This is a genomic window from Arenimonas sp. GDDSR-1 (genome assembly GCF_025980345.1).
Classification (GTDB): Bacteria; Pseudomonadota; Gammaproteobacteria; order Xanthomonadales; family Xanthomonadaceae; genus Arenimonas.
On record NZ_JAPDUI010000001.1, the window covers coordinates 56105 to 113775 of the forward strand.

The 57671-nt window shown below is 60.5% G+C and carries 48 protein-coding genes and 1 riboswitch (2 of these 49 running past the window's edge); of the genes, 26 read left to right on the forward strand and 22 right to left on the reverse strand.

The genetic code is table 11. The features are described from left to right. Together metH and Q0W88_RS00290 are read right to left on the reverse strand one after the other, a co-directional pair. Positions 1-2628, reverse strand: the 5' portion of a protein-coding gene (gene metH, locus Q0W88_RS00285) for a methionine synthase (protein ID WP_297798778.1). It extends 1107 nt beyond the left edge of the window; only the first 2628 of its 3735 coding nucleotides appear in the window; its start codon is at positions 2626-2628; its stop codon lies beyond the left edge, outside the window. Next, the gene (locus Q0W88_RS00290) at positions 2628-3557 is read right to left on the reverse strand and encodes a metalloregulator ArsR/SmtB family transcription factor (RefSeq protein ID WP_297798779.1); all 930 of its coding nucleotides are present in this window, start codon (positions 3555-3557) and stop codon (positions 2628-2630) included. Before Q0W88_RS00290 ends, metH begins: the two co-directional genes overlap by 1 nt. A 117-nt stretch (positions 3558-3674) precedes the next feature. Here Q0W88_RS00290 and Q0W88_RS00295 point away from each other — a divergent pair, with 117 nt between their 5' ends. From Q0W88_RS00295 to Q0W88_RS00335, 9 genes are all read left to right on the forward strand, one after another. After that, positions 3675-4835, forward strand: a complete 1161-nt coding sequence (locus Q0W88_RS00295; RefSeq protein WP_297798781.1) for an acyl-CoA dehydrogenase family protein — start codon at positions 3675-3677, stop codon at positions 4833-4835. 33 nt (positions 4836-4868) lie between these two features. Beyond that, complete coding sequence (locus Q0W88_RS00300) at positions 4869-9737, forward strand: NAD-glutamate dehydrogenase (RefSeq protein ID WP_297798782.1); 4869 nt, start codon at positions 4869-4871, stop codon at positions 9735-9737. Between the two features lie 39 nt (positions 9738-9776). After that, positions 9777-10565: an NAD kinase gene (locus Q0W88_RS00305; protein WP_297798783.1), complete on the forward strand. Its 789-nt coding sequence runs from the start codon at positions 9777-9779 to the stop codon at positions 10563-10565. A 39-nt stretch (positions 10566-10604) separates the two neighbouring features. Beyond that, complete coding sequence (locus Q0W88_RS00310; RefSeq protein ID WP_297798784.1) at positions 10605-11531, forward strand: 5'-nucleotidase; 927 nt, start codon at positions 10605-10607, stop codon at positions 11529-11531. A gap of 150 nt (positions 11532-11681) precedes the next feature. Further along, positions 11682-12863, forward strand: a complete 1182-nt coding sequence (locus Q0W88_RS00315) for an extracellular solute-binding protein (RefSeq protein WP_297798785.1) — start codon at positions 11682-11684, stop codon at positions 12861-12863. A 60-nt stretch (positions 12864-12923) separates the two neighbouring features. Continuing rightward, complete coding sequence (locus Q0W88_RS00320) at positions 12924-13934, forward strand: ABC transporter ATP-binding protein (protein ID WP_297798787.1); 1011 nt, start codon at positions 12924-12926, stop codon at positions 13932-13934. A 10-nt stretch (positions 13935-13944) separates the two neighbouring features. After that, positions 13945-14874 carry an ABC transporter permease gene (locus tag Q0W88_RS00325; RefSeq protein ID WP_297798788.1) on the forward strand — a complete coding sequence of 310 codons (930 nt, stop codon included), beginning with the start codon at positions 13945-13947 and terminating at the stop codon, positions 14872-14874. Then, a complete protein-coding gene (locus tag Q0W88_RS00330; protein WP_297798789.1) occupies positions 14864-15673 on the forward strand; it encodes an ABC transporter permease in 810 nt (269 codons plus the stop codon). The genes Q0W88_RS00325 and Q0W88_RS00330 overlap by 11 nt, the downstream gene beginning before the upstream one ends. 13 nt (positions 15674-15686) lie before the next feature. Next, on the forward strand, positions 15687-17108 hold the full coding sequence (locus Q0W88_RS00335; protein WP_297798791.1) for a gamma-aminobutyraldehyde dehydrogenase: 1422 nt from the start codon (positions 15687-15689) through the stop codon (positions 17106-17108). A gap of 15 nt (positions 17109-17123) precedes the next feature. Here Q0W88_RS00335 and Q0W88_RS00340 read toward each other — a convergent pair whose 3' ends face one another. The 14 genes from Q0W88_RS00340 to asnS are packed head-to-tail and all read right to left on the reverse strand — an operon-like array spanning position 17124 to position 29642. Beyond that, complete coding sequence (locus tag Q0W88_RS00340) at positions 17124-17693, reverse strand: hypothetical protein (RefSeq protein WP_343212517.1); 570 nt, start codon at positions 17691-17693, stop codon at positions 17124-17126. 32 nt (positions 17694-17725) lie between these two features. Next, complete coding sequence (sbcB, locus tag Q0W88_RS00345; RefSeq protein WP_297798793.1) at positions 17726-19147, reverse strand: exodeoxyribonuclease I; 1422 nt, start codon at positions 19145-19147, stop codon at positions 17726-17728. Continuing rightward, entirely contained in the window at positions 19140-20486 is a 1347-nt protein-coding gene (locus Q0W88_RS00350; protein WP_297798794.1) for an NAD(P)/FAD-dependent oxidoreductase, read from the reverse strand. Before Q0W88_RS00350 ends, sbcB begins: the two co-directional genes overlap by 8 nt. Further along, complete coding sequence (kynU, locus tag Q0W88_RS00355; protein WP_297798795.1) at positions 20483-21751, reverse strand: kynureninase; 1269 nt, start codon at positions 21749-21751, stop codon at positions 20483-20485. The genes Q0W88_RS00350 and kynU overlap by 4 nt, the downstream gene beginning before the upstream one ends. Continuing rightward, positions 21748-22767 (reverse strand): amidohydrolase family protein, encoded by a 1020-nt coding sequence (locus Q0W88_RS00360; protein ID WP_297798796.1) that lies wholly within the window; start codon positions 22765-22767, stop codon positions 21748-21750. Before Q0W88_RS00360 ends, kynU begins: the two co-directional genes overlap by 4 nt. 7 nt (positions 22768-22774) lie before the next feature. Next, entirely contained in the window at positions 22775-23731 is a 957-nt protein-coding gene (locus tag Q0W88_RS00365) for a sodium-dependent bicarbonate transport family permease (protein WP_297798797.1), read from the reverse strand. A gap of 3 nt (positions 23732-23734) precedes the next feature. After that, entirely contained in the window at positions 23735-24268 is a 534-nt protein-coding gene (locus Q0W88_RS00370; protein WP_297798798.1) for a 3-hydroxyanthranilate 3,4-dioxygenase, read from the reverse strand. A gap of 1 nt (position 24269) precedes the next feature. Continuing rightward, the gene (locus Q0W88_RS00375; protein ID WP_297798799.1) at positions 24270-24695 is read right to left on the reverse strand and encodes a RidA family protein; all 426 of its coding nucleotides are present in this window, start codon (positions 24693-24695) and stop codon (positions 24270-24272) included. Beyond that, on the reverse strand, positions 24688-25344 hold the full coding sequence (gene can / locus Q0W88_RS00380) for a carbonate dehydratase (protein WP_297798800.1): 657 nt from the start codon (positions 25342-25344) through the stop codon (positions 24688-24690). Before can ends, Q0W88_RS00375 begins: the two co-directional genes overlap by 8 nt. Continuing rightward, positions 25337-26779 carry an aldehyde dehydrogenase gene (locus tag Q0W88_RS00385; RefSeq protein ID WP_297798801.1) on the reverse strand — a complete coding sequence of 481 codons (1443 nt, stop codon included), beginning with the start codon at positions 26777-26779 and terminating at the stop codon, positions 25337-25339. Before Q0W88_RS00385 ends, can begins: the two co-directional genes overlap by 8 nt. Positions 26780-26832: 53 nt before the next feature. Beyond that, complete coding sequence (locus tag Q0W88_RS00390) at positions 26833-27606, reverse strand: SDR family oxidoreductase (RefSeq protein WP_297798802.1); 774 nt, start codon at positions 27604-27606, stop codon at positions 26833-26835. After that, the gene (locus tag Q0W88_RS00395) at positions 27606-27944 is read right to left on the reverse strand and encodes a hypothetical protein (protein ID WP_297798804.1); all 339 of its coding nucleotides are present in this window, start codon (positions 27942-27944) and stop codon (positions 27606-27608) included. The genes Q0W88_RS00390 and Q0W88_RS00395 overlap by 1 nt, the downstream gene beginning before the upstream one ends. 4 nt (positions 27945-27948) lie before the next feature. Then, entirely contained in the window at positions 27949-28242 is a 294-nt protein-coding gene (locus tag Q0W88_RS00400) for a hypothetical protein (RefSeq protein WP_297798805.1), read from the reverse strand. Continuing rightward, positions 28242-29642: an asparagine--tRNA ligase gene (gene asnS, locus Q0W88_RS00405; RefSeq protein ID WP_297798806.1), complete on the reverse strand. Its 1401-nt coding sequence runs from the start codon at positions 29640-29642 to the stop codon at positions 28242-28244. The genes Q0W88_RS00400 and asnS overlap by 1 nt, the downstream gene beginning before the upstream one ends. Before the next feature lie 99 nt (positions 29643-29741). Between asnS and Q0W88_RS00410 the strand changes: the two genes are divergently transcribed. From Q0W88_RS00410 to Q0W88_RS00445, 8 genes are all read left to right on the forward strand, one after another. Next, entirely contained in the window at positions 29742-30080 is a 339-nt protein-coding gene (locus Q0W88_RS00410) for an iron-sulfur cluster assembly accessory protein (protein WP_297798807.1), read from the forward strand. Between the two features lie 136 nt (positions 30081-30216). Then, entirely contained in the window at positions 30217-30630 is a 414-nt protein-coding gene (gene rpsF, locus Q0W88_RS00415) for a 30S ribosomal protein S6 (RefSeq protein ID WP_297798808.1), read from the forward strand. A 17-nt stretch (positions 30631-30647) separates the two neighbouring features. After that, positions 30648-30878, forward strand: a complete 231-nt coding sequence (rpsR, locus tag Q0W88_RS00420) for a 30S ribosomal protein S18 (RefSeq protein WP_297798809.1) — start codon at positions 30648-30650, stop codon at positions 30876-30878. A 69-nt stretch (positions 30879-30947) separates the two neighbouring features. After that, positions 30948-31400 carry a 50S ribosomal protein L9 gene (gene rplI / locus Q0W88_RS00425; RefSeq protein ID WP_297798810.1) on the forward strand — a complete coding sequence of 151 codons (453 nt, stop codon included), beginning with the start codon at positions 30948-30950 and terminating at the stop codon, positions 31398-31400. Between the two features lie 141 nt (positions 31401-31541). Further along, on the forward strand, positions 31542-32930 hold the full coding sequence (locus tag Q0W88_RS00430; protein ID WP_297798811.1) for a replicative DNA helicase: 1389 nt from the start codon (positions 31542-31544) through the stop codon (positions 32928-32930). A gap of 3 nt (positions 32931-32933) precedes the next feature. Further along, the gene (gene alr / locus Q0W88_RS00435) at positions 32934-34007 is read left to right on the forward strand and encodes an alanine racemase (RefSeq protein WP_297798812.1); all 1074 of its coding nucleotides are present in this window, start codon (positions 32934-32936) and stop codon (positions 34005-34007) included. A gap of 65 nt (positions 34008-34072) precedes the next feature. Next, positions 34073-35482 carry a deoxyribodipyrimidine photo-lyase gene (locus tag Q0W88_RS00440; protein WP_297798813.1) on the forward strand — a complete coding sequence of 470 codons (1410 nt, stop codon included), beginning with the start codon at positions 34073-34075 and terminating at the stop codon, positions 35480-35482. 91 nt (positions 35483-35573) lie between these two features. Continuing rightward, positions 35574-36953, forward strand: a complete 1380-nt coding sequence (locus Q0W88_RS00445; RefSeq protein ID WP_297798815.1) for a wax ester/triacylglycerol synthase family O-acyltransferase — start codon at positions 35574-35576, stop codon at positions 36951-36953. 1 nt (position 36954) lies between these two features. Here Q0W88_RS00445 and Q0W88_RS00450 read toward each other — a convergent pair whose 3' ends face one another. The 5 genes from Q0W88_RS00450 to Q0W88_RS00470 form a co-directional block, all read right to left on the reverse strand. Continuing rightward, on the reverse strand, positions 36955-38787 hold the full coding sequence (locus tag Q0W88_RS00450; protein ID WP_297798816.1) for an ABC transporter ATP-binding protein: 1833 nt from the start codon (positions 38785-38787) through the stop codon (positions 36955-36957). 60 nt (positions 38788-38847) lie between these two features. Then, on the reverse strand, positions 38848-39816 hold the full coding sequence (speB, locus tag Q0W88_RS00455) for an agmatinase (protein ID WP_297798819.1): 969 nt from the start codon (positions 39814-39816) through the stop codon (positions 38848-38850). Between the two features lie 87 nt (positions 39817-39903). Next, the gene (locus Q0W88_RS00460) at positions 39904-41403 is read right to left on the reverse strand and encodes a CoA-acylating methylmalonate-semialdehyde dehydrogenase (RefSeq protein WP_297798821.1); all 1500 of its coding nucleotides are present in this window, start codon (positions 41401-41403) and stop codon (positions 39904-39906) included. 13 nt (positions 41404-41416) lie between these two features. Beyond that, positions 41417-42535 carry an alanine dehydrogenase gene (gene ald, locus Q0W88_RS00465; protein ID WP_297798823.1) on the reverse strand — a complete coding sequence of 373 codons (1119 nt, stop codon included), beginning with the start codon at positions 42533-42535 and terminating at the stop codon, positions 41417-41419. A gap of 33 nt (positions 42536-42568) precedes the next feature. Beyond that, positions 42569-43930, reverse strand: a complete 1362-nt coding sequence (locus tag Q0W88_RS00470) for an aspartate aminotransferase family protein (protein ID WP_297798825.1) — start codon at positions 43928-43930, stop codon at positions 42569-42571. Between the two features lie 153 nt (positions 43931-44083). Here Q0W88_RS00470 and Q0W88_RS00475 point away from each other — a divergent pair, with 153 nt between their 5' ends. The 8 genes from Q0W88_RS00475 to Q0W88_RS00510 all read left to right on the forward strand — a co-directional run bounded on the left by Q0W88_RS00475 (position 44084) and on the right by Q0W88_RS00510 (position 55907). Further along, positions 44084-44632 (forward strand): cupin domain-containing protein, encoded by a 549-nt coding sequence (locus Q0W88_RS00475; RefSeq protein WP_297798827.1) that lies wholly within the window; start codon positions 44084-44086, stop codon positions 44630-44632. Between the two features lie 23 nt (positions 44633-44655). Next, positions 44656-46158: an aldehyde dehydrogenase gene (locus tag Q0W88_RS00480; RefSeq protein ID WP_297798829.1), complete on the forward strand. Its 1503-nt coding sequence runs from the start codon at positions 44656-44658 to the stop codon at positions 46156-46158. Then, positions 46155-46832: a 4-hydroxy-tetrahydrodipicolinate reductase gene (dapB, locus tag Q0W88_RS00485; RefSeq protein ID WP_297798861.1), complete on the forward strand. Its 678-nt coding sequence runs from the start codon at positions 46155-46157 to the stop codon at positions 46830-46832. The genes Q0W88_RS00480 and dapB overlap by 4 nt, the downstream gene beginning before the upstream one ends. Positions 46833-46873: 41 nt before the next feature. Next, positions 46874-46959, forward strand: a riboswitch (glycine riboswitch). Between the two features lie 134 nt (positions 46960-47093). Further along, positions 47094-49958: an aminomethyl-transferring glycine dehydrogenase gene (gcvP, locus tag Q0W88_RS00490; protein ID WP_297798832.1), complete on the forward strand. Its 2865-nt coding sequence runs from the start codon at positions 47094-47096 to the stop codon at positions 49956-49958. Positions 49959-50202: 244 nt separating this feature from the next. Continuing rightward, positions 50203-51324 (forward strand): glutamine-hydrolyzing carbamoyl-phosphate synthase small subunit, encoded by a 1122-nt coding sequence (gene carA, locus Q0W88_RS00495; protein WP_297798834.1) that lies wholly within the window; start codon positions 50203-50205, stop codon positions 51322-51324. Continuing rightward, a complete protein-coding gene (gene carB, locus Q0W88_RS00500; protein WP_297798836.1) occupies positions 51324-54551 on the forward strand; it encodes a carbamoyl-phosphate synthase large subunit in 3228 nt (1075 codons plus the stop codon). Before carA ends, carB begins: the two co-directional genes overlap by 1 nt. Beyond that, positions 54548-55030, forward strand: coding sequence for a transcription elongation factor GreA (greA, locus tag Q0W88_RS00505; protein WP_297798838.1), 483 nt, complete (start codon positions 54548-54550; stop codon positions 55028-55030). Before carB ends, greA begins: the two co-directional genes overlap by 4 nt. A 1-nt stretch (position 55031) precedes the next feature. Next, complete coding sequence (locus Q0W88_RS00510; protein ID WP_297798840.1) at positions 55032-55907, forward strand: hypothetical protein; 876 nt, start codon at positions 55032-55034, stop codon at positions 55905-55907. On the opposite strand, the gene Q0W88_RS00515 is transcribed toward Q0W88_RS00510, so the two are convergent. Further along, entirely contained in the window at positions 55890-56696 is an 807-nt protein-coding gene (locus Q0W88_RS00515; protein ID WP_297798842.1) for a DUF3313 family protein, read from the reverse strand. The genes Q0W88_RS00510 and Q0W88_RS00515 overlap by 18 nt on opposite strands. A 162-nt stretch (positions 56697-56858) precedes the next feature. On the opposite strand from Q0W88_RS00515, the gene recJ reads away from it, so the two are divergent. Beyond that, a protein-coding gene (recJ, locus tag Q0W88_RS00520; protein ID WP_297798844.1) for a single-stranded-DNA-specific exonuclease RecJ crosses the window boundary here: on the forward strand, positions 56859-57671 show its start. Its footprint extends 909 nt past the window's final position; only the first 813 of its 1722 coding nucleotides appear in the window; its start codon is at positions 56859-56861; the stop codon falls past the right edge of the window.

Sequence of the window (57671 nt, forward strand, 5' to 3'; positions counted from 1 at the left end):
CGGTTGGTCATGGTGTGGCGCGATCTTCAGCGCGGTGTGCGCCCGCGAGGTGGTGGCGCCGCCGATAAGGAGCGGCAGGGCGATACCCTGGCGTTTCATTTCCTTGGCGATGTGGCTCATCTCTTCCAGTGAAGGTGTTATCAGGCCGGACAGGCCGATGGCGACCGCGCCGTGCTCGATGGCGGCATCGATGATGGTCTGCGCCGGGACCATGACACCGAGGTCGATGATTTCGAAATTGTTGCAGGCCAGCACCACGCCGACGATGTTCTTGCCGATGTCGTGGACATCGCCCTTGACCGTGGCCATGATGATCCGGCCGTTCGAACTGTCCTTGCTTCCGGTTTCCTTCAGCGCTTCGATGTAGGGCAGCAACAGGGCGACCGATTTTTTCATGACCCGCGCCGATTTGATCACTTGCGGCAGGAACATCTTCCCGGCGCCGAAAAGATCCCCGACCGTATTCATGCCGCGCATCAGGTGCTGTTCAATGACATGCAGGGGATGTTCGGCGGCCAGCCGTGCTTCTTCGGTATCCGGCTCGACGTAGGCGTCAATGCCGTGAACAAGGGCGTGTGCCAGTCTGTCGGCCACCGGCCAGCCGCGCCAGGCCAGAAGCGCCGGGTCGTCATCTGCCCGCGCCGATTGGAAAGCGGCGGCGCGCCCCATCACTTTTTCAGTGGCCTCGCTGTCTGTGTTCAGTACCAGCGCTTCCACAAGTGTACGCAGCTCGGGATCCAGATCGTCGTAGAGCGGCATGGCGCCGGCGTTGACGATGCCCATGTCCAGTCCGGAACGGATGGCATGAAACAGAAAGACCGAATGTATGGCCTCGCGCAGCGGGGTATTGCCCCGGAAGCTGAAACTGACGTTGGAGACCCCGCCGGAAACATGTGAAAGGGGGAAGCGCCGGCGTAGTTCGGCGGTGGCGGCGATGAATGCCGCGGCGTAGCCGTCGTGTTCCTGGATGCCGGTACCGATGGCGAAGATGTTCGGGTCGAAGATGATGTCTTCGGGCGGAAAGTCGAGTTGTTCGGTCAGTAATGTATAGGCACGACTGCAGATGGCGACCTTGCGCTCCAAAGATTCCGCCTGTCCGGTTTCATCGAAAGCCATGATGACCACGGCGGCACCATGACGGCGGACCAGTGCAGCCTGCCGCAGGAATTCGGCTTCGCCTTCCTTCAGCGAGATCGAGTTGACCACGCACTTGCCCTGGACCCATTTCAGACCAGCTTCGATCACCGACCATTTCGAGGAATCGATCATGACCGGAACGCGGGCGATGTCCGGCTCGGAGGCGACCAGACGCAGGAAATGCGCCATCGCGGCCTCAGAGTCCAGCATGCCGTCATCCATGTTGATGTCGATGATCTGTGCGCCGTTGTCGACCTGCTGTTTGGCGACCGACAGGGCCCTGTCGTATTCCTGCTGCAGGATCAGCTTCTTGAACTGTGCCGAGCCGGTGACATTGGTCCGTTCACCGACATTGACGAAGTTGATGTTGGGCGTGATGACAAAAGGCTGAAGGCCGGAAAGCCGGGTCAGCGCCGGGAGTTCGGGAACGGCCCGCGGCGGGAGACCGGATACGGCTTCGGCGATGGCACGGATGTGCGCAGGGGTCGTACCGCAGCAGCCGCCGACGATGTTGAGCAGGCCGGAATGCGCGAACTCCCGCAATTGTTCGGCCATCAGCTCCGGGCTTTCGTCATAGCCGCCGAAGGCGTTCGGCAGGCCTGCATTGGGATGGCAGGAGATGTAGGTGTCGGCACAGGCGCCGAGAACGTCCAGATGGGCGCGCAGATCCTTGGCGCCGAGCGCGCAGTTCAAGCCCACGGCCATCGGTCTGGCGTGCCTGAGCGAGTACCAGAACGCTTCGGCGGTCTGGCCGGATAGGGTCCGTCCCGAGCGGTCGGTAATGGTGCCCGAGATCATCAGCGGCAGGCGCCAGCCGCGCTCGCGGAAGATCTCATCGACCGCAAACACGGCGGCTTTGGCATTCAGCGTATCGAATACCGTTTCTACCATGATGATGTCTGCGCCGCCGTCAATCAGGCCCTCGGTGGCTTCCCGGTAATGACTGCAGAGGGTGTCGAAGTCGGTATTGCGGAATGCCGGGTCGTTGACGTCAGGACTGATCGAAGCGGTGCGGGAGGTCGGTCCGAGGATGCCGATGGCGAAGCGCGGCCGATCCGGCGTTTCGGCGGTCATGGCGTCACAGGCGTTGCGCGCAAGACGCGCCGAGGCCATATTCAGCTCATAGGCCAGGTGTTCAAGCCGGTAATCCGATTGCGAGCTGCGGGTGGCATTGAAAGTATTGGTTTCAATCAGGTCGGCGCCGGCGAGCAGATACTGGCGATGGATGTCGGAAATGACATCCGGCCGCGTCACCGAGAGCAGATCATTGTTGCCTTTCAGTTCCTTGCTGCAGCCGCATCCCGGATGATGCGCATGGTCGCCGGCATGCAAGGCATCGAAGCCGTCGTGGAACCGTTCGCCGCGGTAATCGGCTTCTTCCAGGCCGATTGCCTGGATCATGGTGCCCATGGCGCCGTCCAGGATAAGGATGCGGCTGCCCAGTGCATTCTCCAGTGCGGCGACGCGCGCCGGGTCCTTCCAGGGCAGCATCAGGGCTTCACCGCCAGCAGCATGACGATTTCGAAATGCGGAGCGCGGCGTTCGCGGCTGACGATTTCGCAGTATTTCACTTTCAGCCCGGATTTCTCGGCGAAGCGGATCAGTTCCTTCTGGCTGAAACCGAGGTTTTCATGGCCATAGGGTCCGACTGCGCTGCGATGGCCGTGCTTGAGCAGGCAGGAAAGCAGCAACTCGCCTTTCGGCTTCAGGACCCGGGCGGCTTCCTCGATCGCCAGGGCGGGCTTTTTCGAATAATTCAAGGCATGCATCATCAGTACCAGATCGAACTGCGGGCCTTCGAACGGCAGGGCATGCATGTCGGCATTCTGCACCGAGACCGACGGCCACTTCTTGAGGCGTTCGGCGGCGGCCGCCACCACTTTCGGGCTGGAGTCGATGCAGACATAGCGCTTGGCGTATGGCGCAAACAGTTCGGCCAGCACTCCGTCACCGGAAGCGATATCGAGCACTTCGCCCGGATCGATCAGGGGCAGGGCGGTGCGCGCCAGGGCTTCCCAGGTCCGGCCCGGCGAATAATGACGTTCCATGTCGCCGGCCACGGTATCCGGCCAGTTTTCATCATCGGCACGTTGGGCCAGAACCACGCCCAGTCGATCGAAATCCTGGCGCAACAGCGGATCATCGGTGCCCGCGCGCAGCGATTGCCAGAGGCCGACCTCTGCCGGATCCAGATCCTTGTCGTTGAACCGGTAATAGGCACTGACGCCTGAGCGCCGGTCTCGGACCAGATCGAATTCCTTGAGCTTGGCCAGATGCGTGGAGACCCGCGGCTGTGCAAGGCCGGTAATGGCTGACAACTCGGCCACGGTCAGCTCCTCGTGTTCCAGCAGCGCAAGCAGCCGGACACGTGTCGGATCGGCAAGGACTTTCAGGCACTGCGACCAGGATTCGAGATTCATGTCATATATCCTTATATCAGGATACAAAGATATAGTTTTTTGCCGGCCATGGCAATACATACGTATGCGCTAAGGGGGTAAAATAGCGCACCGCAAATTTTTCCTGCCGAGGATGATATGGATTTTGGCTTCACCGATGAGCAATTGATGATCCGGGACGTGGCGCGCCGCATTGCGCAGGAAAAAATCGCCCCCAGTGCCGAACACTTCGACCGGACCGGTGAGTTTCCGCTGGAAAACATCCGCTTGCTGGGTGAAAACGGGCTGATGGGCATCGAGGTGCCGGAAGCCTACGGCGGAGCCGGCATGGACCCGATCAGTTATGTCCTGGCGATGATCGAAATCGCCGCCGGCGACTGCGCCCATTCCACCATCGTCTCGGTGAACAATTCGCTGTTCTGCAACGGCATCCTCAAGTTCGGCACCGAAGAGCAGAAACAGCTCTATGTTCGTGCCATCGCGGAAGGACGCGAAATCGGCGCCTTCGCCCTGACCGAACCGCAATCGGGTTCCGATGCCACCGCCATGCGCTGCCGTGCCGTCAAGCGCGATGACGGCCGCTTCGTCATCAACGGAAAGAAGAGCTGGATCACGTCCGGTCCGGTCGCCAAATACATCGTGCTGTTCGCCATGACCGATCCGGACAAGGGCGCCAAGGGCGTCACCGCATTCATGATCGATACCGCCAAGCCCGGCTTTTTTCGGGGCAAGACCGAACCCAAGCTCGGCATCCGCGCCTCGGCCACCTGCGAAATCGAATTCCAGGACTACATCGCCGAAGCCCATGAAGTTCTGGGTACCGAAGGCGAGGGCTTCAAGATCGCCATGGGCGTCCTCGATGCCGGTCGCATCGGCATCGCCTCGCAGGCCGTCGGTCTGGCTCGGGCCGCCTATGAAGCGGCGGTAGCCTATGTCAAGGAACGCAAAAGTTTCGGCCAGGCCATCGGTTCATTCCAGATGATCCAGGCCAAAATCGCAGACATGAAATGCCGCCTCGACGCCGCCGAGCTGCTGACGCTGCGTGCGGCCTGGGCCAAGGCCAATGCCGACCGCAACGGCGGACGTTACAGCACCGAAGCTTCAGTGGCCAAGCTCAGCGCTTCCGAAACCGCCATGTTCATCACCCATCAGGCCCTGCAGATCCACGGTGGCATGGGCTACTCCAAGGAAATGCCGCTCGAGCGTTATTTCCGCGATGCCAAGATTACTGAAATTTACGAGGGTACCAGCGAAATCCAGCGTCTGGTCATTGCCCGCAACGAAACCGGACTGCGCTGAGCTGTCCGACGTTTATCCAGAGAATATTCCCCCATGACCGTCATCATCAATCCTTCGACTTCGGCCATCAAGGCCATCGCCCAGCAGGTGGCCAAGGCCAGCAACGGGCAGGGCGCCGACGCCGATTTCGTCCATGCCGTGCTTTCCCAGGTATCGCTCGAGGATTTCGAGCTGCAGGACCAGCAGGCCTGGGTCAAGATTCTGGACTCGCTGCTGGACGCATCGCGCGTGCGCAGGCCCGGCATTGCCAATGTGCGCGTGAATCAGGAAGCCAATCTGGCCTCCGACGGTAGCAGCACCCGCAGCAGTCTGGAAATCGTTTCCGATGATTTCCCGTTTCTGGTCGATTCGTTCAAGATGGTTCTGGATACCCTCGGCGTCAGCTGTTACGCCATCGTCCACCCGGTGCTGTCCGTCGAGCGCGATGCCGGCGGCACCTTGACCGCCGTCCCCGGTCCGGTCAAAGAATCGGTAGTCTGGATGGAAATCGAGCGCCAGAGTGCGGAAACCGCAGAAACCCTGATTGCCGCGATCCGCAGCACGCTGGAAGATGTGAAGGTCAGTGTCGCCGACTGGCAGCAGATGCGCGAGCGCATGCTCGAAGTCGCCGATATCGCCGCCGTCCAGCGCGTTGACGATGCCGAAAACGCACCGGCCGAAGTGAGTGCATTCCTCAAGTGGGCCGCGGAAAATCATTTTACTTTCCTCGGTTACCGCGAATACCGACTGACCGGCAAAGGCGCTTCCGAATCGCTGGATGCCGTTCCGGGAACAGGACTGGGTCTGCTGCGCGACTCCCATCACAGCGCCCATTCGCGCCCGGTCAGCAGCCTTGGCCGGACCCGGCGCGACAACCGCGACCTGCTGATCCTGACCAAGACGGCGGCACGGGCCACGGTCCACCGCCCGACTTACATGGACTACATCGGCGTGCTGCATTACGGTGCCGACGGCCGTGCCCTCGGCGAGTACCGCTTCATTGGCCTGTTCACCACATCGGCCTACAACCGCCGTCCGTGGGAAATTCCGCTGGTTCGCCTGAATTACGACAAAGTCATGCAGTCGTCCGGACTCAGCCTGGAAGGCCACAGCGGCAAGGCCCTGCGCCAGATCCTAGAGACCATGCCGCGCGAGGAGCTGTTCCAGGCCACCCCCGACCAGCTGCTGCAGACCAGTGTCAGCATTCTCAGTCTGCAGGAGCGCTTCCGTCCGAAGCTTTTCATCCGCAAGGATCCGTTCGGCCGTTTCTTCTCGGTACTGATCTATCTGCCCAAAGACCGCTTCAATACCGAAATCCGGACGCGGATCGAAGACATGCTGATGCAGGCCCTCAATGGCGACCGCATCGACAAGACGCTCAAAATCGGCGACTCGCCGCTGGCTCAGCTGCATCTGCTGATCCGCCATGACGGCACACAGCCGGCTGCCTACGATGTGGAATCGTTGGAGGCCGATCTGGCCGCCATCATCCGCAACTGGAAGGATGAATTCCGCGACGCATTGATTCTTGGCTTCGGCGAAGAGCAGGGCATTGCCCTGGCCGGCCGTTATCTGCCGGCTTTTCCGCAGAGTTATGTGGAGACCGTTACCCCGGAGCAGAGCATCGATGACATCCGCCAGATCGAGCAGCTCACCGCGGATGGCGGTCTGACCCTCAATCTGTATCAAAAAGAAGACCGCCTGCGTTTCAAACTGTTCAGCCTCGACAAGGAAATCGCGCTGTCCGACGCCTTGCCGATGCTGGAAAACCTCGGCATGAAGGTGCTGACAGAAAATCCCTACATTCTGTCGCTGGACGAACGCAAAGTCATCATCCAGGACTTTGCAATTGAAAGCGCTGCCGTCGTCGCTGTCGAACACATCAAAGCCGACTTCGAGCAGGCCTTCGGCGCCGTCTGGCGCGGGCAGTGCGAAAACGACGGCTTCAACCGTCTGGTCACCCTTGCCGGACTGGACTGGCGCCAGGTCGCGGTGCTGCGCGCCTATTGCAAGTACCTGTTGCAGATCGGCGTACCGTTCTCGCAGACCTACATGGAAGAAACCATGCAGCGCTATCCGGCGGTGGCGCGCATTCTGATCGGGCTGTTCGATGCCCGGTTCAACCCGGATCTGGGTGGTAGCAATGCCGATCTTGCACCGACCCTGAAACGCATGGGGGTCGATTCGGCAGAACGCTATCTGGCCAATTTCGTCGCGACTTCGCGCGATGAACAGATCGGCGCCGTCGATAAACTTCTCGGTAAACAACTGGCCAAAGTCGCCAGTCTGGATGAAGACCGCATTCTGCGTGCCTTCGCATCGGTCATCAAAGCCACGCTGCGCAGCAGCTTCTATCAAACCCAAGATCGCCAGGGCAAGGCCAAGGATTACTTCAGCTTCAAGTTTGATCCCGCTCTGGTGCCGGACATTCCGAAGCCGGTGCCGTACCGTGAGATATTCGTGTATTCCCCCTTCGTCGAAGGCGTGCATCTGCGTTTCGGACCGGTCGCACGGGGCGGCCTGCGCTGGTCGGACCGCCGTGAAGATTTCCGGACCGAGGTGCTCGGTCTGGTCAAAGCCCAGATGGTGAAGAACACCGTCATCGTACCGGTCGGTTCGAAAGGCGGGTTTTTCGCCAAACGTCCGCCGGCAGGCGGCGACCGCGATGCGGTGCTGGCCGAAGGCATTGCCTGCTACAAACGCTTCATCAACGGCTTGCTCGACATCACCGACAATCTGGTCAACGGCCAGATCGTGCACCCGCAGAACGTGGTGCGGCACGACGGCGACGACCCGTATCTGGTGGTTGCCGCAGACAAGGGGACGGCCACCTTCTCCGACATCGCCAACGGCATATCGGCCGAACACGGATTCTGGCTGGGCGATGCCTTCGCTTCCGGCGGCTCGGTCGGTTACGACCATAAAGGCATGGGCATCACCGCCAAAGGCGCCTGGGAATCGGTCAAGCGCCACTTCCGTGCACTCGGCCGCAACAGCCAGACCGAAGATTTCACCTGCGTCGGCATCGGTGACATGTCGGGTGACGTTTTCGGCAACGGCATGCTGTTGTCGCGCCATATCCGCCTGCTGGCGGCCTTCGATCACCGCCATATTTTCCTCGATCCGAATCCGGATGCCGCCACCACCTTCGTCGAGCGCCAGCGTCTGTTCGCACTGCCGCGCTCGAGCTGGGAAGACTACGATGCCAGCCTGATTTCCAAAGGCGGCGGTGTATTCCCGCGCAGTGCCAAATCGATTCCGCTCAGCCCTGAAATCAAGGCTGCGCTCGGCATCGATCCGGATACCGCCGAAATGAGCCCGAACCAACTGATGAATGCCATTCTGAAGGCGCCGGTCGATCTGCTCTGGAACGGCGGCATCGGAACCTATGTCAAGTCCGGTTCCGAAACCCATGCCGACTGCGGCGACCGCGCCAACAACGGCCTGCGCGTCAATGGCAGCGAATTGCGTTGCCGGATGGTGGGCGAGGGCGGCAATCTGGGCATGACCCAGCGCGGCCGCATCGAAGCCGCCCAGCATGGCGTTCTGCTCAATACCGACTTCATCGACAACTCGGCCGGCGTCGATACCTCCGATCATGAAGTCAACATCAAGATCCTGCTCGGCGCGGCGGTGCTTGCCGGCGAACTGACGCTGGAACAGCGCAATGCCCTGCTGGCCAGCATGACTGATGAGGTCGGCGAATTGGTCCTGGTCGATAATTACCGGCAGAATCAGGCGCTCAGCCTGATGGAGTCGATGAGCGCCCAGCGTCTGGGCTCGTTCACGCATTTCATCCAGACCCTCGAAGCGGAAGGTCTGCTCGACCGCGCCATTGAATTCCTGCCCAGCGATGCCGAACTGGCTGAGCGTAAAGCCAAAGGGCAGGGACTGACCCGTCCGGAGCTTTCGGTTCTGCTGAGCTATGACAAGATCGTCATCTTCAACCAGCTTCTGGACTCGGATGTGCCGGAAGATCCGTTCCTATCCAAGGAGCTGCAGCGCTATTTCCCGAAGCCGCTTCAGGAGAAATACGCCGATTACATGCTCAGCCACCGTCTGCGCCGCGAAATCATCGCCACCGCAGTGACCAATTCACTGGTCAATCGCATGGGTTCGACCTTCCTGCTTCGCATGCAGGAAGACACCGGCGAAACGCCGTCACAAATTGCAAAAGCCTACACGATCATCCGTGAAAGCATGCTGGCACGCGAGCTCTGGGCCGAAATCGACGCGCTCGACCACAAGGTCGGCGAAAACGTTCAGTTGGAGGCGCTTGCCGGCATCTGGCATCTGCAACGCAATCTGACCCGTTGGCTAATCGCCTTGCCCGGCCTGCTGCTGGACATCGCGCGCATGGTCGAACGCTATCAGGAGCCGTTCAGCACCTTGCTGCAGTCCCTGCCGGAAGCCCTGACCGCGTCAGACAAGGCGGCCTTCAATGCCGAATTCAGCCGTCTGTCGGGACTCGGCATGTCACCGCGTCTGGCCCATTTCCTCTCGGCATTGCCGTACCTGAATTCGGCGATGGACATCATCGAACTCAGCCTGCTCGAGAAGCAGCCGGTGATGGCGGTGGCCCAGGCCCATTTCGCGCTCAGTGATGCCCTGCACATCAACTGGCTGATGGAAAATGTCGAACTGCTGCCGGTGACCGGCCGTTGGCAGGCCCAGGCCCGCGGCGTTCTGCGTGATGAGCTGCAGGCGCAACAGCGCCAGTTGGTCAGCACCGTTCTGGCTACCGCACAATCCGGAAAATCGCCGGCGGACTGGGTCAGGGCATGGCTTTCGCGTGACGATGCGGCGTTGAAGTACACGCTCGGCATGTTCACCGACATGCGCTCTCTGAGCGAAATGGATTTCCCGACGCTCTCGGTTGCCGTGAGGCGTCTGGCGCAGATTGCCTCCACCGGCGTACGCTGATATGGTCGGGCACATCGGTTATGATGTGCCCGTGATGCCATGGAGCCGCCCGTGAAGCTTTCCGATCCGCCGAAAATTGCCTTCGTCGCCAGTCCCGTGGCCGGCGCACAGGAGGCCCTGCAGGCCCTGGTCGCGCAATACGGACAATGTCCGCCGGAGTCGGCCGAAGCCATCTGCGCGCTCGGCGGCGATGGCTTCATGCTTTCGACACTGCACCGATACGCGCCGTTGTCGCTGCCCGTATTCGGGATGAAACTCGGCAGCGTCGGATTCCTGATGAACCATTACCGCGCCGAAGGCCTGATCGAGCGCCTGCGCAACGCCGAATGCAGCACGCTCAAGCCGCTGGAAATGGAAGCCCTGACCGAAGCTGGCATGCGCTACCGGTTTCTGGCCTACAACGAAGTCTCGTTGCTGCGCCAGACCCGTCAGGCCGCCCAGCTGGAGGTATCGCTCAACGGCCAGGTCCGTCTCGATGAATTGGTCTGTGACGGCATTATGGTGGCGACGCCGGCCGGAAGCACGGCCTATAACTTCTCGGCGATGGGTCCGATCCTGCCCCTGGGTTCCGCGGTCATCGCACTGACGCCCATCGCGCCGTTCCGCCCCCGACGCTGGCGCGGTGCCATCCTGCGGGCCGACACGCTGATCAGGCTGCGCGTACTGGACCCTTACAAGCGTCCGGTCAGCGTCACTGCCGATTCGCATGAAGTCCGGGATGTCGTGGAAGTCAGCATCCGCGAAGGCAATGAAAACACGGTACGTCTGCTGTTCGATCCCGAACATAACCTGGATGACCGGATCCTCAACGAACAGTTCGTGACCTGATTCTCGTCCGATGAGAATCCCATCGGCCATACTGAGCGCATGAACGGCCAACCGACATCGCATCCCGCTCAATCGCAGGCTCCCTTGGTGGTCGCGATAACGGCGCGCGCACTGTTCCATCTGGAAGACGGACATCATGTTTTCGAGCAGCAGGGCATTGCGGCATATGCCGAGTACCAGCGCTTGCATGAAAATGACATTCTGCCGCAGGGCATCGCGTTTCCCCTGGTCCGCAAGCTGCTGGCGCTGAATGCCGGTGCGCCGCCCGAACATCCACGGGTGGAGGTCATCCTGCTGTCGCGCAACAGCTCCGATACCGGTCTGCGTATTTTTAATTCCATTGAACATTACGGCTTGAAAATCACCCGTGCCGTATTTACCAGCGGCGCCGAGGTCTATCCTTACATCCAGCCATTCGGTGCCCAGTTATTCCTTTCCGCCAATCCGGATTCAGTGCGTTCAGCCCTAGAGCATGGCATTGCAGCCGCCACAATCCTACCGGCTGTTGCAGCGGAACAAGTACACCCGGAGCTGCGCATCGCCTTCGATGGCGATGCCGTGATATTTGGCGATGAATCCGAGCGGGTTTCCCAGGAGGGCGGCCTGGCCGCTTTTCACGCCCATGAGGCGGCCCGCGCTCACGAGCCGCTTTCCGGCGGTCCGTTCAAGGGGTTCCTGTCGGCCTTGCATGATCTGCAGGAGTGTTTTCCGCCCGATGCCAGTCCGATCCGGACCGCATTGGTGACGGCGCGTTCGGCGCCCGCGCACAAGCGCGTGATTCTGACGCTGCGCCAGTGGGGCGTCCGCCTCGATGAATCGCTGTTTCTGGGCGGGCGCGACAAAGGTCCGTTTCTGGAGGCGTTCGGTGCCGATCTTTTTTTCGATGACTCCAGTCACAACATCGACAGCGCGCGCCTGCATGTGGCCGCCGGCCACGTGCCGCACGGGGTGTCCAATAATAAATAAGCTTGGAAAACATCGGTTTAGTGGGTTATTACGCGCTCGTAAAATATTCAACTACAAAATTAAAAAAGCGGTTAATATTATTGACATGCGGTCGTCAGCCGCCGTTTTGCCCGCTACTATTCCATTACAAATCCAAGAGAGAGGGAAGCCATGCGCAATAATCTGAAATCCGCACTGCTCGTCACGGGCGTCGCACTGGCCCTGACGGCCTGCAAGAAAGAAAACACCGATGCTCCGGCCGAGCAGAGCGCCGCGCCGGAGCCGTCCACGGCGCTGGAAGGCGAGCTGTCGATTGTTGCCTGGCCGGGCTATATCGAGCGCGGTGAAACCGATAAAAACTATGACTGGGTCTCCGGATTCGAAACCGAAACCGGCTGCAAGGTCAGCGTGAAGACCGCGGGCAACTCCGATGAAATGGTGGCCCTGATGAATCAGGGCGGCTACGATCTGGTCACCGCCTCCGGTGATGCCTCCCTGCGTCTGGTCGCCGGCGGCAAGGTACAGGCCATCGACATCAGCCGCATCAAATCCTATGCCGCCATCGATGCCCGCCTGCAGAATGCCGCCTGGCATACCGTGGACGGCAAGCATTACGGCGTGCCCTACCAATGGGGTCCGAATGTGCTGATGTACAGCACGAAGACGTTCAAGACCGCGCCGGCCAGCTGGGGTGTGGTGTTCGAGGAACAGACGTTGCCCGACGGCAAATCCAACAAAGGACGTATCCAGGCTTTCGATGGCCCCATTTACATTGCCGATGCCGCGCTCTACCTGAAAGCCAAGCGTCCCGAACTCGGAATTACCGATCCCTACGCCTTGAATGAAACCCAGTATGCCGCCGCCATCGATCTGCTGAAGAAGCAGAAGGCCCTGGTCCATCGTTACTGGCATGACGCCACCGTCCAGATGAGCGATTTCAAAAACGAAGGCGTGGTCGCTTCCGGCTCATGGCCGTATCAGGTCAACGCCCTGCAGCTGGAGAAACAGCCGATTGCCTCCGTGATTCCTTCCGAAGGCGCCACCGGCTGGGCCGATACCACCATGCTGCATGCCGATGCCAAACATCCGAACTGCGCCTATGCCTGGATGGAATGGTCAATCAGTCCGAAAGTGCAGGGGGATGTCGCCTCTTGGTTCGGCTCGTTGCCGGCGGTGCCCGCGGCTTGCGAAAACAATGCATTGCTCGGAGCGGAAGGCTGCAAGACCAACGGAATGGATAATTTCGACAAGATCCATTTCTGGAGAACACCGGAAGCCAAATGCAGCGATGCCGCAGGTTGCGTGCCTTACAGCCGATGGACCCAGGATTACATTGCCATCATGGGCGGCTGAGTAGGCGTAAAACAACAGCGAGGGGATTTTCCCCTCGTTTTTTTTTGAATGGAAACCGGTATGTCGCTGGCAGTTGAATTCGAGGATGTTTCGCGCCATTACGGCGCGGTAAAAGCCGTTGACGAGGTCAGTCTGGTCATTCCGGAGGGTGAATTCTTTTCCCTTCTTGGCCCCAGCGGTTCCGGCAAAACCACCTGCCTGCGCCTGATTGCGGGCTTCGAGCAGCCAACGGCCGGACTGATCCGGATTCACGGCGTTCAGGCTTCCGGATTGCCGCCGTACCGGCGCGATGTCAATACGGTGTTCCAGGATTATGCGCTGTTCCCGCACATGGATGTCATCGGCAATGTCGAATACGGACTCATGGTCAAGGGTGTCGGGCGATCCGAGCGGCGGCAGCGCGCTGCGGAGGCCCTGACGATGGTCGCGCTCGGCGATCTGGCGGCCCGAAAGCCGTCCCAGCTTTCCGGTGGACAGCGGCAGCGCGTGGCACTTGCCCGTGCGCTGGTCAACCGCCCCAAGGTGCTTCTGCTCGATGAACCGCTTGGTGCACTTGATCTGAAGCTGCGTGAACAGATGCAGGACGAGCTTAAATCGCTGCAGAAGAAACTCGGCATCACCTTCGTGTATGTCACTCATGATCAGGGCGAAGCGCTGTCCATGTCCGACCGTGTGGCGGTGTTCAATCGCGGCCGCATCGAGCAGGTCGACAGTCCGGCGGCGCTGTACCGCCGGCCGGCCACGCTGTTCGTCGCCAATTTCGTCGGCACATCCAATATTTTCGATGCCGGCAGCGCCAAGCGCCTGTTCGGCGGAAACCAGGCGTTTTCGGTACGTCCGGAAAACATCCGCGTGAATCAGTTGGTCACCGACGGGATATCGGTGACCGGCATTGTCCGCGATGTGCAGTTTCACGGGGCGACAAGCCGCGTCGAAATACGGACCGAAGACGGATTGGAGCTGGCGGCCGTGCTTTCCAACAGCCTGCTCGACAATGCTTCGCTGCCGGTTTCCGGGGCACGGGTAACATTGGCCTGGCCCGCCGAAGCCATGGTGCCGTTGGCGACCTGACCGCATGGAAATGAACGCGCTCTATCTGCGGACGCCGCTGCGTAAGCTCTCCGATCTGCTTTACCGGAATCCGCGGCTGCTTCTGGTGCTGCTGCTCGGACCGCCGCTGCTGTGGTTCACCTTGATTTACCTGGGCTCACTGGGCGCTCTGCTCTGGCAGGGGTTCTACAGCTTCGATGATTTCTCGATGTCGGTGCTTCCGGTGCTGACCTTCGACAACTATGCGCGGATCTTCGCCGAAGCCAACCGCGACATCATTCTGCGTACGCTGGCCATGGCCGGAGCGGTTACCCTGGCCTCTGCCGTGATTGCCTTTCCGGTGGCGTACTACATGGCTGTGCATGCCGGAAAGAAAATGAAGGCATTCTTCTACATCGGCGTCATGTTGCCGATGTGGGCCAGTTACATCGTCAAGGCCTATAGCTGGACGGTCATCCTCGCCAAGGGCGGCATCCTGTATTGGATGGTCGGCCAACTCGGACTATTGCCGCTTCTCGATGCTTTTCTGCAGATTCCGTATGTGGGCGGATCGACGCTGTCCACATCGCACTTCGGCCGGTTTCTGGTGTTTACCTACCTGTGGCTGCCGTTCATGATCCTGCCGATTCAAGCGGCCATCGAACGGATTCCGCACAACCTGACCCAGGCTTCGCAGGATCTCGGCGCCGATATGGCGACAACTTTCCGTCATGTACTGCTGCCTCTTGCATTCCCAGGTATCGTCGCCGGTTCGATATTCACCTTCTCGCTGACGCTGGGTGATTACATCATCCCCACATTGATCGGTCCATCGGGACTGTTCATCGGCAATTTCGTTTACGTCCAGCAGGGTGCTGCCGGAAACATCCCGCTGGCCGCGGCTTTTACCGTGATACCCATCATCCTCATCGCCGTCTATCTTGCGTTCGCCAAGCGTCTGGGGGCATTCGATGCACTCTGATGCCGGTTCGCCGTGGTGGTTGAGGGCTGCGGCCTGGATGGGGTTGGCGTTCATGCATCTGCCGATTGCCGTGATTGCCATGTACGCCTTCAATACCGAATCCAGTTCTTTCAGCTTCCCGCTGCAGGGCTTCACGCTGGAATGGTTCGGCAAGACCTATGCCCGTCAGGATGTCCGTGATGCCGTGTGGCTGTCGCTGAAAATCGCGGCACAGGCGACCCTGCTGGCCATGCTGCTCGGCACCATGGCTTCCGCGGCGCTTTACAAAGCCCAATTCTTCGGCAAGGAAACCGTCACGCTGCTTTTCATCCTGCCGATTGCCCTGCCGGGCATCGTCACCGGCATCGCATTGCTGTCCGCTTACAAGCTGGCGGGTCTGGAATCCGGAATTCTCACCATCGTGACCGGCCATGCCACGTTTTGCATCGTCGTGGTCTACAACAACGTCATAGCGCGATTCAGGCGCACATCTCCGTCGATGCTGGAGGCATCCATGGATCTCGGCGCGGACGGATTCCAGACGTTCAGGTATGTCATTCTGCCCAATATCGCAACTGCGCTTCTGGCGGGGGGCATGCTGGCCTTCGCGCTCAGTTTCGACGAGATCATCGTGACCACCTTCACCGCCGGCAGCGAGCGGACCTTGCCGATCTGGCTGTTGAACCAGCTCTCGAAGCCGCGCGACACCCCGATTACCAACGTCGTGGCCCTGATGGTGATGCTGATGACGGCGTTGCCCATCCTGGGCGCATATTATCTGACCAGAGACACCGATTCCGTGGCGGGATCGGGCAAATGAAGAGGAGTAAACCATGCAAACCAAAATGTTGATCGGTGGCCAGCTGCAGCAGGGCCAGGGCGAAGCCTTCACCGTGTTCGATCCGGCTACCGGCGCCGAAATCGCGCGGATTCCCGAAGCCAGTCCGGCGCAGGTCGCCGCGGCCGTTTCCGCCGCCGATGCCGCATTTCCGGGCTGGGCCCGTCAGACGCCGAAAGACCGTGCCAGCATCCTGCTGCAGATTGCCGATCGCGTTGACGCCCATGCCGAAGAACTGGCGCGTCTGGAATCCCGCAACTGCGGAAAGCCGTTCAGTGCAGCCCTCAACGATGAAATGCCGGCCATTGCCGATGTCTTCCGGTTCTTCGCCGGCGCCGCCCGCTGTCTGAACGGCTCGGCCACCGCCGAGTATCTGCCCGGCCATACCTCGATGATCCGCCGTGATCCGGTGGGCGTGGTCGCCTCGATCGCCCCCTGGAATTACCCGCTGATGATGGCGGCCTGGAAAATGGCTCCGGCGCTTGCCGCCGGCAACTGTCTGGTGCTGAAGCCCTCGGAAATCACGCCGCTGACTTCGCTGCGATTCTTCGAAATCATTGCCGATCTGCTTCCTGCCGGCGTCATCAACATCGTCTTCGGCCGCGGCGGCACTGTCGGCGATCCGCTGGTGAACGCACCGCAGGTGCGCATGATCTCGCTGACCGGCTCGATCGCCACCGGGCAGAAGATGCTGGAAGTCGCCTCGCGCACGCTCAAGCGCACCCATCTGGAGCTGGGCGGCAAGGCACCGGTCATCATTTTCGACGATGCCGACATCCAGAGCGCCGTTGAAGGAATCCGCACTTTCGGCTTCTATAATGCCGGGCAGGATTGCACCGCAGCCTGCCGCATCTATGTGCAGGACAAGGCCTACGACAACTTCGTGGCCGACCTGACATCTGCGGTTTCCACCATCAAAACAGGGTTGCAGGATGAGGAGGGCGTGGAAATGGGCCCCTTGGTCAGCCAGGCGCATCAGCAACGCGTTGCCGCCTTCATCGATCGCTGCCGCGACAACAAACAGCTGGAAATCACCACCGGTGGCCGAACCGGTGATTCCGGTTTCTTTTACCAGCCGACAGTGGTGGCCAATGCCGGCCAGAATGATGAAATCGTACGCCGCGAAGTGTTCGGTCCGGTGGTATCGGTCAGCCGCTTCTCCGATACCGACCAGGTCATCGCTTTCGCCAACGACAGCGATTACGGACTGGCCTCCTCGGTCTGGACTGCCGATATCGGACGCGCCATGCGCGTCAGCAGCGAGCTTCAGTATGGTTGCACCTGGGTCAATACGCATTTCATGCTGTGCAGCGAAATGCCGCACGGCGGCATGAAGCAGTCCGGATACGGCAAAGACATGTCGATGTACGGTCTGGAGGATTACACCGCCATCCGACACATCATGATCAAGCATTGATTGCAGGGCTTAACTTCAGCGCGAGCAGTGGGTGCTGACTATCTGGGCAATGCGCTTGGCCTCGGACTGCGCATAGGCGCTTCGGTTTCCGAATGTCAGACGCGCCTCCATTTCCGCGTCTTTGGCACGCTGCCGCCATCGTTCGCACAAGGCATCGCCTTCATAGCGGACGCAGCTGTCTTCGACCCAGCGGCAGGCCTGACTGTTGCCCTGATAGCCCAGCACCCAGAGCGGAACACAGCGGCGGTTAACATCGATGTGTTCGCTGTCCCGGCTCTTGCCGTCAAAATCGGTACACTGATAAAGTTCCGGAACCGGCGGAATGGGGATATGCAACGAGGCATTGGTGGCGGGTGCATCCGATTGAGGCGGCTTCGGAGCCGTAGCCGCCGGCGGCGCATCTACCGGACGTTGCATGGTCCGAATCTCCTGAATTTCCCCCGGGCGACACGCCGAATCCTGCAGGCGACTGTTGCCGCTCTTATCCGTACACCGGTAAACCCGGATTTCCGGTGCAGGCTCGCCCGAGGCTAATGCCAGGGCATCCATCAGCAGAAACAGGAAAATGGTGGCAATCAATCGCATGCGGCCACTTTAGCGCCAAATGACCTGCGCTGTCAGTCCTGACTTGATATCTGAACGGACCAGTCCAACAGAGCCTGCATGACTGCGGCTTTGTCGGGATGGGCCTCGGCCAAAGCATGGCATTGCTGCTTGTAATCGGCCAGTGCTTCCGGCGTCAGCCGGCTGTTGCGGAAATCCCGCCATTGATTCAACTCGCTGCCGGTCAGGGTTTCCGGCCAGTTCCTGGCCTTGTAGCGGAAGTACAGCTCGCTCAGGCGCGGATCAATGAAGACGAGAGGATCCCGGCCCTTGCTCGAGCGTGCTTTTCCGAATTTCAGTTTGTCGGTGCGCTCGATGAATCCGTCGTAAAGTGCGGCATCCGGATCGGCCGGCTCGCCGCTTCGCGGGCGACTGAAGACCTTGGCCAGCTTATCGGTGATGATTTCACTATTTGCCAACAGCTCGCCGCGGATGGCATCGGCGGCGGTGATATCGATTCCGAGACGCACTGCGTCGATACCCCATCGGACCAGCTCGGCTTCACTCACGGAATTCAGGGTAACGACAACCGGGCAGTGGTTGTGCTGGATTTCCTTGATGCCGATGCGGCTTTCGCCTTCCGGCAGCAGGCTGCGCTTGGTGAAAATATTGCCTGCGATCTGTTCGGGGGTGTAGTCAAGCAGTTTCAGGGCTTCCGGTGCCAGTTCCACCGCGATCACCCGGTTCTTGATCAAGGGATGCGGCATCAGCGGCAGCATCAGCGCACTGCAGGCCCGCTCCGCGGAGAACTGCCCGGACACATGCAGCACCACCTGGTGTTTGTGCGGTGCTACGATCCCCGCGACGAATTCCTTGTCGCGCAGTTTCAGTGCGTAATCCCATAATCTTGGCTGCGCGGTTCTGGCCCTGCGCGCCAGATTGATCAGACTGCGCACATCCGAAAGCGCCTCATGCGCCTCGCCCTCGAAACAGGCATTGGCTTTGGCCAGATCTTCAAGTTTGAAGCTCGGCAGTCCATCCTCACGCAGCGGCCACTGCAGGCCCTCTGGGCGCATCGCGTAGAGCATGCGCATCACATCGAGCAGGTCCCAGCGGGAATTGCCGCCGGCATATTCGCGTTCGTAAGCGTCGAAAAAATTCCGGTACAGGCCGAAGCGGATGAACTCGTCATCAAAGCGTATCGAGTTGTAGCCCAGCGCGCAGGTGCTCGGCTGGCTGAACTGTTCGTGCAGCACCGCCATGAACTCGGCTTCGCGCAGGCCGGCGGAGAGGGCGTGCTGCGGGGTGATGCCGGTAATGAGTGCTGCTTCCGGTTCGGGAAGGAAGTCGTCGGCCGGACGGCAGAACAGGGACACCGGATCACCGATCGGATTCAGCTCGGTATCGGTGCGGATGGCGGCGAACTGGGAGATCCGGCTGGTGCGCGGGCTGCGGCCGAAGGTTTCAAGATCGTACCAGAGAAAGGTTTCAGGCATGCAGGGGCTCGAGTTCACGACGGATCATTTCCGAGGCTAAGGCATAATCGACCTCGGCGATATCGGAAATTCCTTCACACAGGCGTGCGAGAATGCCGCGTTGAATCTTGCCGCGCTGCAGGGCAACGGCATAAGGCACACGCTGGAAACTGACCATGCTGTAGCGTGGCATGAAGCGGTCCGGATGGCGGCTTGCCAGTTCGCGTTCAAGCGTCCTTTCCAGCAGAAAACGGCTGTCATCGACTTTATCGCGCATTTCCACGTAGTTTTCAAGCGCCATGGTCTGGATGGCGGCGGCGTTTTCGCGTCGGGCCGATTCATAGGCGCTGATGGCATCGTTCCAGTTTTCCGCAGTCTCGACAGCATCGACCAGTGCCAGGCAGTCCTCGAAGGCGCAGTTCATGCCCTGGCCATGGAAAGGCACCATGGCATGTGCGGCATCCCCGATCAGGACGATGCGGTCGTCGTGATGCCAGGTATCGAGCGTCAGGGTGGCCAAGGCGCTCTCCGGATTATGCTGCCAGTCGTAGTCGAAGTCGGCGATCTTATCGAGCGCATCCGGAAAGACTTCGGTGAAGAACTTCCTGGCCTGTGCCGGATCGCGGATCTTGTCGAAGCCCGGATCGCCCACGGCCGGCAGGAAAAGGGTCACGGTGAAGGTTTTTTCGGTGTTCGGTAGGGCGATGCACATGAAGCCGCCACGCGGCCAGATATGCAGACTGTTGCCGTCCAGTTTGAAATTGCCGTGCGCATCCGGGGCGATTTCCAACTCGCGGTAGTTGTGGCCCAGCGATTCCAAGTTTTCATGAATCAAGCCCTTGTCGGCCAATGCACGGCGCACGGCCGATCCGGCGCCGTCGGCACCGATCAGACGTTCGAACGGTTCGGTTACGCTATGGTCCAGATAGTCGACGCGCAGCGTATTGTGCTCCAGGTCAATGTCACCGATGCGGGCATTGAAATGCACGGTGACGCCCTGTTTTTCGGCCGCTTCGATCAATGCCAGGTTCAGACGGCCACGGTGGACCGACCAGATCACTTCCGTGTCGTCTTTGCCGTAGCGCAGGAAATGCGTATTGCCCGACACGTCATGGACCATGCGACCGCGCATCATGACCACCTGCGGCATGACCTCATCGTCGAGTCCGGCCTGTTGCAGGGCATAAAGGCCGCGGTAGGCCAGGGCCAGATTGATCGAACGCCCGCCCTCGATGCCGGCTTTGCGCGGATCCGGACGTTTTTCGTAGATGCGCACCACGTGGCCTTTCTGGACCAGAAGAATGGCGAGCAGGGCGCCTGCCAAACCCGCACCGGCGATGTGAATGGTCTGTTGCTTCATGCCTGGGCCGCCCATTGTTTGATGCTTCGCACCGCGCCGAGGCAGTCGCTGAAACGGTTGTATAGCGGGGTCGGCGACAGACGGATGACGTCGGGTTCCCGCCAGTCACCGACGACGCCGGATTGCATGAGATGCTCAAAAAGTCGGCGTCCGGCATCGCGTCCGGCGCGTACTTGTAGACTCAGCTGGCAGCCGCGCTGCTCAGGATCGCCCGGGGTGACGCTGCGAAGCACATCACCTAACTGTTGCTGGATAAGGGCTTCCAGATATCCGGTCAGCGCCAGCGACTTCCGCCGCAAGGCCGGCAGACCGGCTTCATGGAAGATTTCCAGGGAAGCACGCAACGGTGCCATGGCGAAAATCGGCGGATTGCTCAGCTGCCAGCCTTCCGCGCCGGGCGTGCCGATGAATTCCGGCCCCATCTGGAAGCGGGTGTCCTGACGATGGCCCCACCACCCGTTGAACCTCGGCAGCACGGCCTGGGAATGGCATTCATGGACGAAGGCACCGGCGATGGCGCCCGGACCGGAGTTCAGATATTTGTAGGTGCACCATGCCGCGAAGTCGGCCCCGGAGTCATGCAGCTGCAAGGGCAGGTTGCCGGCGGCATGTGCCAAATCAAAACCGACCCGGCAACCGTAAAAGTGTCCGAGATCTGCAATGGCCTTGAGATCGAAGGCCTGGCCGGTGCGGTATTGCACGCCGGGCCACAGAATCAAGGCGACGCGGTGACCATGTTCACGCAGGCAGTTTTCCAGAGCATCCGGCGGAATGAGCCCGGTGTCCGGATCGGCAGGGATTTCGATCATGCACTCGGCAGGCTCGAAACCATGGAAGCGGATCTGCGATTCGACGGCGTAACGATCGGAGGGAAATGCGCCTTGTTCGATGATGATCGCCGGACGCTCTGCATCCGGTCGGTAGAAGCTGACCATCAATAAGTGGAGATTGACGGTCAGGGAGTTCATGGCGACCACTTCCACCGGCTTGGCCCCGACTGTTTCCGCGAGGAGATCCCGAAGTTCGCTGTGATAGGGCATCCACGGATGCTTGGCATGGAAATGGCCCTCGACGCCGAATGCCGCCCAGTCGTCCAATTCCTGCTGCAGCGCCGCCTTTACACTTCTGGGTTGAAGGCCCAGGGAGTTTCCGCACAGATATATTTGATCGCCGTTCGCGTGTTTCGGGATATGAAAGCGGTCACGGAACGCGGCCAACGGATCGGCATTGTCCAGCTTAGCGGCATGTTCGTCGCTGAATATCATGATTTCTGCTCGAAGTGGCGGCGGTCACGGCCCAGCCAGGACAGTGCTGTCCGGTTGAACAGTTGTTCCTGATCACCGGCATCCAGATTCAGGCCGAGAATTCCCGAGCCGGGTTCCTGTTCGCCGAGCGGGAAGGGATAATCGGTTCCCAGCATGACCCGGTCGATACCGACCGTATCCAGCAGATAGCGCAGGGCACGGTCGTCGTGCACGCAGGAATCGAAGTACAGTTGTTTGAAATAATCCCGGGGATTGTGCGGATTGTCCGTCGCCACCAGATCCGGACGCATATTGAACCCGTGTTCGATGCGACCGATGGTGTAGGGAAAACTGCCGCCGCCATGGGCCAGCATCACTTTCAGACGCGGGAACTGCTGGAGCACGCCACCGAAGATGAGGGCGCAGGCCGCACGCGACTGTTCGGCCGGCATGCCGACCAGCCAAGGCATCCAATACTTGGGCATGCTGTCGGTGCCCATCATGTCCCAGGGATGTACCAGGATGGCGGCGTCGAGATCCTGTGCGGCCTCGAAAAACGGCCGCAGCTCGGCGTCATCCAGATTCCAGTCGTTGATGTGCGAACCGATCTGGACGCCGCACAGGCCAAGCTGGTCGACGCAGCGTTCCATCTCCTGGATGGCCAGCCGCGGCGACTGCAGTGGAACGGTACCGATGCCGGCATAGTGGCCCGGATAGTCGCGGCAGGTTTCCGCCATATGGTCATTGAGGCTTTCATGCAGCTCGAGGGCCTGATGCGCCGGTGCCCAGTAGCTGAACATCACCGGCACGGTCGAGATGACCTGGACCTGGATGCCGAATCGCGCATAATCGTCGATACGTTCCTGTGGATCCCAGGTTTTCGGCCAGATTTCGCGGAAGAACTTGCCGTCCTTGTAAATGCGATGACGGCCGTCTTCGCCATGATGGATCACGGGAAAGCGGTTGTCGCCGTATTTGGTGGCAAGGTCCGGCCAGTCGCGGGGAAGGTAGTGGGCGTGGGTATCGATTCGGAGCATGGCTAGTCTACACGGAGAGCCAATGCGCCATTGCCGCATAAAGCGGGATGCCGATGGCCAGATTGAACGGGAACGTGAAGCCGAGCGCCGCGGTAATGCAGCGTCCGGCATTGGCTTCGGGAAGCGAGGCGCGTATGGAGGCCGGCGCGGCGATGTAGGACGCGCTGGCGGCCATGGTGCCGAATACCGCTGCGGTGGACGCATTCATGCCGATGGCATGGCCGAGTCCGACGCCGGCCATGCCGTGCAGAAGTGGCAGCAAGGTGGCATAGACACCCAGACGGAAAGCCTCGCGACCGACGCCGCGCAGCTGGCCGGCGGCGGTCATGCCCATATCGAGCATGAAAAGCATCAATGTGCCTTGGAAAAGCTGGAAGTACATGGCATCGACCTTCGCGATGCCGTCCTTGCCAGATAGATAGCCGATGGCCATGCCACCGATCAACAGCAGGGCGGTCTTGCCGGTCAGTACTTCGCGCACCTGGTGCCAGCGGATGCCATCGCCGCCTTTGGCGAGCGCCAGACCGATCAGAATGGCCGGAATCTCCAGCGCCACCACCAGTGCCACCAGTATGGCGTCGGCCGGCTGGCCGCTGCGTTCGGTAAACTGCTGGGCGGCGATGAAGGTGACCGCGGAAACCGAGCCGAAGTGCGCGGCCAGGGCCGCTGCGTTAATCCGCCCGTCACGCAGCCACCATTTGGCCATCATGTAGGCGCTGACTGCGGTTGCGATTCCCAGCGCCAGCGTCGCCCCGATGTACAGCGGCAATTGAGCCGGCGTTTCCTTGCCCAATGCCACGCCGCCCTTCAGGCCGATGGCGAGCAGCAGGAAGATCGAGAGGTAGCTCTGGATGGCGCCAGGGATTTCCAGATCACTGCGCAGCAGGCGGGCGATGAGTCCGAGTGCGAAAGCAAGAACGACCGGAGACAGCAGATTGGCGGCGAGAAGGTCGGAAGAAAACATCATTTACTCCGGAATGCCGGTCTGATAGCGGTCAGGCGCCGGATTGAGATGGCCGCAGTCAACGCAGGTGCGGTGTTCGGTAGATCGGTAAAAACGTTCGAATACGGCATGGAACTGGTTTTCGATGTCGGTCAGGTGGAAGTGCTCTTCATAGATTCTGTTGTTGCAGCGTTCGCAGAACCACATCAGGGCATCCTGTTCGTGGGCGAGACGTTTGCGCTCAATCACCAGGCCGACCGAATCGGGCATGCGCTGCGGGGAGTGCGGAACGTGCGGCGGCAGATAGAACATTTCGCCGGCTTTGATCGGTATATCGCGTGGTCGGCCATCTTCCTGGATGCGCAGGACCATTTCACCTTCGATCTGATAGAAGAATTCGGGGCCGTCTTCATAGTGGTAGTCGGTCCGTTCGTTCGGCCCGCCAACGATCATGACGATGTAATCGGCATCGACGATGCATTTATTGCCGACCGGCGGCTTGAGCAGATGCCGGTGCGCATCGATCCATTCCTGAAGCTTGAAAGCGGGTGTCAGCATGTCAGCTCCTGGCAGTGGCGATGCATTTGAGTTCGATGGCGATCGGCGTCGGCAACGCTGTGATGCCAAGCGTCGTCCGGCACGGGGCCGTAGCCGGGTCCGGAAAATACTCGGCCCAGATTCGGTTGTAAACGGGAAAGTCATTGACCATGTCGGTCAGGTACACGGTGACGTCGATCAAGTCATCCATGGCCGCGCCGCAGGCATCCAAGACGCTGCGTACATTGGCGAATACCGCATGGCATTGGGCATCAATATCGTAGGACACCAGCTTTCCGTCGGCATCGTGGATGTTGCCGGGGATGCTGTTATCCGCGGCTGAACGAGGGCCGATGCCGGACAGGAACAGCAGATTGCCGGATCGGCGGGCATGCGGGTAACTGCCGACCGCTTTCGGGGCGTGGCCGGTTTGTATGGCTTCAGACATCCGCGCTCTCCCAGCAGGCCGTGATGGCGCGGCGGTAATCGCCGGTCACCGTTTCCGGGCCCTCGATGCCTTGGTTTAGTGCGCGGATGCGGCCGTCGTGCAAAGAGTAAATCCAGGCATGCACCTGGACGGCTTGGCCACGGCGCCAGGCGTCCTGCAGCACAGTGCTCTGGCAGACATTGAGAACCTGTTCGATGACATTCAATTCACACAGCGTTCTGAGCCGTTGCGCGGAACCGAGTTTTTCCAGCCGTTCATGATGTTTGTCATGCACGTCAGCAACATGACGGAGCCAGTTGTCGACCAGTCCGATGCGCTGGCCGTCCAGCGTGGCCTGAATGCCGCCGCAACCGTAATGCCCGCACACGATGATGTGCTCGACCTTGAGCATGTCAACGGCGTACTGAATGGTGCTGAGGCAATTGAGGTCGGTATGCACCACCACATTGGCGACGTTCCGGTGCACGAAGACTTCACCCGGATCCATTCCGGTGATCTGGTTGGCGGGTACGCGCGAGTCGGAGCATCCAATCCACAGATACCGCGGGTTCTGAATCTGTGCCAGACGACTGAAGAATCCCGGATCCTCGCTCAGGATGCGTTCGGCCCAGGCTTTGTTCTGCTTCAGCAGGGTGGTCAGTTCAGCCATTGGGCAGGTTTCCTATGCAGACGGTTTTGGGTTCGGTGAAAAATGTCATGGCCTCCAGGCCGCCTTCGCGGCCCAATCCCGATTGTTTCATGCCGCCGAACGGCGTACGCAGATCCCGTTGCATCCAGGTGTTGATCCAGACGATGCCGCACTCGAGCTCACGGGCCATGCGATGGGCGCGCACCAAATCGCCCGTCCAGACCGTTGCCGCCAGACCATAACGCGATGCGTTGGCCAGGGCCAGGGCGTGATCGTCATCGTCGAATGCATGCAGGCTGACCACCGGCCCGAAAATTTCGTCCTGGCAGAAGTCCGAATCCATCGGCAGGCCTTCGATGACCGTCGGCGCGATGAACCAGCCGTCGCAGCCTTCCGGCTTGACCGCCCCGCCGCCGCACAGAACCGTGCCGCCATCACCTTTAGCCTTGGCGATGTAAGCCAGGACTTTGTTGAAGTGCGCTTCAGACATCACCGGACCGAGTTGCGTCGTGGAATCGGCCGGTGCGCCGAGCTTCAGTGCCGCGGATTCTGCGACAAAACTCTGTTTGAATGCAGCGTAGACGTCCCGGTGGACCAGAATGCGCGACCCGCACAGACAGATCTGTCCGCTGTTCTGGAAAGCGGCGCGTACCAACGATTTCGCGGCATGCGCGGGGGCATCGGGAAATACCAGCGCCGGATTCTTGCCGCCCATCTCAAGGGTGACTTTCTTGAATTGGTCCGCGCAGACCGCGGCAATCCGGTGTCCGACGGCGGTCGAGCCGGTGAAGCTGATGGCCTTGACTTCCGGGTGGGCGACCAGTGCCGCGCCGACGGTATCCCCGGCACCCTGCACGATGTTAAGCACGCCTGCCGGAAAGCCGATTTCCTGCGCCGTACGCGCGAGAAGGTCGGCGGACATCGGGGTGATTTCACTCGGCTTGGCAATGACGCAGTTGCCGGCAGCCAATGCCGGTGCCAGTTTCCAACTTAAAAGATAGAGCGGCAGGTTCCACGGGCTGATCACTCCGACCACCCCGAGCGGTTGATGCAGGGTGTAATTGAGGCCGGCTTCCTGATGATAGGCGCGGTCCAGGGATTGGGTCGCGGCGGCGGCAAAAAAACGGAAGTTCGCGATGGCGCGGGGAATTTCGATTTCCCGCACCAGAGCCAGGGGTTTTCCCGTGTCACGGCTTTCGCAAAGGCAAAAAGCCTCACTACGGATCTCAATGGCATCGGCCAAACGATTCAGCCAGAACGCACGGTCGCTGGCTTTGAGTGCGGACCATGCCGGAAAGGCAGACCGGGCGGCATTCACCGCGGCGGAAATGTCAGCTGCGCTTCCGCGCGGGCATTCGGCGTAGGCCTGTCCGCTGACGGGATCGAATACGGACAGAACGGCCGCATCCGATGATGCCTGCGGTATTCCGGCGATCCATTGGTCGATCTTTTCCATCGGCACTCCCTTATGCCGTCATAGGATAACGCATCCGCTTGCCGAATCGGGCCTTACAGGGACTTGGTGCGCCCGCCATCAACCGGCAGATTGATGCCGTTGATGTATCCCGATTGCGGATGGCACAGGAAGGCCACGGCATGCGCGACTTCCGCGGCATCGGCAAAACGCGCTGCCGGTACCGTGGCCAGCATGGCGGCGGCGATGCTTTCTTCCGACTTGCCCGTTGCCGCCGCACGTTCCTTCAGGATCTGGTCAAGCCGTTGTGTCCGGGTGTAGCCCGGAAGCACGTTGTTGACGGTAATGCCGTCGGTGGCCAGTTCGCCGGCCAGGGTTTTCGCCCAGGAGGCGACGGCGCCGCGGATGGTATTGGAAACCCCCAACATGGCGATGGGTTCTTTGACCGAAGTGGAAATGATGTTGACGATGCGGCCCCATTGACGCGCCTGCATGCCGGGTACGATGGCACGGACCAATTGCTGGTTGCCCAGTACGTGCTGCCGGAAAACATCAAGCAGCTGGTCGTCACTGGCACCGAGCAGGGCACCGCCGGCAGGCCCGGCGCTGTTGTTAATCAGGATGTCGAATCCGGCGTCTTGGATGCCGGGCAATACGCCGTCCAGCTTCAGCACGTCGGCCACCAGCATGGCGTGCCGCTGTCCGTTTGCAGCAGCAAGACCGGCCAGGGCGTCCCGCAGAGGCGCTTCGCGGCGGGCGAGCAGGGTGACTTCGGCACCGAGAGCAGCCAAGGCCTGCGCCGAAGCCAGACCGATGCCTTCGGACCCGCCGCACACCAGTGCTTTTTTGCCGAGCAGCGCGCCCATCATCAATGCCTCGGCCCGATGGTGCGGACCATCTGCGGCAGCAGCTCTTCTTCGGAATCGCCGCGTGGCGGTTCGAGTTCTTCCAGCCAGAGTCCGACTTCGTCGGCATCGGCTTCGTCCATGCCGTCGAAGGCGCGGAAATCGGCATCCATCAGGGCGGCGCGGGCGATGTCTTCGTTCTCATAGGTCAGCGTGTCGCCGGCGCTGTCGAACACCATGGCGATGCCGCTTTCGGTGACCTGCAGCCGGGCCCAGACCAACAGATGTTCCGGCCGGGCCAGCCACCATTGTTCGGAAACCACCACGTAGCCGGGATCTTCGATGTCGTCGCTTTCGCTCATGTTCTCAGGCCTTGCTCATGATGAAACAGAATGCCGCGGCGACCAGCGCCAGCAGGGTAATCCAGCCGAAAATGGCGGACAGGTTGCCGAACTGGTTGAGTACGCGGGCCTGCGGATGCTGTTTCTGACCGTAGCACATCAGCCACCAGCCGTAAGGCATGCCGCCGTGTTCCGTGCCGGGGGCGAAGGGCAGCTTCCGGTCCAGATGTTCGCGGTAGGCCAGAATGCGCATGCCGAAGTGGCCGGGCAGGGCGGATCCGAACACGCCGAGAAAAGCGAATAACAGGCCAATCCACATCAGAACGTCGCCAGACCGGGGGCACGCGGGTAGGGAATCGCATCCCTGATGTTCTGCAGGCCGCAGACATACACCACCAGACGTTCGAAGCCGAGACCGAAGCCGGCGTGCGGCACGCTGCCGTAACGGCGGAAATCGCGGTACCACTCGTAATGCGCCGGATCCAGCCCGAATTGGCGCATGCGTGAATCGAGAACATCCAGGCGCTCCTCACGCTGGCTTCCGCCGATTATTTCACCGATGCCCGGCGCCAGCACATCCATCGCCGCGACCGTGCGGCCATCGTCGTTCAGACGCATGTAGAAGGCTTTGATGTGCTCGGGATAGTTGGCCACCACCACCGGCCGGCCGACATGCACCTCGGTCAGCCAGCGTTCGTGTTCGGTCTGCAGGTCGAGTCCCCATTCGACCGGATAGTCGAACTTCTGGCCGGATTTCTGAAGCAGGGTGATGGCATCGCCGTATTCGATGCGCTCGAAGGGGGCATTGATGAAGGCCTCGAGCTTGCTGATGGCGGTCTTTTCAACGCGCTCGGCGAGGAAGGCCAAATCGTCCATGCGTTCGTCGAGCACGGCCTTGAAAATGTATTTCAGGAAACCTTCGGCCAGGGCCGCGTCATCGTTCAGGTCGGCGAAGGCGATTTCCGGCTCAATCATCCAGAATTCGGCCAGATGGCGTGTGGTATGGGAGTTTTCGGCGCGGAAGGTCGGTCCGAAGGTGTAGACCTTGGACAGCGCCAGGCAATAGGCTTCCACGTTCAACTGGCCGGAGACGGTCAGGAATGCTTCCTTGCCGAAGAAGTCCTTGCTGAAGTCGACCTCGCCTTTGGCGGTGCGCGGCAGGTTCATCATGTCGAGCGTGGAGATCCGGAACATCTGGCCGGCGCCTTCGGCATCCGAGGTCGAGATGATCGGAGTGTTGATCCAATAAAAGCCCTGCTCATGGAAGAATCGGTGAATGGCCTGGGCCATGCAGTGCCGGATACGGGTTACCGCGCCGAACAGATTGGTGCGCGGGCGCAGGTGCGCAACTTCGCGCAGGAATTCCAGGCTGTGGGCTTTGGGCTGGATGGGGTAGGTTTCCGGATCCTCGACCCAGCCGACCACCTCGATGGCGCTCGCCTGAAGTTCAAAGCTCTGGCCCTGGCCCTCGGAGGCGGCCACGGTACCGGTGGCGCGAACCGAGCAGCCGGCGCTGAGGCGCTTGATTTCGCTTTCGTAATTGCCGAGCAGGGCGGGAGCGACTACCTGCACCGGGGCAAAGCAGGACCCGTCACTGACATTGATGAACGACAGACCGGCTTTTGAGTCGCGGCGGGTGCGAACCCAGCCCTGAACGGTCACGGTCTGGCCCACGGCGATTTTGCCCTCGAGCACCTGTTGGATACTTGCCACTGCCATACTTGAAATCTCCGTCAAACAACACCATCTCTGTGCTATAGAATAACCGCTCACACGCCATTCCCCAAGATTACTTTCGAGATTTAAAGGCCTTAACCCATGTCAGTCAGCCTCACTCCCGCCGCCGCCGAGCGCGTCAAGCAGTACCTTGAACAGACCCCGGGCGGCATCGGTCTGTCGGTTTCCGTGCGAAAAAGCGGCTGCTCGGGCTGGACCTACGCGCTGGATATCGCCAAAGAGGCACGCTCCGACGAGCAGGTGTTCCACAGCCACGGGGTCGCGGTCCGCGTTCCGGAATCGTCCCTGGTACAGCTCGAGGGCACCGAAATCGACTTCGTCAGCCAGGGGCTGAACCAGCAGTTCCAGTTCAAAAACCCCCGCGTGACTGGCCAATGCGGCTGCGGGGAAAGCTTTACCACCGCTGAAGCCGCGTCATAATAGGGCATAAGCCCTTGTCTTTCAGGTAAAAACCGGCGATAATACTGGGCTCCCGTTCCTACGGGGGTTCTTGCTCCACCGCATCCGCGGGGGGCTGTTTGGCCGTCAAGGCCATCATCCACAAGGAAACATCACAATGCGTCATTATGAAGTCGTGTTCATGGTCCACCCGGACCAGTCCGAACAAGTGCCGGCCATGGTCGAGCGCTACAAAACCCTGATTGAAGGTTCCAACGGCAAAATCCACCGTCTCGAAGACTGGGGCCGCCGTCAACTCGCCTATCCGATCGAAAACCTGGTCAAGGCCCACTACGTGCTCATGAACATCGAGTGCAACCAAGCCGTGCTCACCGAGCTGACCGACAGCTTCCGTTTCAACGATGCGGTCCTGCGCAATCTGGTCGTGTCCATGGACGAAGCCGTCACCGAACAGTCCCTGATCATGAAACACAAGGACGACAAGGGTGACCGCCGCCGCCGTGACGAAGACAGCTCCGAAACCGTCGAAGCCGACAGTGACGATGCCGAAACCAACGAAACCGTTGCCTGAGACCCGAGGAAGCCACCATGTCTAAATTTTTCCGCCGCCGCAAATTCTGCAAATTCTCCGCCGAAGGCGCAACCAGCATCGATTACAAGGATCTGAACACCCTTCGCCAGTACGTGACCGAAAACGGCAAGATCGTTCCGAGCCGCATCACCGGCACCAAAGCCAAATACCAGCGCATGCTGCAGGCCGCCATCAAGCGCGCCCGTTTCCTGGCTTTGATCCCGTATACCGACAACCACGACGTTTGATCCGGACGTTGTACGGACAGCACCCGCTGCGGGCGGCAACGCCCGCTAACGTATAATTTGGAGTAATTCATGAAAGTCATCCTGCTGCAGAAAGTCGCCAATCTCGGCGCACTGGGCGATCAAGTCTCGGTCAAGCCGGGCTTCGGCCGCAACTTCCTCATCCCTTACGGCAAAGCCGTTCCGGCCACGGCCGACAACATCGCCGCATTCGAAGCCAAGCGCGCCGAATACGAAGCCAAAGCCGCCGCCATTCTGGCTGCCGCCAGCGAACGCAAGCAGGCCCTGGAGGGCGCTTCGGTGACCATCAGCGCCAATGCTTCGGCTGAAGGCAAGCTGTTCGGTTCGGTCGGTGCCCGCGATATCGCGGAAGCCTTCACCGCCGCCGGCCACAAGCTGGAAAAATCGGAAGTGATCATGGGCGAAGGCCCGATCCGCCGCACCGGCGAATTCGAAGTCACCGTGCATCTGCACGCCGACGTCGAAACCAAGGTCGGCGTCACCGTGGTTCCAGAAGCCGCCTGATCCGATCCGTCATTGGAAAAAGACCGCCTTCGGGCGGTTTTTTTTCAACTTTAAAATCCACCGATTATCCACAGGGTTATGCGCAACGCTCCGGTCGTGGACGCGGTACGATAACAGCCAGTAAATCCGGAAAAGAATGTCATGTCCGCACGCCCCGAATCCAGATCAAATACCCGGAAAGTCGATGACTTGAAAGTGCCGCCGCAGTCCATCGAGGCTGAACAGGCGGTACTGGGCGGGCTGATGCTGTCCCCGGAATCCATCAATCATCTGGGCGATCTGCTTTCGGATGGTGATTTCTATCTGCAGGCGCATCGGGTCATCTACAAGGCCATCATCGAGCTCTCGGAAAAGAACCAGCCGTTCGATGCCATCACCATCGGGGAGTGGCTGAATGCGAACAACCAGGCCAATCAGGTCGGCGGCACCGAATACCTGATCGATCTGGTCAGCCAGACGCCGTCGGCCGCCAATATCCGTGCCTGGGCGGAAATCGTGCGCGAGAAATCCGTGCTGAGGCAGATGATCGAGGCCGGTACCGATATCGTCAACAACGGCTTCACCCCGGACGGACGCGACATCAAGGAACTTCTGGCCAGCGCCGAACAGGCCGTGTTCAAGATCGCCGAGCAGGGCGCCCGCGCCAAAAAGAGCTTCGTGGCCATCAAGGATGCCGCCAAAGACGCCTACGACCAGATCATCAAGCGCTATGACAACAAAGGGGCGCTGTCCGGTCTGCCTTCCGGCTTCAAGGAGTTCGACGAGATGACTTCGGGTCTGCAGAACCAGGACCTGATCATTCTGGCCGCGCGTCCGGCCATGGGCAAGACCACGCTGGCATTGAATATCGCCGAATACGCCGCCCTGAAAACCAAGAAGGCGGTTGCCGTTTATTCCATGGAAATGTCTTCCGGCCAGTTGGCGCAGCGTCTGCTGTCCTCGATCGGCCGGATCAACGCCAACAATCTGCGGGCCGGTACGCTGGAAGATGAGGACTGGTCGCGTTTAACAAGCGCCATCGGCATGCTGACCAAATCCAAGATTTTCATCGATGACACACCGGCGCTGTCTCCGCAAGAACTGGCTTTCCGCGCCCGCCGCCTGAAGCGCGAGCACGACCTCGGATTGATCGTGGTCGACTACCTGCAACTGATGCAGGTGCCGGGCAGCAAGGAAAACCGCGCCAATGAGATTTCCGAGATCTCGCGCTCGCTCAAGGCGCTGGCCAAGGAGCTGGATATTCCGGTCATCGCACTGTCGCAGCTGAATCGCGGTCTGGAAAGCCGGACCGACAAACGGCCGGTGATGTCCGATCTCCGTGAATCCGGCGGTATCGAGCAGGATGCCGACATCATTCTCTTCATCTACCGTGATGAATACTACAACAAGGACTCGAACGAAAAAGGACTGGCCGAGGTCATCATCAGCAAGCACCGTAACGGCTCGACCGGCTCCTTCAAGCTCAAATTCTTCGGCGAATATACCCGCTTCGACAATCTGGCGCCGGACCACCTGGGCAGTTTCGAATAACTTATGGCCCGTGCAACCACCGCCCGCATCCATATCGATGCCCTGCGTCACAATCTGGCACGTATCCGCGCCGCGGCGCCGCACGCCAAGGTAATGGCCGTGGTCAAGGCCGACGGCTATGGCCATGGCCTTGAGCGCGTGGCCCAGGCTTTGGCCGGAGCCGATGCCTTCGGTGTTGCCGCGCTTTCCGATGCCCAGCGCCTGCGTGCCGCCGGATTTTCACAAACCATCGTGTTGCTTTCGGGATTCGATGAAGCCGCCGACCTGGCGCAGCTTCGGCAGCTCTCGGTAGCCACCGTCGTCCACCACCCGTTTCAACTTGAACTGCTTGCCGCCGATCACGGCAGCCCGATTTCGGTCTGGCTCAAGATGGATTCCGGCATGCACCGGCTCGGATTTCCCCCCGAAAGTTTTGCCGGGACCTATCGGCGTCTGCAGTCGATGCCGAATGTTGCCGCCGATATCGTGTGCATGAGTCACTTCGCCAGCTCGGACGAGCCGGAAAATCCGCAAACGCCCGATCAGCTCCGTTGCTTCGACGCCCATTTGCCGGAAGGGGCTTCGGTCTGTTCACTGTCCAATTCCGCTGCGGTACTGGCCTGGCCTGCCGCACATCGGCAATGGCTGCGGGCCGGCGGGGCTCTATACGGTTTAAGTGTCGCATCCGGAAAGACCGGTGCCGATTTCGGACTCAAACCGGCCATGACCTTGAGTACCCGGCTGATTTCCATCCAGCAGGTCTGTGCCGGTGAGCGCGTCGGCTATGCCGGGTCCTATCTTTGTCCCGAAGACATGCCCATCGGCGTTGCCGCCATCGGCTATGGCGACGGCTATCCGCGCAATATCCGACCGGGAACACCGGCGTTGTTGAACGGACGCCGTGTGCCGATTATCGGAAGAGTCTCGATGGATCTGATGACCGTCGACCTTCGCAGCCAGCCGCAGGCTGCCGTCGGCGACGAACTCACTCTCTGGGGCGAAGGCCTGCCGGTCGAGGAAATCGCCGAGGCCGCCGGCACCATCAGTTATGAGCTGACCTGCTCGATTACCCGTCGCGTCCGTTTTCAGGAAGATTGAGCATTCACGCCGGACTGACGGCATTTCGGTTTAACTGATGCTCCAAGCATCCGAGGAGAATTCGCGTGGCCAATGCACTGGTCTGGTTGCGGCGCGATTTGCGTCTGCATGATAATCCTGCCCTGGCCCAAGCGGTCTCCGACGGCTACGCGCCGGTGCTGGTTTATGTGCATGCCCCGCAGGAGCAGGGCGATTGGGCGCCTGGCGCTGCCAGCCGGACCTGGCTGCACCATTCGCTGATCGCGCTGCAGCAAGCCATTGCCGAGATTGGCGGCCGTCTGATCATCGCACATGGACAAAGTCTGCATGAACTTGAACGCCTTCAGGCCGAGACGCAGGCCGAAGCGCTGTATTTCAGCAATCTGTATGAACCCATTCTGCAGGCCCGGGACGGCCGCGTGCAGGCCGCTTTCGAGCAGCGGGGGCTGACCGTCAAGCGTTTCAATGCCAATCTGCTGTTCGAACCCTGGCAGATTAAGACCGGCGGCGGAACGCCGTACAAGGTGTTCACCCCGTTTTGGCGGAACGCTTCCGCCCAGCTCAGTCTCCGTCAACCGTACCCGAGGCCAGACCGATTGCCGGATTTCGGCGGCACCGGTCTGACAATCGATGCGCTTGGTCTGCTGCCGGAACGGGATTGGCATGCCGGTTTCTGGCAGTACTGGCAGCCGGGCGAATCGGGAGCCGCCGAGATGCTCGACATCTTCTGCGAGGGCGCCATTGACGGTTATAAGGAACAGCGCAATCTGCCGGACCGGACCGGCACATCCAAGCTTTCCCCGCATCTGCATTTCGGCGAAATCTCACCCCAGCAGATCTGGCGGCGCATCGAACGGGTCAGGCTTTCGGAGTCGGCGCAGGCGGACCTCGGACACTTCAAGTCCGAATTGGGCTGGCGTGAGTTTTCCTACCATCTGTTGCATCATTTTCCCGACTCCAGCGACCGCAATCTCAATCCGCAGTTCGAGCGGTTTGCCTGGGCGGAAGCCGATCCGGAGCTGCTTTCGGCCTGGCAGCGCGGACGCACCGGCATCCCCATCGTCGATGCCGGCATGCGGGAACTCTGGCATACCGGGTGGATGCACAACCGCGTGCGCATGATCGTGGCCAGTTTCCTGTGCAAGAACCTGCGCATGCACTGGCTGCACGGCGCGCGTTGGTTCTGGGATACGCTGCTGGATGCCGATCTGGCCAACAACAGCCAGGGCTGGCAATGGACCGCCGGCACCGGCTGCGATGCCGCGCCGTATTTCCGTATCTTCAATCCGGTCACCCAGGCAGAGCGTTTCGATCCGCAGGCGCGCTATATCAAACGCTGGGTTCCGGAGCTTTCCGCCTTGCCCGCCCCGGTGGTTTTCGCGCCATGGACGAAGCCGGCAGTGAGCGCGGCACTGGCTCCGGATTATCCTTCGATTCCGGTCGCCGATTTGGCCGAGTCCCGGCAGAGCGCATTGGCCGCCTACAGCCGGCGTTAGTGCCCGCTGGAGGGTTTTTGCGGTAAAGTGAAGCCAGTTCACTGGCGAGTCCCGTATGAGCGCAGTCCGCGGAAATAACCGAAAAATACCGATGAGCCGTGTCGACCATGCCTGGCTGCGCATGGAACGGCCGACCAATCTGATGATGATTACCGGCGTGATGATGTTCGAGACCCCGGTCAACATCGTCAAGCTCAAGAAGGTGCTGAACGACCGCTTTCTGGCCTATCCGCGGTTCCGCCAGAAAGTCGTGGAGACCCCGACCGGCACATTCTGGCAGAACGATGCCGATTTCGATCTTGATTACCATGTCCGTCTTTCAGCCTTGCCGGGAAAGGCCGACAAGGCCGCTCTTGAACGCTTCGTCAGCCAGATGGCGTCGACGCCGTTGGATAAAAGCAAACCGCTGTGGCAGTTCCACCTGGTCGAAAAATACGACGGCGGTTCGGCTCTGATCACCCGCATCCATCATTGCTATGCGGATGGCATCGCCCTGGTCCAGGTCATGCTGTCGATGACTGACAGCGAGGCGCGCCCGTCAAAGAGGGAGCCGCTCTCGAAAACCTGGCTGAAGGAAGATGGCAAGGCGGTCAAGGCGCGCATGGGCATGATCGACCGCTACATGAAGCTCGGCGAGAGCCTGCTCGGCAAAGGCATCGATTTCTACCGGGATCCGACTCTGGCCAATGTGGTGGCGAAGGAGGGCGGCGAAATCGCGCGCGAGCTCGCGGTGGCCCTGTCCCTCAGCGATGATCCCGATACCGTTCTTCGCGGCCGCCTCGGCGTCAGCAAGCGTGTGGCCTGGGCGCCGCCGCTGCCGCTGGAAGACGTCAAGGCCATTTCCCGCGTATTCGATGCCACCGTCAATGACGTGCTGATGGCCTCGATGGCCGGCGCCCTGCGAAGCTACATGATTGAACGCGGCGAACAGATCGACGGCGTCACGATACGCGCCACGGTGCCGGTGAACCTGCGCCCGCTCGAACACGCCAAAAAGCTCGGCAATCATTTCGGGCTGGTGTTCCTCGATCTGCCCATCGGCGAAGTCCATCCGGTGCTGCGGCTGGTGCGGGTGGTGGAAAGCATGAAACAGCTCAAGCAGTCCCGCCAGGCCGTCGTGGTTTACGGTCTTCTGGCCGCACTGGGCATGGCGCCGCCGATGCTGCAGAATCTCGCTTTCGAGATATTCAGCCGCAAGGCCACCACGGTCGCGACCAATGTGCCCGGACCGCAGATGCCGCTTTACATGGCCGGAGAGAAAATAAAAGAGCAGATGTTCTGGGTGCCGCAGACCGGTTCCATCGGCCTCGGCGTCAGCATCCTGAGCTACAACGGCAATGTCCATTTCGGCCTGATTGCCGATGCCAAGCTGATTCCGGATCCGGATGCGGTGATCCAGCGCTTCATTCCAGAATTCGAGAAACTGCTGTATATCGCCCTCATGGGCGATTGGGGCGATCCGCCGGCCTGATTCAGTCCGGGTCGTCGACCAGAAAACCGCCGCTTTGATGTGCCCACAGGCGTGCGTACAGGCCGTTTTTCGCCAGCAGTTCCGAATGATTGCCGCTTTCCACGATGCGGCCCTGATCCATGACGATCAACCGGTCCATGGCGGCAATGGTCGACAACCGGTGCGCGATGGCGATGACGGTTTTTCCCTCCATGAGACGGTAAAGATCGCGCTGGATGACGCTTTCGACTTCGGAATCCAGCGCACTGGTGGCCTCGTCCAGCAGCAGAATGGGCGCGTCCTTGAGCATTACCCGGGCGATGGCGATGCGTTGGCGCTGGCCACCGGAGAGTTTCACGCCGCGTTCGCCGACGTGTGCATCGTAGCCGGTACGTCCTTTGGCGTCCGTGAGGCCGAGGATGAATTCCTCGGCTTCGGCGTTACGCGCGGCCTGCCGCATGGATTCCTCATCCGCATCCGGGCGCCCGTAGAGCAGGTTGTCGCGGACCGACCGGTGCAGCAGCGATGTGTCCTGGGTGACCATGCCGATCTGCCGACGCAGGGATTCCTGGGTCACCTGTCCGATGTCCTGGCCGTCGATGTGGATACTGCCCGGCGGAACGGAATAGAACCGCAACAGCAGATTGACGATGGTTGATTTTCCGGCTCCACTGCGTCCGATCAGGCCGATCTTCTCGCCCGGTCGAATGCTCAGATTGAAGTCCGCAACGACCGGCTTGCCCGGAACATAACTGAAATCAAGATGGGTGAAGGTGATTTCGCCACGGCTGACGCGCAGATCCTGTGCCTCCGGCACATCGCGGATGGCCACCGGGCGGGCAAGGGCACCGATGCCATCCTGGACGGTACCGATGTTCTCGAACAGGTTGGCCATTTCCCACATGATCCAGTGCGATACGCCGTTCAAGCGCAGGGCCATGGCGGTCGCGGCGGCGACCGCGCCGATGCCGACGGCATTTTGGCTCCAAAGCCACAAGGTCGCACCTGCCGTACCGAGAATCAACGCAATGCCGAGGATATGATTGACGATTTCAAAACCGGTGACCAGACGCATTTGCCGGTAAACCGTGGCCAGAAATTCCTGCATCGACTGCTTGGCATAGAGTGCCTCGCGCTGGTTGTGCGAGAACAGCTTGACGGTGGCGATGTTGCTGTAGGCATCCGTTACCCGGCCGCTCATCAGACTGCGGGCATCGGCCTGGGCGCTGGCTGCCCGGCCAAGACGGGGAACGAAATACATGAGAGTCAATACATAAAGAACCAGCCAGCCGAAAAACGGCAGCAACAGCTGCCGGTCAAAACTGCCGGCGACCAGGGTCATGGTCAGGAAATAGATCACCACGAATACCAGGATATCGGTCACGATCATGACCGCATCGCGGACCGCGAGGGCGGTCTGCATCATTTTGGCCGAAACGCGTCCGGAGAATTCGTCCTGGAAGAAAGCCATGCTCTGGCCGAGCAGATGCCGGTGGAAATTCCAGCGCAGACGCATGGCGAAGTTGCCGTTCAGCGCCTGGTATTTCACCAGTGCCTGGGCTGCGATGAGCAGCGGACTGGCCAGAAGCACGGCGGTCAGCAGGATGAGGTTGCGCTTCTCCTGTTGCCATAGCAGGTGCGGCGGCACATTGCTCAGCCAGTCCACGATATTGCCGAGCATGGCGAACAGCAGTGCTTCGAATGCCCCGATAAGTGCCGTCAAAGCCGCCAGCAGCAGGATGAGGCCGCGCATGCCGCGCGTGGCTGTCCAGATGAACGCAAAGAAGCCTTCCGGGGGCTGGTCCGGAGGACCTTCGGGAAACGGGGAGACGAGGCGTTCGAACCAGGCAAACATGCAATGACCGTGCGTTATGCAGGCCTATAGTTTATCGCATGCCCGTCATGTGAGGTGCGTTCACCTGCTATTCCCGGCAAACAGGCCCAGCATTTCGTGCGCGATGCTGGCGCCCGCCAAGGCCGTGATTTCCGCATGGTCAAACGGCGGCGAAACTTCGACGACATCGGCACCGGTCAACCGGATACCGGCCAAACCACGGATGCATTCCAAAGCGGTATGGGAATCGAAGCCGCCGACCACCGGAGTGCCTGTGCCCGGGGCGCAGGACGGATCGAGGAAATCGATGTCGAAGCTGAGATAGCATGGACTGTCGCCAACGCGCGCCTTGATGGCCGCGACGGCCGCTGCGATGCCATGCCGATGCAGCCAGCGCGCATCGAGAACTTCATAGCCGTGTTTTTCGGCATTGAATGTCCGCATGCCGAGCTGGATCGAACGCGAGGGATCCACGATGCCGGTTTTCGCCGCCTGATAGAACATGGTGCCGTGATCGATCCGTTCGCCATCGTCGGCCCAGGTGTCGGAATGCGCATCGAAATGGATCAGCGAAAGCGGGCCGTGCTTTTCAGCCAGAGCCTGCAGGATCGGGTAGCTGATGAAATGGTCGCCGCCGAGCGTCAGGGGCTTTACGCCGGCATTGCTGATGCCCCGGTAGGTTTCCCGGATCAGCGCGGGCGCCGCGGCGATATTGCCGGAATCGAAGAATACATCGCCCCAGTCGATGACATGGAGTTTGTCGAGCGGATCGGACTCCCAGGCATAAGGCGGACACCAGGCCAGCATGGTGGATGCGGCGCGTATGGCGCGCGGCCCGAAACGGGTCCCCGGTCGGCCGGTGGTGGCGACATCGAACGGAACGCCGATGACGGCGACATCGACACCGTCGAGGTCTTTGCTGTATCTGCGGCGCAGGAAGCTGGTAGCGCCGGCGTAGGTCGGCTCGGCCTGTGTGCCGTAAGGGGAAGATCGGGTAAACGCCAGATCCGAAAAACTGGCGGTGGCGGGCGAGGGCTTGTCAATCGACATGGTGGGCTCCGGTCTCAGCAGTCCACTCGTCGTTCCTTGCGCGAAGCAATCGCCGGGACGAGCGTCACCGGTCTTGATACCTTCAGTTTACTTCATTGTCGGCATGCTGAACTCGGCACCGGCACGGATGCCGGTCGGCCAACGCGCGGTGATGGTTTTCAGTCGGGTATAGAAGCGGACGCCATCGTTGCCGTGCATATGCAGAGGCCCGAACAGGGAACGCTTCCAGCCCCCGAAGCTGTGGAACGCCATCGGAACGGGAATCGGCACATTGACGCCGACCATGCCGACCTGGATGCTGTGGCTGAACTGACGCGCGGCATCGCCGTCACGGGTGAAGATGGCGGTGCCGTTGCCGTATTCATGATCATTGATCAGTCGGCACGCGGTGTTGAAATCCGGCACACGCACGATGCACAGAACGGGCCCGAAGATTTCCTCTTTGTAGATTTTCATGGCCGGGCTGACCCGGTCGAACAAAGTGCCGCCGAGGTAGAAGCCATCTTCATGACCGGCAACTTTCAGGCCGCGTCCATCCACCAGCAGTTCAGCGCCTTCGGATTCACCGGCGTCGATGTAGCCTTTGACTTTATCGCGGTGCTGGCAGGTCACCAGCGGGCCCATGTCCGGATTGTCTTTATCGCCCGGGCCGACGCGCAGGCTGGCGACCATCGGTTTGAGCTTTGCAATCAAGGCTTCGGCAGCGGCATCGCCGACGCACACCGCGACTGAAATGGCCATGCAGCGTTCGCCGGCCGAGCCGTAGCCGGCACCGAGCAGGGCATTGGCAGCCTGGTCCATGTCGGCATCCGGCATGATCACCATGTGGTTCTTGGCGCCGCCCAGCGCCTGCACGCGCTTTCCGGCGGCGCTACCGCGGGCATAGATGTATTCGGCAATCGGCGTGGAACCGACGAAACTGACGGCCTGCACGCGCGGATCATCAAGCAGGACATCCACGGCTTCCTTGTCGCCGTGCACTACATTGAACACGCCATCCGGCAATCCGGCTTCTTTCAGCAGGCGGGCGAGAATCAGGGTCGGCGTCGGATCACGTTCCGAGGGTTTCAGAATGAAGGTATTGCCGCAGGCGATGGCGATCGGAAACATCCACATCGGCACCATGCAGGGAAAATTGAACGGCGTGATGCCCGCGACCACGCCGAGCGGCGCGTATTCGCTGTAGGAATCCACCCCGGTACCGACGTTCATCGAATGCTCGCCTTTGACCAGATGCGGAATGCCGCAGGCGAATTCGACCACTTCCAGGCCGCGGGTCAGCTCGCCTTTGGCATCGGAAAATACCTTGCCGTGTTCATGGGTGATGGCCAGCGCGATTTCATCGGCATGGTCTTCCAGCAGTTGCTTGAACTTGAACATGACCCGGGCCCGGGCCAGCGGGGTGGTTGCGGCCCACGCCGGAAAGGCGGCCTGTGCCGAGGCAATGGCCGTCTCCACATCGCTTTTGTCCGCCAGGGACACCCGTCCGGTGACCGCGCCGGTGGCCGGATTGAACACCTCGGCGCTGCGTGTGCCGGTGCCGAAAACGGCTTTGCCGTCGATGAAATGGGCGATGGTGGCGGTCATGGCGTATTTCCGGTCAGGCGTTCAAGGCATCGGCGGCGGACACATAGGCGTAACCGAGATCGTCGGCAACGGCCTTGTAGGTGATTTTGCCGGCATGCACGTTCAGGCCGTTGAGCAGGTGCGGATCGGCCAGCAAGGCCGCTTTGGCGCCCTTGTTGGCAATCTGTACGGCGAAAGGCAGGGTGGCGTTGGTCAGTGCGAAAGTGGAGGTGCGTGCCACGCCGCCGGGCATGTTGGCCACGCAGTAGTGAATGACGCCGTCCACTTCATAGGTCGGGTTCTGGTGGGTGGTGGCTTTCGAGGTTTCAAAGCACCCGCCCTGATCGATGGCGACATCGACCAGCACCGAGCCCGGACGCATCAGCTTGAGCTGCTCGCGTGACACCAGTTTCGGTGCAGCCGCGCCGGGAATCAACACGGCGCCGATGACCAGGTCGGTGTCCGGCAGGCGTTCTTCGATGGCGTCATGGGTCGAATAGATGGTGGTGATGCGGTCGCCGTACAGTTCGTCCAGGTATTTCAGACGATCCAAGGAACGGTCGAGAATGGTGACATGCGCGCCCATGCCCATGGCCATGCGCGCGGCGTTGATGCCGACCACGCCGCCGCCGATGACCAGTACTTCCGCCGGTTTCACGCCCGGTACGCCGCCGAGCAGCACGCCGGATCCGCCTTGGGCTTTTTCCAGCGCATGCGCGCCGGCCTGGATCGACATGCGACCGGCCACCTCGGACATCGGTGCCAGCAGGGGCAGGCCGCCCTTACGGTCGGTCACGGTTTCATAGGCGATGGCCGTGCAGCCGGAGGCAACCAGGGCCTTGGTCTGTTCCGGATCGGGTGCCAGATGCAGGTAGGTATAGAGAATCTGGCCCGGGCGCAGCATGGCGCATTCGACCGGCTGCGGCTCCTTGACCTTGATGATCATCTCGGCGCGTTTGAAGATTTCCTCGGCACTGTCGACGATTTCCGCGCCGGCCTTCTCGTACTGTTCGTTGGTCAGGCCGATCGACTTGCCGCCGTCGCGCTGGACCATGACCTTGTGGCCGTTGGCAATCAGTTCGCGGGCGCCGGACGGGGTCAGTCCGATGCGGTATTCATGGTTTTTGATTTCTTTCGGGACGCCGATAAGCATGGGGAACTCCGGATGGCTTGAAGTGGGGTGATTTTAAGCGGTTTCGCGGATCGCGTCGGCGATTTTGGCGAAAAGCGTGTCGATATGGAATTTTTCCAGAATCAGTGGCGGCGACAGGGCGATCACGTCGCCGGTAACGCGGATGAGCACATCCTTTTCATGGAAGCATTTGGTGAACACCTCGTAAGCACGGGTGCCGGGTTTGCCCTCACGGGGGGCAAGCTCGATGGCGCCGATCAGACCGAAGTTGCGGATGTCGATCACATTGGGCAGACCTTTGAGCTGGTGGATGGCATCTTCCCAGTACTGTTCCAGGCTGATGGCCTTTTCGAACAGGTTCTCCTCGGCGTAGATGTCCAGCGTAGCCAAGGCGGCGGCGCAGGCCAGCGGGTGGCCGGAGTAGGTGTAGCCATGGAACAGGTCGATCATGTTCTCCGGGCCGGTCATGAATGCCTCATGGACCTTGTCGGCGATGAACACGGCGCCCATCGGGACGCAGCCGTTGCTCAGGCCCTTGGCGGTGGTGATCAGATCCGGTGTGACGTTGAAGCGTTGTGCCGCAAAGGCTTTGCCGACCCGACCATAACCGGTAATGACCTCATCAAATATCAACAATATTCCGTACTTATCGCAGATTTCTCGAATTCGCTTCAAGTAGCCATCCGGCGGAATGATGACGCCGGCAGAGCCGGCAATCGGCTCAATGATGACCGCAGCAATGGTGCTGGCATCATGCAGCGCCACCAAACGTTCAAGATCCTCGGCCAATTCCAGACCGTGCTGGGGCAGGCCGCGTGTGAAGGCGTTCCGGCCAATGTCCAGAGTATGGCGCAGGTGATCGACGCCGGACAGGCCGTTGCCATACCATTTACGGTTGTTCGGGAGCCCGCCGACGGAAATGCCGCCGAACCCGACCCCGTGATAGCCCTTTTCGCGTCCGATCAAACGGGTGCGCTGGCCCTCACCACGGGCGCGGTGATAGGCCAGGGCGATTTTCAGGGCAGTGTCCACCGATTCCGATCCGGAATTGGTAAAGAACACATGATTCAATGTGTCTGGAGCGATGGCGGCCAGCCGCTCCGCCAACACAAAAGGCAGCGGGTGGCCCATTTGGAAAGTCGGGGCAAAATCAAGGGTGGCAATCTGTTGTTGAACGGCATCGATGATGCGCTGTCGGCCATGCCCGGCATTGCAGCACCACAGACCGCCGGTGCCATCCAAGATCTGCCGGCCGTCCGTGCTCTGGTAATACATGCCTTCGGCGCTGGCCAGCAGGCGTGGCGCGTGTTTGAACTGCCGGTTGGCCGAAAACGGCATCCAGAACGCATCCATGTGCTCGGGGCTTTGCGTGGCCTGACTCTTATAGTGTTGATGATAGGAGGTTTTATCGTTCATGGCGGTCACGATTTGGGCTGTTGAGCGATACTATACAGTGTTGAATAAATTTTACAATAGGCGGTTTTGTAAATTATATTTACATAAAGATTGACCTTAAAAGCGGAAAGTGTTAAATATTCAACATCACAATTGACACGCCAAGCAGACCCCATGGATATCGGTTTACGCCTTCAGGAAGTTCGCAACAAGAAGGGCCTGAGCCAGCGCGAGTTGGCCAAACGGGTCGGGGTCACCAACAGCACCATCTCACTGATTGAGCAGAACAAGGTCAGCCCCTCGATCAGCTCCCTGAAAAAGGTCCTGGACGGCATCCCGATTTCGCTGGCCGACTTTTTCACGGTCGATCTGGGCCACGATGCCGATGATTCCCCGTTTTACAGCAAAGATGAACAGATTGACGTCGGCAACGGCGGCATTCATTACTACCTGGTCGGTCAGAACAAGCCCCAGCGCCAGATGTGCATTCTGCGCGAAGTGATGCCGGCCGGCTCGGACACCGGCAAAGAGATGTTGCTGCACGAAGGCGAAGAGGGCGGGGTCATCATTCAGGGCGAAATCGAACTCACGGTCGGCGATCAGGTCCGTGTGCTTGGTCCCGGCGATGCGTATTACTTTGAAAGCAAAACCCCGCACCGCTTCCGCAATGTCGGCAAGCAGGATGCCATTCTGGTCAGCGCCAACACGCCGGCCACCTTCTAATTCACGATTAACGAGACCGCTCCATGTCCAAGAAACTCACCCGCGCCGAGTGGGAGGCCAAAGCCGCAGCGCTTTCCATCCGAACCCAGGCCTTCATCGATGGCGCCTATGTCGATGCCGCCTCCGGTAAAACCTTCAGCTGTGTCAGTCCGATGGACGGCAAGTCCCGTGCCCGGATCGCCGAGTGCGAAGCCGAAGATATCAATCGTGCGGTCGCTGCCGCCCGTCGCGCCTTCGAGGCCGGGGTGTGGTCGGAAACGTCCCCGGTACACCGCAAGAAAACCCTGCAGAAGTTCGCGCTTCTGTTGGAAAAACATGCCGAAGAACTGGCCTTGCTGGAATCCATTGATATGGGCAAGCCGGTCGCCGATGCGCTGGCCATCGATGTCGCCGCCAGTGTCCGTTGCCTGAACTGGACGGCGGAAGCCATCGACAAGGTGTACGGCGAAATCGCGCCGACGCCGCAGCATGAGTTGGGTTTGATCACCCGTGAGCCTCTCGGCGTCGTCGGTGCCATTGTGCCTTGGAACTTCCCCCTGCTGATGGCGAGCTGGAAATTCGCACCGGCCCTGGCGATGGGTAATTCGGTCATTCTGAAACCTTCGGAGAAGTCGCCGCTGTCCGCCATCCGCATCGCCGAACTGGCCATCGAGGCCGGCATTCCTCCGGGCGTTTTCAACGTCCTGCCGGGCTTCGGCAAGGGTGCGGGCGAGCCGCTGGCCCTGCACATGGATGTCGACGGCCTGGTGTTCACCGGTTCGACCGGCGTCGGCAAGCATCTGCTGCAGTGCGCCGGACAATCCAACATGAAGCGCGCCTACATGGAATGCGGCGGCAAGAGTCCGAATGTGGTGTTTGCCGACGCTCCGGATCTTCAGGCGGCCGCGGAGGCCGCCGCCATCGGTATTTTCTTCAATCAGGGCGAAGTCTGTACGGCCGCCTCGCGCCTGCTGGTCGAGCGTTCCATCAAGGATGATTTCGTCAAGCTGGTGGTCGAGGCCGGCAAGCAGCTTTATCCGAAGCATCCGTTCGAGCCCGGCGCGCCGATGGGCGCCATCGTCGATGAAGGCCAGATGCAGCGCGTTCTGTCCTACATCGAAAAAGGCAAGGCCGAGGGCGCCCGACTGGCCTTGGGCGGCGAGCGCGTGATGACCGAAACCGGCGGCTATTATGTCGCTCCGACGGTATTCGATGATGTTGCACACGACATGACGATTTCGAAAGAAGAAATCTTCGGGCCGGTATTGTCGGTCATCGCCTTCGATGATGAAAAAGAAGCCATCCGCATCGCCAACGACACCGATTTCGGCCTGGCTGCCGGGGTCTGGACGTCCAATCTCAGCCGCGGCCACCGCGTGGCCAAGAAACTCCGTGCCGGCAGCGTCTGGGTCAATTACTGGGACGGCGGTGACATGACCGCGCCGTTCGGCGGTTTCAAACAATCCGGCAACGGCCGTGATAAATCCCTGCATGCCTTCGAGAAATACACCGAATTGAAGGCCACCTGGATCAACTTGAAATCCTGATGAGCGCGCCCGTCAAATTGCTGATTCACGGGGCTTCCGGGCGGATGGGACAAGCGCTGATCCGACTGGCGCAGGCCAACCCGCTGCTGAAAGTGGTGGCCATGACCGGGCGCAGCGCCTTTCCGCCCTTGGCCGAAGTGCCCGAATTCGATGTGGCCGTCGATTTCAGTTCGCCGGAGGGCTTCGATGCGGTTTTGGCCCTTTGCCTGCAGCGCGGCAAGCCGTTGGTCAGCGGTACCACGGGGCTCAGTCCGGCCCAGTTCCAGGCGCTCAAGCAGGCCGGCGACCACATACCTGCGCTCTGGGCCTCCAATTATTCGCTGGGCGTGGCGGTATTGAACCGGCTCGTCGCCCAGGCCGGCCAATGGCTCAAGCATTGGCAGCTCGACATTCTGGAAAGCCACCACATCCACAAGAAAGATGCGCCCTCGGGCACGGCCTTGAGTCTGGGGGAAACCGCGCAGGCTGCGACCGGAACCGAACCGGTCTATCACTCGCTGCGATGCGGCGATGTTGTCGGCGAGCACACGGTGCAGTTCACCGGGCAGGGAGAGCGCATCGAGCTGGTACACCGTGCCACCAATCGCGACATCTTCGCCCAAGGCGCCTTGTTCGCGGCTGAAAAAATCCACGGCAAACTGAACGGCCATTATCGGTTTGATGACCTGCTGTGAGCGAAAAAAGCCGCTGATTCGCCATGTAACTTGGTATAATTGCTTGCCGTGCGGGAGAGATTGGATTCCCAGCGCCGAAGGAGCAACCGCCCCGGAAACTCTCAGGCAAAAGAACCGCCGGTGAACACACTCTGAAAAACGGCGCGGCCGATGCCGGCGCCTGCCGACGGGATAACACTCTCAGGCAAACAGACAGAGGGGGCGCCGATGCCGGACAGGCTGATGTCCGGTTTCCGATGCGCGCCCACTCAGAGAGCTGTCATGACCGATCCTAACGCTTTGCCGCTTCCGCACGTTGCCCGTGATTTCGCCGCCCGCCATATCGGTCCCTCCCCGCAGGAAATCCAGCAGATGCTCGATGCTGTCGGTGCCGGCAGCATGGAAACGCTGATTGCGGAAACCCTTCCGGAATCCATCCGTATTTTGAAGCCGCTGAGCAGCATGGGGCGGGCACTCTCTGAAGTCGAAGCGCTGGCCCGTCTGCGCGAGTTGGCCTCGAAAAACACGGTATTTACCTCGCTGATCGGGCAGGGCTACTCCGGCACCCTGACCCCCTTGGTCATTCTGCGCAATATCCTCGAAAACCCCGCATGGTACACGGCCTATACGCCTTATCAGCCCGAAATTTCCCAGGGCCGGCTTGAGGCGCTGCTGAACTTCCAGACCATGGTCTGCGAACTGACCGGACTGGATGTGGCCAATGCCTCGCTTCTGGACGAAGGCACCGCCGCGGCCGAAGCCATGGCGGTCGCCGAGCGTGTTTCGAAAGCCAAAACCCGCAAATTCTTCGTGGATGAAAACTGCCATCCGCAGACCATCGCCGTGCTGCGCACGCGCGCCGAGCCGCTGGGCTGGACGCTGGTCATCGGCAACCCGGAAACCGATTTGGATGCAGCCGATGTGTTCGGCGCCATTTTCCAGTATCCGGGAACCGATGGTGAAATTCGCGACTTCCGTCCCGCCATTGCCCGCTTGAAAGCTGCCGGAGCGCTCAGCATCATGGCCGCCGATCCACTGGCGTTGACCGTGCTGGCCTCGCCGGGTGAACTCGGTGCCGACATGGCCATCGGATCGACCCAGCGCTTTGGCGTTCCGATGGGCTACGGCGGTCCGCATGCCGCCTACATGGCCGTCCGCGACGCCTACAAACGTTCCATACCGGGGCGACTGATCGGGGTCTCCATCGATTCCCGCGGTCAGCCGGCCTACCGTTTGACCCTGCAGACCCGCGAGCAGCACATCCGCCGTGAGAAAGCGACCTCGAACATCTGCACCGCGCAGGTCTTGTTGGCGGTCATCGCTTCGATGTATGCGGTCTATCATGGTCCGGAAGGGCTTGCTGCCATCGCCGGCGATGTGCATAGCCGCACCAAGGTCCTGGCTGCCGGTCTTGCCAAGCTCGGTTTCGGTGTCCGCAATAAGCACTATTTCGACACCATTACGGTAGCTGTCGGCGCACAGCGGGATGCCATCGTGGCCCGCGCAGCGGCCGAGAAGATCAACTTCCGGATTGTGGACGCCAACACCTTGGGCATCGCCCTGGATGAAGCCACCACGCCGGAAACCGTGGAAGCGGTCTGGCGCGCTTTTGGCGGCAGCTTCCGGTATGCCGAAGTGGCCGCTCAGGGCGATGCCGTACCGGCTGGCCTGACCCGCACCGAAGCCTGCCTGAAGCATCCGATCTTCAGCCGTTACCGCTCTGAAACCGAATTGCTGCGCTATCTGCGTAAACTGTCCGACCGCGACTTGGCGCTGGACCGCGCCATGATTCCGCTCGGGTCCTGCACCATGAAACTCAATGCTACGGCCGAGATGATTCCGATTACCTGGCCCGAATTCGGCGCACTGCATCCGTTTGCGCCGGCTGAACAGGCCCGTGGCTATACCGAATTGTTCGAGGACCTGAAAAACTGGCTGGTCGAAATTACCGGCTACGATGCCGTGTCCTTGCAGCCCAACTCGGGCGCACAGGGCGAATATGCCGGTCTTCTGGCCATCCGCGGCTATCACCATGCGCGTGGCGATGCGAACCGCACGGTCTGCCTGATTCCCTCATCGGCGCATGGCACCAACCCGGCCTCGGCCCAGATGGTCGGCATGGACGTGGTGGTGGTCAACTGCGATGCCGAGGGCAATGTGGACGTCGATGATTTGCGTGCCAAGGCCGAGAAACACAGTGCCAATCTGGCCGCGCTGATGGTGACCTATCCGTCCACGCACGGCGTGTTCGAAGAACGCATCCGTGAAATCTGCGACATCGTGCACCTGCACGGCGGCCAGGTTTACATGGACGGCGCCAACATGAATGCCCAGGTCGGTCTGTCGCGCCCGGGTGATTTCGGGGCCGATGTTTCCCACCTCAATCTGCACAAGACCTTCTGCATTCCGCACGGCGGCGGCGGCCCGGGCATGGGCCCGATCGGCGTCAAAGCGCATCTGGCGCCGTACTTGCCCGGTCATCCGGTTCTGGACGGCGGTAGCGCTCCGGTCGGTCCGGTTTCGGCGGCTCCTTTCGGATCGTCTTCGATTCTGCCGATCAGCTATGCCTACATCCTGATGATGGGTGGCGAGGGCTTGAAGCTCGCGACCGAAGTGGCGATTCTCAGCGCGAACTACATGGCGGCCCGCCTGCATCCGCATTTCCCAGTATTGTTCCGTAATCATAACGGCCGCGTCGCCCATGAGTGCATCGTCGATCCGCGTCCGCTGAAGGACGCCTGTGGCGTCACCGTCGACGACATTGCCAAGCGGCTGATCGATTTTGGCTTCCATGCGCCGACCATGAGCTTCCCGGTGCCGGGTACGTTGATGATCGAACCGACCGAGTCGGAGGCCAAGGTGGAACTGGACCGCTTCTGCGATGCGATGATCGCCATCCGCCAGGAAATTGCCGAGGTCCAGAACGGACGGTTTGCCATTGAGCACAGTCCGCTGCGCCATGCGCCGCATACCGTGTTTGACCTTGCTGAGGCCGAATGGAATCGTCCGTACTCGCGTGAGGAGGGGGTGTTCCCGGCCGGCAGCGCGCGTCAGGACAAGTACTGGAGTCCGGTCGGCCGCGTCGACAACGTCTACGGCGACCGCAATCTGATCTGCATCTGCCCGACGCCAGACGATTACCGCTGAACAGCCCGTTCATCAGCATGACCCCAAACGGAGAGGTCCATCCTCTCCGTTTTGCGTTGGCGGCCTGCTGTCGGTATGTTCACGACAGGCGGGATTTCGGCCTCCAACGTATTTCCGGCATTGCTGGACAATAGCGGCTGATTCCGCTAAAATTCTCACTCGCCTAAACCGCCTTTTTACGGCCTTTGCGCAACGCAAAGCCTTGCCGTGGGAAGAACCTTAACTTTTTGAAAAGGCGAGCTTTGTGACCCAATCAGCCATTCTCGCTCTCGAAGACGGAACCGTATTCGAGGGTCTATCCGTAGGCGCAACCGGCATTTCGGTCGGCGAGGTGGTGTTCAATACCGCCATGACCGGTTATCAGGAAATCCTCACCGATCCGTCCTACAGCCGGCAACTGGTCACTCTGACCTATCCGCATATCGGCAACACCGGCATTACCGTACAGGACAACGAGTCCAGCCAGGTTTATGCCGCCGGATTGATTGTGCGCGATGTTCCGCGCCGCGCCAGCAGTTGGCGCAACCAGATCGATCTGCCGGAATGGCTGAAACAGAACGGCATTGTCGCCATCTCCGACATCGACACCCGCAAGCTGACCCGCATCCTGCGCAACAGCGGCGCCCAGAGTGGCACCCTGATGGCCGGCGCGATCGACATCGACCATGCCATCGAAGCCGCCCGCAAGTTCGCCGGTCTGAAAGGCATGGATCTGGCCAAGGTCGTGTCCTGCACCGCGCCATATGCATGGACCGATGGCCAGCTCGATCTCAACAGCCAGATTTTCGTGCAGGCGCCGGAGCGTTTCCATGTGGTCGCCTTCGATTTCGGGGTCAAGCACAACATCCTGCGCATGCTGGCCGAACGCGGTTGCCGTATTACGGTTGTGCCGGCGCAGACGACTGCCGAACAGGCACTTGCCCTGAACCCGGACGGCATCTTCCTGTCCAACGGCCCGGGCGATCCGGCGCCCTGCGATTACGCGATTGCCGCCATAAAAACTTTCATCGCCCGTAAAATTCCGACTTTCGGCATCTGCCTCGGCCATCAGCTGCTGGGTTTGGCCAGTGGTGCGGCGACCCTGAAAATGAAATTCGGCCATCACGGCGCCAACCATCCGGTGCAAGATCTCGATTCAAAGCGTGTGATGATCACTTCGCAGAACCACGGCTTCGCCATCGATGAGAGCAGTCTGCCGGCCAATGTGCGGGTCACCCACCGCTCGCTGTTCGATCAATCCAACCAGGGCATTGCCCTGACCGATGCGCCGGCGTTCAGTTTCCAAGGACACCCGGAAGCCAGTCCCGGTCCGCACGATGTAGCCTACCTGTTCGACAAGTTCATTACGCTCATGGAGAAACGCTGATGCCCAAGCGTACTGACATCCAAACCATCCTGATCATCGGTGCCGGTCCCATCGTCATCGGTCAGGCCTGCGAATTCGACTATTCCGGCGCACAGGCCTGCAAGGCGCTGCGCGAGGAAGGTTACCGCGTGGTGCTGGTCAATTCCAATCCGGCCACCATCATGACCGACCCGGACATGGCCGATGCGGTGTATATCGAGCCGATCAATCCGGCCACGGTCGAACGCATCATCGCCAAGGAAAAGCCGGACGCATTGCTGCCGACCATGGGTGGCCAGACCGCGCTGAACTGCGCCCTGACCTTGGCCGATGAAGGCACATTGGACAAGTACGGCGTGCAGCTGATCGGCGCCTCGCGCGAAGCCATCCGCATGGCCGAAGACCGCGAGCTGTTCCGTGTTGCCATGGCCGAAATCGGTCTGGATTGCCCGAAAGCGGAAATCGCACGTACGCTCGATCAAGCGCTCGACATCCAGACCCGCGTCGGTTATCCGACCATCATCCGTCCGAGTTTCACCCTTGGCGGCAGCGGCGGCGGCATCGCCTACAACCGCGAAGAATTCGTGGAAATCACCAAGCGCGGCCTGGACCTGTCGCCGACCACCGAAGTGCTGATTGAAGAATCGGTGCTGGGCTGGAAGGAATACGAAATGGAAGTGGTTCGCGACACCGCCGACAACTGCATCATCGTCTGTTCGATCGAAAATCTCGATCCGATGGGCGTGCATACCGGCGACTCGATCACCGTGGCACCGGCGCAGACCCTGACCGACAAGGAATACCAGCGACTGCGCGATGCCTCCATCGCCGTACTGCGCAAGATCGGCGTCGATACCGGCGGTTCCAACGTGCAGTTCGGCATCAATGCCGAAAACGGCCGCGTGGTGGTCATCGAGATGAATCCGCGCGTGTCGCGGTCGTCGGCACTGGCCTCGAAAGCCACCGGGTTCCCGATCGCCAAGATCGCCGCCAAACTGGCGGTCGGTTACACCCTCGACGAACTCCGCAATGAAATCACCGGCGGTGCCACGCCGGCCTCGTTCGAGCCGACCATCGACTATGTGGTCACCAAGATTCCGCGCTTTGCCTTCGAAAAATTCCCCGCCGCCGACGCGCGTCTGACCACCCAGATGAAATCGGTCGGCGAAGTGATGGCGATGGGCCGTACGTTCCAGGAGTCGGTGCAGAAAGCGCTTCGCGGTCTGGAAATCGGCAAGGTCGGTTTCGACCCGACCGGCGCCGCAACCCAGGGCGAAGAAGGTCTGCTGCGCATCAAACGCGAGTTGAAGGAGCCGGGTCCCGAGCGTCTGTTCCAGGTGGCTGAGGCTTTCCGTGCCGGCCTGAGCGTCGATGAAGTGTTTGGACTGAGTTTCATCGACCCCTGGTTTCTCGATCAAATCGAGGAGCTGGTCGCCATCGAGACGGAAATCGCAAACGGCGGCCTGCCGGCATTGGACGCCGTCCGCATGCGTCATCTCAAGCGCAAAGGCTTTTCCGATGCCCGCATCGCACAGCTGGCCGGAACCGACGAGGCGGCCGTGCGTGCGCTGCGCCATGCCCTGAAAGTACGCCCGACCTACAAACGGGTCGACTCCTGCGCCGCGGAGTTCGCCACCGACACCGCCTACCTGTACTCCACCTACGAGGATGAATGCGAAGCGGCGCCGACCGACCGCAAGAAGATCATCGTGCTCGGCGGCGGTCCCAACCGGATCGGGCAGGGCATCGAGTTCGATTACTGTTGCGTGCATGCCTCGCTGGCCCTGCGCGAAGACGGTTTCGAAACCATCATGATCAACTGCAATCCGGAAACGGTTTCCACCGACTTCGATACCTCCGACCGGCTGTATTTCGAACCGTTGACCTTCGAAGACGTGATGGAAATCGTCGAACTGGAAAAACCGGTCGGCGTCATCGTCCAGTACGGCGGTCAGACGCCGTTGAAGCTGGCGCGCGCACTCGAGGCCGCCGGAGCCCCCATCATCGGTACTTCGCCGGACTCCATTGACTGGGCGGAAGACCGTGAACGCTTCCAGAGCCTGGTCGAGGAGCTCGGACTGCTGCAGCCACCGAACCGCACGGCGCGCAATGCCGAACAGGCCATCGCCATGGCCAATGAAATCGGTTATCCCTTGGTGGTTCGCCCGAGCTATGTGCTCGGCGGACGCGCCATGGAGGTGGTGTACTCCGACGAAGACCTGTCGCGCTACATTCGCGAAGCGGTACAGGTTTCCAACGACTCGCCGGTGCTCCTCGACCGCTTCCTCGACCATGCGGTCGAGGTCGACGTGGACATCATCGCCGACATGGACGGCAATGTCCTGATCGGCGGCATCATGGAGCACATCGAAGAGGCCGGCGTGCACTCCGGCGACTCCTCCTGTTCACTGCCGCCATACACCCTCAGTGGCGAGATACAGGACCGTCTGCGTGTGCAGGTCACCCGCATGGCCAAGGCACTCAAGGTCATCGGGCTGATGAATACCCAGTTCGCCATCCAGGGTGACACCATTTTCGTGCTTGAAGTCAATCCGCGAGCGTCGCGCACGGTGCCGTTCGTGTCCAAAGCGATTGGCGTTCCGCTGGCCAAGATCGCCGCGCGTTGCATGGCCGGCCGCAGTCTCGCCTCGCAGAATGCCGTACGTGAAATCGTACCGCCGTATTATTCGGTCAAAGAAGCGATCTTCCCGTTTGCCAAGTTCCAGAATGTCGATCCCATCCTCGGCCCGGAAATGCGTTCCACCGGCGAGGTCATGGGTGTCGGCCGCAGCTTCAGTGAGGCCTTCGGCCGCGCCGAGGAAGCCGCAGGCATCCGCGTGCCGCAGGTCGGCAAGGCCTTCGTATCGGTACGCGAGGTCGACAAACCGCGATTGGTCGAAATCGCCCAATCCCTGCTCAAGAAAGGCTTCAGTCTGGTCGCCACGCATGGTACCGCCGGTTTTCTGCGGGCACAGGGCCTGCCGTGCGAGTCCATCAACAAGGTTGCCGAAGGCCGACCGCATATCGTCGATCTGATCAAAAACGGCGAAATCAACTACATCGTCAATACCACCGAAGGCAAGCAGGCCATAGCCGACTCGTTCTCGATCCGGCGTGAAGCGCTTCAGCACCGGCTGGTGTATTCCACCACAATTCCAGGAGCCAAGGCGCTGATCCAGTCGATGGATACGCGAGACAACCCTCGCGTCTGGTCGTTGCAGGAACTGCATGCGGAAGTGGCGGGATGAGTACCATTGTTCCGCTGACCCATGCCGGCGCCATTCGCCTCCGTGCTGAACTGGAGAACCTGAAGTCGGTCAAGCGGCCGCAGGTCATCGAGGCCATCGCCGAGGCGCGGGCACATGGCGATCTGAAGGAAAACGCCGAATATCATGCAGCACGCGAGCAGCAGAGCTTCATCGAGGGACGCATCCAGGAACTGGAGTACACCCTGTCGCACTGCCAGATCATCGAGGTCGGCAAGCTGAAAGCCGGCTCGAAAGTGGTGTTCGGCGCCACCGTCGAGCTGGTTGATGTCGAAACCGACGCGACCGTGGTCTACATGATCGTCGGTGATCTGGAAGCCGATCTCAAGCAGCAGCGGATATCGATCTCATCCCCGATCGCCCGCGCCCTGATCGGCAAGCATGAGGGCGATGCCATCACCATCCAGGCACCGGGCGGCAACCGCGAGTACGAAATCACCGCGGTCCGCTACATCGATTGACATGCTGGATTCCGGCACGTGTGTCATCCTGTTGCCGGAGAAGCGCTGCTTTGCCGGACAAAGGCCATCGGACCGGTTTGCCCGTTATTCGCGCCGTTTCAAGACCGATGCCGGCGATACCGGCGAATCCAGGCAGCTCCAGCGCCATTTCCATTGTTTTCCTGAATCCGGCTGGCCGATCGCGGCTTTGTGCAGACAACGTCTTTCAGGCGATGCCGGGACAGCGAAATGGCTGCGGGCCGACCCGATCTATCTGCAGGCCGAGATGCGCGGCGCCCGCGTCATGGCCATCAGTGATTTCGCGTTGACCGCGGACGATGTTGATGCCGTTGTCTCGGCACTACAACCCGCATTTGCCGATCATGGCTTCGGGTTTTCCGCCGGCGCCGACGGCAGTTTCTACATCCGAAGCCCGGAAAATACGGAATTGCCGGAATTTCTGCCGCTCATGGATCTGCTTGGCTGTGATCTTGCCGGACAGCTTTCCAATGACCGCACATGGACTGGACTGTTCAATGAGTGCCAAATCACATTACACAATCATCCGCTAAACGTTCAACGACAGCGCAGCGGTCTGTTGCCGGTGAACGGACTCTGGTTCTGGGGTGGCGGTGTGTTGCCAGCAGCTGTCACCCATAACTTCGAAACGATACATACCGATGATTCAATCATCAACGCACTGACAGGCCACTCAGAGCCGGAGCGGGGCGGTGACGTTCTTCTCGATCTGAGGCATATCCGGTCGTGGCCGGACGTGGAATCTCGGTTCGATGAAAGCCGTACAACGCTTTTTGACTTCGCCGATGGTTCGCGCTGGCACTGGCGGCCTAATTGGCGCCTGCAGTTCTGGCGTCGGAACTCAATTCCCGTCTTCTGACGCCGCGTCCGTTTCGGGTTTTCCCTTATCGATGAATTCGGGCGATAACGGAATCAGAAAAGAGGCCCCTTTCCCGGCCGCATCTGGCTTTCCGAAGCGTTTCAGGCAGAGATTTTCATTGCTCTGGATCTCCGGAGCCGGAAGCTTCGCGCGGACCGGGCCATTTCCCTTGTCGTTCAGCAGCAACTCGGTAAATTCCCTGCTGAAAGTCTCCACCAAGGCATAGGCATCGCCGATACTGGAAATCTTGGCGCTTGTCGTCACCGGATTGGCGCCCTTTGCCCAGCGTATGAACGCCGCAGTACCGCTTTCGGTACTTGCGCGCGCATCCACAGCAATGGCACCCATTCCGGCCGGTATCCGTACCGGACCCGGCACCACGGCATCGATCACCGCCGATACCGAAGATACCGACCGCGATGTCGGACGAATGCCGGTCAATGCCGCTTCAATAACGAGATCGCCCGGCTGTCGCTTTTCGTGGGCATGCAGATAGGGACTCAGTCGTCGGCATAAAGACCGGTTCAGCGCATTGCTGACCACATCCAGCTGCTCGGCGCTGATATCCTTGCTCGGCTCCGGCAGTTCTAAGCGGATGTCCGGCAACACGAATCCGTCGACGCTTTCAAGCATTTTGGGGTCCGAGAATTCGGCGACTCTCCGGTTGCTTTCATCCGTGACGGTAAGCAGCGGTTTGTCGCTCTCGAGCGCTATGGTACTGTTCTCAGGAATGCTGGCGCAGGCATTCAGCAGCAGGATTACGATGGACAGGCTGAGTCTTTGCAGCATGGCCGGCTCCGAGTTTAGTTTGGTTCCCCATAATACATTGAAGGCTGCAATACCGTGTCAAGAACAGGAGAAATGACGGATCCGCACCATTCCCACAGGATTTGGCGATTTATCCTGCATGAGACGGCTGTTACCTGACGAGGGTCGCGTTATCATGGAGGCATGATTCGACCGCTTTCCATCCGTCAACGCAGTTCCGATCCGCGGCTTACGGGTCTGCATGCATCGCGTCTGATAAGCCGAATTTACGCGGCAAGGGGCATTACAAGCCCTGACCAGAGCGATCTCAGTCTTCAGCATCTTTACCCGCCGGACACGATGCGCGGTCTGGATGTCGCCATCGCGCTGTTGACCGATGCGATTGCCAATCAGCGGCGCATCGTCGTCGTCGGCGACTTCGACTGCGACGGTGCCACCGGCACGGCGGTTGCGGTCAGGGGCCTGCGCATGCTCGGTGCGCGGCAGGTGTTTTTCAAGGTTCCGCACCGTGTCCGTCACGGCTATGGGCTGACGCCAGGTTTGGTTGAAGATCTGGCGGAATTGAAGCCCGATCTCATCATCACCGTCGACAGCGGCATTGCCTGCAATCCCGGTGTGGCGGCGGCCAATGCCCGCGGATACCGCGTGTTGGTCACCGATCATCATCTTCCAGGCGAAGTCCTGCCGCCGGCAGCGGGCATCCTCAATCCGAACCAGCCGGGTTGCGGATTTCCAAGCAAAGCACTGGCCGGCGTCGGCGTCATTTTTTATCTGCTCGTGGCCGTCCGCGCGGCATTGCGCGCCGATAATGCTCCCAGTGCCGGTGCCGATGCCGATTTGTCCGCATTGTTGGATCTGGTGGCCATTGGCACCGTTGTCGACATGGTGAAGTTGGATGCCAACAACCGGCGGCTGGTACGTGCAGGCCTTGCACGCATCAATTCCGGCCGTTGCCAGCCCGGTGTTGCCGCGCTGGCGCGCGTCGGTGGTCTGGAA

What these genes read in the sequence shown, in the direction of transcription:
- Q0W88_RS00290 (WP_297798779.1), bottom strand. Translation starts at nt 3,557, where the DNA reads ATGAATCTCGAATCCTGGTCGCAGTGCCTGAAAGTCCTTGCCGATCCG.
- Q0W88_RS00295 (WP_297798781.1), top strand. Translation starts at nt 3,675, where the DNA reads ATGGATTTTGGCTTCACCGATGAGCAATTGATGATCCGGGACGTGGCG.
- Q0W88_RS00300 (WP_297798782.1), top strand. Translation starts at nt 4,869, where the DNA reads ATGACCGTCATCATCAATCCTTCGACTTCGGCCATCAAGGCCATCGCC.
- Q0W88_RS00305 (WP_297798783.1), top strand. Translation starts at nt 9,777, where the DNA reads ATGGAGCCGCCCGTGAAGCTTTCCGATCCGCCGAAAATTGCCTTCGTC.
- Q0W88_RS00310 (WP_297798784.1), top strand. Translation starts at nt 10,605, where the DNA reads ATGAACGGCCAACCGACATCGCATCCCGCTCAATCGCAGGCTCCCTTG.
- Q0W88_RS00315 (WP_297798785.1), top strand. Translation starts at nt 11,682, where the DNA reads ATGCGCAATAATCTGAAATCCGCACTGCTCGTCACGGGCGTCGCACTG.
- Q0W88_RS00320 (WP_297798787.1), top strand. Translation starts at nt 12,924, where the DNA reads ATGTCGCTGGCAGTTGAATTCGAGGATGTTTCGCGCCATTACGGCGCG.
- Q0W88_RS00325 (WP_297798788.1), top strand. Translation starts at nt 13,945, where the DNA reads ATGAACGCGCTCTATCTGCGGACGCCGCTGCGTAAGCTCTCCGATCTG.
- Q0W88_RS00330 (WP_297798789.1), top strand. Translation starts at nt 14,864, where the DNA reads ATGCACTCTGATGCCGGTTCGCCGTGGTGGTTGAGGGCTGCGGCCTGG.
- Q0W88_RS00335 (WP_297798791.1), top strand. Translation starts at nt 15,687, where the DNA reads ATGCAAACCAAAATGTTGATCGGTGGCCAGCTGCAGCAGGGCCAGGGC.
- Q0W88_RS00340 (WP_343212517.1), bottom strand. Translation starts at nt 17,693, where the DNA reads ATGCGATTGATTGCCACCATTTTCCTGTTTCTGCTGATGGATGCCCTG.
- sbcB (WP_297798793.1), bottom strand. Translation starts at nt 19,147, where the DNA reads ATGCCTGAAACCTTTCTCTGGTACGATCTTGAAACCTTCGGCCGCAGC.
- Q0W88_RS00350 (WP_297798794.1), bottom strand. Translation starts at nt 20,486, where the DNA reads ATGAAGCAACAGACCATTCACATCGCCGGTGCGGGTTTGGCAGGCGCC.
- kynU (WP_297798795.1), bottom strand. Translation starts at nt 21,751, where the DNA reads ATGATATTCAGCGACGAACATGCCGCTAAGCTGGACAATGCCGATCCG.
- Q0W88_RS00360 (WP_297798796.1), bottom strand. Translation starts at nt 22,767, where the DNA reads ATGCTCCGAATCGATACCCACGCCCACTACCTTCCCCGCGACTGGCCG.
- Q0W88_RS00365 (WP_297798797.1), bottom strand. Translation starts at nt 23,731, where the DNA reads ATGTTTTCTTCCGACCTTCTCGCCGCCAATCTGCTGTCTCCGGTCGTT.
- Q0W88_RS00370 (WP_297798798.1), bottom strand. Translation starts at nt 24,268, where the DNA reads ATGCTGACACCCGCTTTCAAGCTTCAGGAATGGATCGATGCGCACCGG.
- Q0W88_RS00375 (WP_297798799.1), bottom strand. Translation starts at nt 24,695, where the DNA reads ATGTCTGAAGCCATACAAACCGGCCACGCCCCGAAAGCGGTCGGCAGT.
- can (WP_297798800.1), bottom strand. Translation starts at nt 25,344, where the DNA reads ATGGCTGAACTGACCACCCTGCTGAAGCAGAACAAAGCCTGGGCCGAA.
- Q0W88_RS00385 (WP_297798801.1), bottom strand. Translation starts at nt 26,779, where the DNA reads ATGGAAAAGATCGACCAATGGATCGCCGGAATACCGCAGGCATCATCG.
- Q0W88_RS00390 (WP_297798802.1), bottom strand. Translation starts at nt 27,606, where the DNA reads ATGATGGGCGCGCTGCTCGGCAAAAAAGCACTGGTGTGCGGCGGGTCC.
- Q0W88_RS00395 (WP_297798804.1), bottom strand. Translation starts at nt 27,944, where the DNA reads ATGAGCGAAAGCGACGACATCGAAGATCCCGGCTACGTGGTGGTTTCC.
- Q0W88_RS00400 (WP_297798805.1), bottom strand. Translation starts at nt 28,242, where the DNA reads ATGTGGATTGGCCTGTTATTCGCTTTTCTCGGCGTGTTCGGATCCGCC.
- asnS (WP_297798806.1), bottom strand. Translation starts at nt 29,642, where the DNA reads ATGGCAGTGGCAAGTATCCAACAGGTGCTCGAGGGCAAAATCGCCGTG.
- Q0W88_RS00410 (WP_297798807.1), top strand. Translation starts at nt 29,742, where the DNA reads ATGTCAGTCAGCCTCACTCCCGCCGCCGCCGAGCGCGTCAAGCAGTAC.
- rpsF (WP_297798808.1), top strand. Translation starts at nt 30,217, where the DNA reads ATGCGTCATTATGAAGTCGTGTTCATGGTCCACCCGGACCAGTCCGAA.
- rpsR (WP_297798809.1), top strand. Translation starts at nt 30,648, where the DNA reads ATGTCTAAATTTTTCCGCCGCCGCAAATTCTGCAAATTCTCCGCCGAA.
- rplI (WP_297798810.1), top strand. Translation starts at nt 30,948, where the DNA reads ATGAAAGTCATCCTGCTGCAGAAAGTCGCCAATCTCGGCGCACTGGGC.
- Q0W88_RS00430 (WP_297798811.1), top strand. Translation starts at nt 31,542, where the DNA reads ATGTCCGCACGCCCCGAATCCAGATCAAATACCCGGAAAGTCGATGAC.
- alr (WP_297798812.1), top strand. Translation starts at nt 32,934, where the DNA reads ATGGCCCGTGCAACCACCGCCCGCATCCATATCGATGCCCTGCGTCAC.
- Q0W88_RS00445 (WP_297798815.1), top strand. Translation starts at nt 35,574, where the DNA reads ATGAGCCGTGTCGACCATGCCTGGCTGCGCATGGAACGGCCGACCAAT.
- Q0W88_RS00450 (WP_297798816.1), bottom strand. Translation starts at nt 38,787, where the DNA reads ATGTTTGCCTGGTTCGAACGCCTCGTCTCCCCGTTTCCCGAAGGTCCT.
- speB (WP_297798819.1), bottom strand. Translation starts at nt 39,816, where the DNA reads ATGTCGATTGACAAGCCCTCGCCCGCCACCGCCAGTTTTTCGGATCTG.
- Q0W88_RS00460 (WP_297798821.1), bottom strand. Translation starts at nt 41,403, where the DNA reads ATGACCGCCACCATCGCCCATTTCATCGACGGCAAAGCCGTTTTCGGC.
- ald (WP_297798823.1), bottom strand. Translation starts at nt 42,535, where the DNA reads ATGCTTATCGGCGTCCCGAAAGAAATCAAAAACCATGAATACCGCATC.
- Q0W88_RS00470 (WP_297798825.1), bottom strand. Translation starts at nt 43,930, where the DNA reads ATGAACGATAAAACCTCCTATCATCAACACTATAAGAGTCAGGCCACG.
- Q0W88_RS00475 (WP_297798827.1), top strand. Translation starts at nt 44,084, where the DNA reads ATGGATATCGGTTTACGCCTTCAGGAAGTTCGCAACAAGAAGGGCCTG.
- Q0W88_RS00480 (WP_297798829.1), top strand. Translation starts at nt 44,656, where the DNA reads ATGTCCAAGAAACTCACCCGCGCCGAGTGGGAGGCCAAAGCCGCAGCG.
- gcvP (WP_297798832.1), top strand. Translation starts at nt 47,094, where the DNA reads ATGACCGATCCTAACGCTTTGCCGCTTCCGCACGTTGCCCGTGATTTC.
- carB (WP_297798836.1), top strand. Translation starts at nt 51,324, where the DNA reads ATGCCCAAGCGTACTGACATCCAAACCATCCTGATCATCGGTGCCGGT.
- greA (WP_297798838.1), top strand. Translation starts at nt 54,548, where the DNA reads ATGAGTACCATTGTTCCGCTGACCCATGCCGGCGCCATTCGCCTCCGT.
- Q0W88_RS00510 (WP_297798840.1), top strand. Translation starts at nt 55,032, where the DNA reads ATGCTGGATTCCGGCACGTGTGTCATCCTGTTGCCGGAGAAGCGCTGC.
- Q0W88_RS00515 (WP_297798842.1), bottom strand. Translation starts at nt 56,696, where the DNA reads ATGCTGCAAAGACTCAGCCTGTCCATCGTAATCCTGCTGCTGAATGCC.